The organism is Photobacterium alginatilyticum, from assembly GCF_009910675.1.
In the GTDB taxonomy this organism is placed as follows: domain Bacteria; phylum Pseudomonadota; class Gammaproteobacteria; order Enterobacterales; family Vibrionaceae; genus Photobacterium; species Photobacterium alginatilyticum.
In genome coordinates, this window is record NZ_RSEJ01000033.1 from 1 (window position 1) to 57,671 (window position 57,671).

The 57,671-nt window shown below is 48.0% G+C and carries 47 protein-coding genes (1 of these 47 running past the window's edge); 30 read left to right on the forward strand and 17 right to left on the reverse strand.

Annotation, left to right across the window (positions count from 1 at the left end):
- Positions 1–330: 330 nt before the first annotated feature.
- From EIZ48_RS23970 to pstB, 4 genes are all read left to right on the forward strand, one after another.
- Positions 331–1,149, forward strand: a complete 819-nt coding sequence (locus EIZ48_RS23970; RefSeq protein ID WP_160657372.1) for a phosphate ABC transporter substrate-binding protein — start codon at positions 331–333, stop codon at positions 1,147–1,149.
- 110 nt (positions 1,150–1,259) lie between these two features.
- On the forward strand, positions 1,260–2,171 hold the full coding sequence (gene pstC / locus EIZ48_RS23975) for a phosphate ABC transporter permease subunit PstC (protein WP_160657374.1): 912 nt from the start codon (positions 1,260–1,262) through the stop codon (positions 2,169–2,171).
- 5 nt (positions 2,172–2,176) lie between these two features.
- Entirely contained in the window at positions 2,177–3,043 is an 867-nt protein-coding gene (gene pstA, locus EIZ48_RS23980; protein WP_160657376.1) for a phosphate ABC transporter permease PstA, read from the forward strand.
- A gap of 17 nt (positions 3,044–3,060) precedes the next feature.
- Positions 3,061–3,810 (forward strand): phosphate ABC transporter ATP-binding protein PstB, encoded by a 750-nt coding sequence (gene pstB / locus EIZ48_RS23985; RefSeq protein ID WP_160657378.1) that lies wholly within the window; start codon positions 3,061–3,063, stop codon positions 3,808–3,810.
- A 768-nt stretch (positions 3,811–4,578) separates the two neighbouring features.
- Here pstB and EIZ48_RS23990 read toward each other — a convergent pair.
- A complete protein-coding gene (locus EIZ48_RS23990) occupies positions 4,579–5,508 on the reverse strand; it encodes a LysR family transcriptional regulator (RefSeq protein WP_160657380.1) in 930 nt (309 codons plus the stop codon).
- Between the two features lie 158 nt (positions 5,509–5,666).
- Here EIZ48_RS23990 and EIZ48_RS23995 point away from each other — a divergent pair, with 158 nt between their 5' ends.
- The 4 genes from EIZ48_RS23995 (at position 5,667) to EIZ48_RS24010 (ending at position 12,735) form a co-directional block, all read left to right on the forward strand.
- On the forward strand, positions 5,667–6,806 hold the full coding sequence (locus tag EIZ48_RS23995) for an efflux RND transporter periplasmic adaptor subunit (protein ID WP_160657382.1): 1,140 nt from the start codon (positions 5,667–5,669) through the stop codon (positions 6,804–6,806).
- 3 nt (positions 6,807–6,809) lie between these two features.
- Positions 6,810–9,914, forward strand: a complete 3,105-nt coding sequence (locus EIZ48_RS24000) for an efflux RND transporter permease subunit (protein ID WP_160657384.1) — start codon at positions 6,810–6,812, stop codon at positions 9,912–9,914.
- Positions 9,915–10,355: 441 nt separating this feature from the next.
- Entirely contained in the window at positions 10,356–11,975 is a 1,620-nt protein-coding gene (locus EIZ48_RS24005; protein ID WP_160657386.1) for a mechanosensitive ion channel family protein, read from the forward strand.
- Positions 11,976–12,297: 322 nt separating this feature from the next.
- The gene (locus tag EIZ48_RS24010) at positions 12,298–12,735 is read left to right on the forward strand and encodes an META domain-containing protein (protein ID WP_160657388.1); all 438 of its coding nucleotides are present in this window, start codon (positions 12,298–12,300) and stop codon (positions 12,733–12,735) included.
- A gap of 106 nt (positions 12,736–12,841) precedes the next feature.
- Here EIZ48_RS24010 and metE read toward each other — a convergent pair whose 3' ends face one another.
- On the reverse strand, positions 12,842–15,139 hold the full coding sequence (metE, locus tag EIZ48_RS24015) for a 5-methyltetrahydropteroyltriglutamate--homocysteine S-methyltransferase (protein ID WP_160657390.1): 2,298 nt from the start codon (positions 15,137–15,139) through the stop codon (positions 12,842–12,844).
- A 275-nt stretch (positions 15,140–15,414) separates the two neighbouring features.
- On the opposite strand from metE, the gene metR reads away from it, so the two are divergent.
- Positions 15,415–16,326, forward strand: a complete 912-nt coding sequence (gene metR / locus EIZ48_RS24020; protein ID WP_160657392.1) for an HTH-type transcriptional regulator MetR — start codon at positions 15,415–15,417, stop codon at positions 16,324–16,326.
- A gap of 23 nt (positions 16,327–16,349) precedes the next feature.
- On the opposite strand, the gene EIZ48_RS24025 is transcribed toward metR, so the two are convergent.
- Both EIZ48_RS24025 and EIZ48_RS24030 read right to left on the reverse strand, forming a co-directional pair.
- Positions 16,350–16,538, reverse strand: a complete 189-nt coding sequence (locus tag EIZ48_RS24025) for a DUF4250 domain-containing protein (RefSeq protein ID WP_075763343.1) — start codon at positions 16,536–16,538, stop codon at positions 16,350–16,352.
- A gap of 137 nt (positions 16,539–16,675) precedes the next feature.
- Entirely contained in the window at positions 16,676–17,347 is a 672-nt protein-coding gene (locus EIZ48_RS24030) for an HI_1241 family integral membrane domain (protein ID WP_160657394.1), read from the reverse strand.
- Between the two features lie 311 nt (positions 17,348–17,658).
- Here EIZ48_RS24030 and EIZ48_RS24035 point away from each other — a divergent pair, with 311 nt between their 5' ends.
- From EIZ48_RS24035 to EIZ48_RS24055, 5 genes are all read left to right on the forward strand, one after another.
- The gene (locus EIZ48_RS24035; RefSeq protein WP_160657396.1) at positions 17,659–18,852 is read left to right on the forward strand and encodes a GGDEF domain-containing protein; all 1,194 of its coding nucleotides are present in this window, start codon (positions 17,659–17,661) and stop codon (positions 18,850–18,852) included.
- A 218-nt stretch (positions 18,853–19,070) separates the two neighbouring features.
- Positions 19,071–20,762, forward strand: coding sequence for an anaerobic glycerol-3-phosphate dehydrogenase subunit A (gene glpA / locus EIZ48_RS24040; RefSeq protein ID WP_160657398.1), 1,692 nt, complete (start codon positions 19,071–19,073; stop codon positions 20,760–20,762).
- Complete coding sequence (gene glpB, locus EIZ48_RS24045; RefSeq protein WP_160657400.1) at positions 20,759–22,087, forward strand: glycerol-3-phosphate dehydrogenase subunit GlpB; 1,329 nt, start codon at positions 20,759–20,761, stop codon at positions 22,085–22,087. Before glpA ends, glpB begins: the two co-directional genes overlap by 4 nt.
- Positions 22,084–23,295 carry an anaerobic glycerol-3-phosphate dehydrogenase subunit GlpC gene (glpC, locus tag EIZ48_RS24050; protein ID WP_160657401.1) on the forward strand — a complete coding sequence of 404 codons (1,212 nt, stop codon included), beginning with the start codon at positions 22,084–22,086 and terminating at the stop codon, positions 23,293–23,295. Before glpB ends, glpC begins: the two co-directional genes overlap by 4 nt.
- A 302-nt stretch (positions 23,296–23,597) precedes the next feature.
- Positions 23,598–25,484, forward strand: a complete 1,887-nt coding sequence (locus tag EIZ48_RS24055; RefSeq protein ID WP_160657403.1) for a methyl-accepting chemotaxis protein — start codon at positions 23,598–23,600, stop codon at positions 25,482–25,484.
- Positions 25,485–25,508: 24 nt separating this feature from the next.
- Here the strand turns inward: EIZ48_RS24055 and EIZ48_RS24060 are convergent, their stop codons facing one another.
- Complete coding sequence (locus tag EIZ48_RS24060) at positions 25,509–26,732, reverse strand: MFS transporter (RefSeq protein ID WP_160657405.1); 1,224 nt, start codon at positions 26,730–26,732, stop codon at positions 25,509–25,511.
- 103 nt (positions 26,733–26,835) lie between these two features.
- On the opposite strand from EIZ48_RS24060, the gene EIZ48_RS24065 reads away from it, so the two are divergent.
- The 6 genes from EIZ48_RS24065 (at position 26,836) to EIZ48_RS24090 (ending at position 33,667) form a co-directional block, all read left to right on the forward strand.
- Complete coding sequence (locus EIZ48_RS24065; protein ID WP_160657407.1) at positions 26,836–27,708, forward strand: LysR family transcriptional regulator; 873 nt, start codon at positions 26,836–26,838, stop codon at positions 27,706–27,708.
- Between the two features lie 332 nt (positions 27,709–28,040).
- Entirely contained in the window at positions 28,041–29,396 is a 1,356-nt protein-coding gene (gene dcuC, locus EIZ48_RS24070) for an anaerobic C4-dicarboxylate transporter DcuC (protein WP_075763334.1), read from the forward strand.
- Positions 29,397–29,854: 458 nt separating this feature from the next.
- Positions 29,855–31,399, forward strand: coding sequence for a methyl-accepting chemotaxis protein (locus tag EIZ48_RS24075; protein ID WP_160657409.1), 1,545 nt, complete (start codon positions 29,855–29,857; stop codon positions 31,397–31,399).
- 147 nt (positions 31,400–31,546) lie between these two features.
- Complete coding sequence (locus tag EIZ48_RS24080) at positions 31,547–32,257, forward strand: winged helix-turn-helix domain-containing protein (RefSeq protein WP_160657411.1); 711 nt, start codon at positions 31,547–31,549, stop codon at positions 32,255–32,257.
- Positions 32,236–32,664, forward strand: a complete 429-nt coding sequence (locus EIZ48_RS24085; protein ID WP_160657413.1) for a hypothetical protein — start codon at positions 32,236–32,238, stop codon at positions 32,662–32,664. The genes EIZ48_RS24080 and EIZ48_RS24085 overlap by 22 nt, the downstream gene beginning before the upstream one ends.
- Positions 32,665–32,959: 295 nt before the next feature.
- Positions 32,960–33,667, forward strand: coding sequence for an SDR family NAD(P)-dependent oxidoreductase (locus tag EIZ48_RS24090; RefSeq protein ID WP_160657415.1), 708 nt, complete (start codon positions 32,960–32,962; stop codon positions 33,665–33,667).
- Positions 33,668–33,790: 123 nt separating this feature from the next.
- Here EIZ48_RS24090 and EIZ48_RS24095 read toward each other — a convergent pair whose 3' ends face one another.
- Positions 33,791–34,201 carry a GNAT family N-acetyltransferase gene (locus EIZ48_RS24095; RefSeq protein WP_160657416.1) on the reverse strand — a complete coding sequence of 137 codons (411 nt, stop codon included), beginning with the start codon at positions 34,199–34,201 and terminating at the stop codon, positions 33,791–33,793.
- A 485-nt stretch (positions 34,202–34,686) separates the two neighbouring features.
- On the opposite strand from EIZ48_RS24095, the gene EIZ48_RS24100 reads away from it, so the two are divergent.
- Positions 34,687–37,056, forward strand: a complete 2,370-nt coding sequence (locus tag EIZ48_RS24100) for a YgiQ family radical SAM protein (protein WP_160657418.1) — start codon at positions 34,687–34,689, stop codon at positions 37,054–37,056.
- A 190-nt stretch (positions 37,057–37,246) separates the two neighbouring features.
- Here the strand turns inward: EIZ48_RS24100 and EIZ48_RS29135 are convergent, their stop codons facing one another.
- Together EIZ48_RS29135 and EIZ48_RS24105 are read right to left on the reverse strand one after the other, a co-directional pair.
- Complete coding sequence (locus EIZ48_RS29135; protein WP_175577511.1) at positions 37,247–37,402, reverse strand: hypothetical protein; 156 nt, start codon at positions 37,400–37,402, stop codon at positions 37,247–37,249.
- 100 nt (positions 37,403–37,502) lie between these two features.
- Positions 37,503–38,249 carry a YggN family protein gene (locus tag EIZ48_RS24105; RefSeq protein WP_160657419.1) on the reverse strand — a complete coding sequence of 249 codons (747 nt, stop codon included), beginning with the start codon at positions 38,247–38,249 and terminating at the stop codon, positions 37,503–37,505.
- Between the two features lie 186 nt (positions 38,250–38,435).
- Here EIZ48_RS24105 and EIZ48_RS24110 point away from each other — a divergent pair, with 186 nt between their 5' ends.
- A complete protein-coding gene (locus tag EIZ48_RS24110; RefSeq protein WP_160657421.1) occupies positions 38,436–38,918 on the forward strand; it encodes an NYN domain-containing protein in 483 nt (160 codons plus the stop codon).
- Between the two features lie 80 nt (positions 38,919–38,998).
- On the opposite strand, the gene EIZ48_RS24115 is transcribed toward EIZ48_RS24110, so the two are convergent.
- Positions 38,999–39,694: a cation efflux transmembrane domain-containing protein gene (locus EIZ48_RS24115; RefSeq protein WP_160657423.1), complete on the reverse strand. Its 696-nt coding sequence runs from the start codon at positions 39,692–39,694 to the stop codon at positions 38,999–39,001.
- Between the two features lie 162 nt (positions 39,695–39,856).
- On the opposite strand from EIZ48_RS24115, the gene EIZ48_RS24120 reads away from it, so the two are divergent.
- Both EIZ48_RS24120 and aqpZ read left to right on the forward strand, forming a co-directional pair.
- Positions 39,857–40,741 carry a LysR substrate-binding domain-containing protein gene (locus EIZ48_RS24120; RefSeq protein WP_160657425.1) on the forward strand — a complete coding sequence of 295 codons (885 nt, stop codon included), beginning with the start codon at positions 39,857–39,859 and terminating at the stop codon, positions 40,739–40,741.
- Between the two features lie 185 nt (positions 40,742–40,926).
- Positions 40,927–41,616, forward strand: a complete 690-nt coding sequence (aqpZ, locus tag EIZ48_RS24125; RefSeq protein WP_160657427.1) for an aquaporin Z — start codon at positions 40,927–40,929, stop codon at positions 41,614–41,616.
- Positions 41,617–41,714: 98 nt separating this feature from the next.
- Here aqpZ and ydiJ read toward each other — a convergent pair whose 3' ends face one another.
- The gene (ydiJ, locus tag EIZ48_RS24130; RefSeq protein WP_160657429.1) at positions 41,715–44,783 is read right to left on the reverse strand and encodes a D-2-hydroxyglutarate dehydrogenase YdiJ; all 3,069 of its coding nucleotides are present in this window, start codon (positions 44,781–44,783) and stop codon (positions 41,715–41,717) included.
- Between the two features lie 144 nt (positions 44,784–44,927).
- On the reverse strand, positions 44,928–46,415 hold the full coding sequence (locus EIZ48_RS24135) for a phosphatase PAP2 family protein (protein ID WP_160657431.1): 1,488 nt from the start codon (positions 46,413–46,415) through the stop codon (positions 44,928–44,930).
- Between the two features lie 101 nt (positions 46,416–46,516).
- Between EIZ48_RS24135 and EIZ48_RS24140 the strand changes: the two genes are divergently transcribed.
- From EIZ48_RS24140 to EIZ48_RS24155, 4 genes are all read left to right on the forward strand, one after another.
- The gene (locus tag EIZ48_RS24140) at positions 46,517–48,133 is read left to right on the forward strand and encodes a VRR-NUC domain-containing protein (RefSeq protein ID WP_160657433.1); all 1,617 of its coding nucleotides are present in this window, start codon (positions 46,517–46,519) and stop codon (positions 48,131–48,133) included.
- Positions 48,134–48,359: 226 nt separating this feature from the next.
- Complete coding sequence (locus tag EIZ48_RS24145; RefSeq protein ID WP_192928719.1) at positions 48,360–49,199, forward strand: pirin family protein; 840 nt, start codon at positions 48,360–48,362, stop codon at positions 49,197–49,199.
- A 75-nt stretch (positions 49,200–49,274) separates the two neighbouring features.
- Positions 49,275–49,880, forward strand: a complete 606-nt coding sequence (locus tag EIZ48_RS24150; protein ID WP_160657434.1) for a YfiR family protein — start codon at positions 49,275–49,277, stop codon at positions 49,878–49,880.
- Positions 49,873–51,876, forward strand: a complete 2,004-nt coding sequence (locus EIZ48_RS24155; RefSeq protein WP_160657436.1) for a diguanylate cyclase domain-containing protein — start codon at positions 49,873–49,875, stop codon at positions 51,874–51,876. The genes EIZ48_RS24150 and EIZ48_RS24155 overlap by 8 nt, the downstream gene beginning before the upstream one ends.
- A gap of 85 nt (positions 51,877–51,961) precedes the next feature.
- Here the strand turns inward: EIZ48_RS24155 and EIZ48_RS24160 are convergent, their stop codons facing one another.
- Both EIZ48_RS24160 and EIZ48_RS24165 read right to left on the reverse strand, forming a co-directional pair.
- Positions 51,962–52,435, reverse strand: a complete 474-nt coding sequence (locus EIZ48_RS24160) for a DUF2947 domain-containing protein (protein WP_160657438.1) — start codon at positions 52,433–52,435, stop codon at positions 51,962–51,964.
- A gap of 165 nt (positions 52,436–52,600) precedes the next feature.
- Positions 52,601–52,819 (reverse strand): hypothetical protein, encoded by a 219-nt coding sequence (locus tag EIZ48_RS24165; protein WP_160657440.1) that lies wholly within the window; start codon positions 52,817–52,819, stop codon positions 52,601–52,603.
- A gap of 417 nt (positions 52,820–53,236) precedes the next feature.
- Between EIZ48_RS24165 and EIZ48_RS24170 the strand changes: the two genes are divergently transcribed.
- Both EIZ48_RS24170 and EIZ48_RS24175 read left to right on the forward strand, forming a co-directional pair.
- Positions 53,237–54,784, forward strand: a complete 1,548-nt coding sequence (locus tag EIZ48_RS24170) for a long-chain-fatty-acid--CoA ligase (RefSeq protein WP_160657442.1) — start codon at positions 53,237–53,239, stop codon at positions 54,782–54,784.
- Between the two features lie 152 nt (positions 54,785–54,936).
- Positions 54,937–55,713, forward strand: coding sequence for a DUF3108 domain-containing protein (locus EIZ48_RS24175; protein WP_338046945.1), 777 nt, complete (start codon positions 54,937–54,939; stop codon positions 55,711–55,713).
- Here the strand turns inward: EIZ48_RS24175 and EIZ48_RS24180 are convergent, their stop codons facing one another.
- The 4 genes in view from EIZ48_RS24180 to pxpB are tightly spaced (at most 19 nt apart) and all read right to left on the reverse strand, a layout consistent with a single transcriptional unit that may run on beyond the window.
- Positions 55,714–55,965, reverse strand: a complete 252-nt coding sequence (locus tag EIZ48_RS24180; protein ID WP_160657443.1) for a hypothetical protein — start codon at positions 55,963–55,965, stop codon at positions 55,714–55,716. It lies immediately after the preceding gene.
- A gap of 19 nt (positions 55,966–55,984) precedes the next feature.
- Positions 55,985–56,560: a gamma-glutamylcyclotransferase family protein gene (locus EIZ48_RS24185; RefSeq protein WP_160657445.1), complete on the reverse strand. Its 576-nt coding sequence runs from the start codon at positions 56,558–56,560 to the stop codon at positions 55,985–55,987.
- Positions 56,561–56,579: 19 nt separating this feature from the next.
- On the reverse strand, positions 56,580–57,485 hold the full coding sequence (locus tag EIZ48_RS24190) for a 5-oxoprolinase subunit C family protein (protein ID WP_240153082.1): 906 nt from the start codon (positions 57,483–57,485) through the stop codon (positions 56,580–56,582).
- A gap of 11 nt (positions 57,486–57,496) precedes the next feature.
- Positions 57,497–57,671, reverse strand: the end of a protein-coding gene (gene pxpB / locus EIZ48_RS24195; RefSeq protein WP_160657449.1) for a 5-oxoprolinase subunit PxpB. Its footprint extends 527 nt past the window's final position; only the last 175 of its 702 coding nucleotides appear in the window; its start codon lies off the right edge, out of view; the stop codon is at positions 57,497–57,499.

Sequence of the window (57,671 nt, forward strand, 5' to 3'; positions counted from 1 at the left end):
GACGGTAGGAATGGCTTTTCCCTTTCAACGTTATTTGACACAGAAATGGGTTTGCTGGCTCACTCCCAAAGGGCGAGTTTACTTGGCTTCTATGCGTTGTTACCGATCATTAATTTAGAGCCACTAGATTTTCAAATCGGTGCCTAGCTTACAAGCCAAGTAATTCTCGCTGAAACGAGCATCTTGAGGTAGCTTGGGTATAAGCATTTATTACTATCGTCATAGAGTGTTCAAACTTTTGAAACATGATTGTCATATTACTTTCCTAATCTTTGCTTCGTTCATTCAAACCTATTGGCAATAAGGCCAAGCTTTTTAAGGATTAGGAAAATGAAAACACAGGTTATTGGTGCACTAGCCCTAGCAGGTTCAATGGTATTCAACACTGCGGTAGCAAATGAGACTGTTTCTGTTGTAGGCTCAAGCTCCGTATCACCAATCATGGAAGTACTTGGTGAAACCTATGCAAAATCCAAAGATGTCACCATCGAAGTTCAGGGCCCGGGCTCTTCTGCCGGTGTTCGTGCAGCACACGATGGTTCTTCTGACCTAGGTATGAGTTCTCGCAACCTCAAGTCATCAGAAAAAGCCGACAACATCAAAGAAATCGTTATTGCTCGTGACGGTATCGCGGTAGTTGTTCACAACAACAACCCTGTCGCAGACCTATCTAAAGAAGAAGTGTCTAAAATCTACAAAGGCGAAATCACTAACTGGAACCAGGTTGGCGGCGAAAACAAGCCAATCGTTGTTGCAACACGTGACACAGCCTCTGGTACCCGTGGTGCCTTCGAAGACATCATGAAATTGAAGAAGAAAGTTAACGGTATCAAAGTATCTGCAATTTCTCAGCGTGCGCAGGTTGCCAGCGGTAACGGCCAGTTAAAAACCATCGTAGCCAACAACCCGTTTGCTATCGGTTACATCTCTCTAGGCTCAGTAGACGGTTCGGTTAAACCACTGTCAATTGATAACCACAAGCCTTCTGTTGAAGCTATCAAGTCTGGTGAATACGGCGTACAACGTCCATTCCTGGTTGTTTATAAAGAAGGGCGTCCTTCTAAAGCCGCACTGGACTTCCTGACTTGGGTCAAAAGCGCCGATGCTCAGAAAATCGTTGCTGATAAAGGTTTCATCTCTGTTAAGTAATAACTGAACATAACTTTCCCGGTCAGCGTCTTCGAGACGGTGGCCGGTCTTTATTGATTCCTCGGTATTTGAATAAGCCCTTTGCTTAATCAATATCTGGAGTAAGCATTATGACCATCGCAAATAACATAGAAAATCCGACTAAAGGGTCTTCGCTAAAAGCCAAAGATAAAATTGATTGGCGCGAAGTGTTCTTTAAGTACCTATTTTTGGGAAGTGCCGCATTAGGTATCTTGTCTCTTATTACCATTGGCTACTTTATCTTCCGCGAAGGTTACGCCGCATTTGAACACTCCGGCGTGACTGGCATTGTATTAGGTACCGACTGGCTGCCACCGGCTCTTTACGGTATCGCCCCGATGATCGTCGCCTCTATTGTATCCACTGCGGGTGCAGTTGTGCTGGGGGTGCCAATCGGTGTACTTACCGCTATCTTCATTGCCGAGGTTGCCCCTAAGCGCCTGGCAGATATTATCCGCCCGATGATTGAACTGCTGGCTGGTATCCCTTCGGTGGTATACGGTTTCTTTGGCCTGGTCATCATCGTGCCGCTTATTCAGGATATTTTCCAGGTACCCGCAGGTAACACGGTCCTGGCCGGTATCATTGTTCTGGCAGTCATGATTCTGCCAACCGTTATTACCGTATCCGAAACCTCGATTCGAGCTGTACCTCGTACGTACAAAGAAGGTTCTTTGGCACTGGGTGCATCTCATATGTTTACTATTTTCAAACTCCTCGTGCCTGCCGCTCGCTCAGGCATCATGACCGGTGTCATCCTGGGGGTTGCCCGTGCTCTCGGCGAAACCATGGCCATCATTATGGTAATGGGTAACTCGCCGGCTATGCCGGAAGGCCTGCTGGACTCAGCGCGTACTTTGACAGCCAACATCGCTATCGAAATGTCATACGCAACCGGTATTCACGCAAGTGCACTGTACGCTACAGGTATTGTCTTGCTGGTTTTCATCATGATGCTTAATGCCGCGCTTCTTTATCTAAACCGTGAGCGTGCGAGGTAATCACTATGTCATTACAATCAACCAATGCTGCCAAGCAGCAGTTCAAAGACAAAATCGCATTGGGTGTTATCTGGCTCTCTGCCTCTATCACTGTCGGTTTCCTGCTTTGGGTAGTCTGGTACATCCTGAGTAATGGTCTGTCACACGTAGACTGGACCTTCATTACCAGTAACTACACCACAATCGGCCAGGAGTCAGGTATCTGGCCAATGATTGTCTCTACCTTATACATGGTCGCCGCTTCGATTGCAGTTGCTGCCCCCCTGGGGATCATGACAGCCATCTACCTGACAGAATATGCCAAGGTCGGCAGCAAATTAGTTAAGGTGATCCGGTTCTGTACCGAGTCACTGGCCGGTATCCCGTCGATTATCTACGGCCTGTTTGGTATGACCTTCTTCGTGGTTGTACTTGGCTTTGGTTACTCGATTCTGTCTGGTGCCCTAACCCTAAGCATTTTGATCCTTCCGGTTATTATCCGTACTACGGAAGAAGCATTAATGGCTGTTCCTCAAACCTACCGCGAAGGCTCGTACGGCTTGGGAGCCTCCAAAATCTACACCATCTGGAGACTTATTCTGCCAAGCGCGATGCCTGGTATCGTAACCTCCATCATCCTCAGCGTTGGTCGTGTCATCGGTGAATCCGCACCGGTATTCATGACAGCAGGTATGGTAGCCCGTATTCCAGAGAGCATGCTTGACTCTGGCCGTACGCTAACCGTTCACCTGTACAAGCTAACACAGGAGCTCTACACCATTCATGAATGGAACCAGGCGTATGCAACCGCCACCGTCCTGATTGTGATTGTTCTTGTGATTAACATGATGACGAAATTGATTGCTAGCCGATTCAACACTGCGACTTACTAATTCTGAGGGAGAGAACCATGAATAAATTCAACATCGAAAACCTAGATCTATACTACGGCGAAAATCAGGCACTGAAAAAAATCTGCCTGCCAATCCCTAACCGTCAGGTAACGGCGCTCATTGGCCCGTCAGGCTGTGGCAAGTCTACCCTGCTTCGCTGCCTGAACCGTATGAATGACCTTATTGAAGGCGTCAAAATTGATGGTCAGCTGACCATGGACAACGAAGATGTCTACGGAAACATTGATGTCGCGCAGCTGCGTATCAAGGTGGGAATGGTATTCCAGAAGCCGAACCCTTTCCCGATGAGCATCTATGAGAACGTTGCCTACGGCCTACGCGCCCAGGGCATTACGGACAAGAAACGCCTTGATGAAGTTGTCGAAACATCACTCCGTGGTGCCGCACTGTGGGATGAAGTCAAAGACCGTCTGAAGTCACACGCCTTTGGCTTATCCGGCGGTCAGCAGCAGCGTCTGTGCATTGCCCGTACGATTGCGATGGAGCCGGAAGTGATCCTGATGGATGAACCGACTTCGGCACTTGATCCCATTGCTACCAAGAAAATCGAAGACCTGATGGAGTCTCTGAAGAAGGACTTCACCATTGTCATTGTTACCCACTCAATGCAGCAGGCAAGACGTATCTCTGATCGCACAGCCTTCTTCCTGATGGGCGAACTGGTAGAGCATGATGAAACACATGCACTGTTTAACAGCCCGCGTGATGATCGCACCCGTGGCTACGTAAACGGTGACTTCGGCTAAGCGAGCCAACACAACAATACTTCCTCAGCTCGCAGGCTATGTAAGCAAATAATAAAAAGCGATGGTACTTATTGCCCCCTTCTTGTAAGGGGGCTTTTTTAGAGAGCGGATTCACAAAAGCAGAACAGAGTCATTTCGGTTAATCGATAATATAAAACCAGAGAATAGAAAACGATTGCTTGCTTTATTTAAATATTTTATTTGCATGGCCGTGGGCTACCCATTTATCATCAAGCCAAAATAATACCTGAAATTATATCACCTGCGCATATGAATACTGTTTTGTATTTCATTTCCTTCACTCAGCCATATCAATGTTACTTAATAAAATCATCATATTAACTTGTCATTTCTGGCATATAAAACTCGTTGAGCATCAAAATATTTTTATGTATCATTCAGCACCTGATTTACAGAACAACAGTGTCCAAGATGACAGATTGCAGTTGTATTCACAAAGAAAGAGTCAAACGTACTTTTTGGCAACGATTATTTTATAGTTCGATATTTCGATGCAAAGACTGCGGTAAAATATTTAAGATATGAACAAAGACTCAGTGTTAATTAGAAAAAATATCAATTCAAAATCTAGGGATATATTAAAAAACACTAGAAGAAAGTTTTTAGAAAGATATAACACTCACAGTCTAATCAACCAACATGACGAACTTTCATGTAAGAATTTTAAGGACACTGACACTTCCCCCATGTAATAGCTCGCTATTAACAGTCAGTACCTGCCAGGGAAAGGCTCACCAGTTTCAGTACTCAAATCGACATCCCCCGAATATCCCCTTCTATATTTTGGCAAACTCCCATATGCTCGGCTTCCGTCAGCATATAATCTATAAACGTACGTACCGTTAATGAAAGGTACTTTCGTGAGGGATAAACCAGCCAACCATAGCTCATCGATGGCTCGATATCTTCAAATAGCCGTACCAGCATGCCCCTCTCTATATAAAAATTAGCCAACGGCTCCGGTAACAAAATAATGCCGCGATCTTGCAGGCATGCCTCTACGATCAGCGGAACACTGTTCATGATCAGCTTACCGGATACCTCAATCTCCTTATCTTTCCCTAACGGCACTTTGCTATACAGACGGCCACTTGGGTAACGGAAACAAATAAAGTCATGATTAGCCATATCCTCAGGGGTTTGAGGCATGCCATTAAGCTTAATATAGTTTTCGGTTGCATAATAACCAAATGAGGCAGACATAAACGGACGTGCGATTAAACTAGAATCTTCAAGCTTATCACCAATACGCAAGGCAACATCAATATGGTTTTCGATTAGATCTGTCTCAACGGAACCGGTGACAATCTCAACCGTCACTTTCGGATAAAGATCCATGAACTTAAAGATTGCCCTACCAATATCAATAATGCCAGGCAACGGCAAAACCTGAACCCGCAAGTGCCCTGACAGTTCGTACGTCGGTGCCGTAACCTCCTGAATACACAGCTCAAAATCGCTAATGAGTGCTTTGGTGCGTTCGTAAAATGTCTCACCGGCTTCGGTTAACTGCATAGAACGGTTGTGACGGTGGAAGAGTTGAACCTGCAGTTCTTCTTCCAGTGCCTTCACTCGCCGGCTAAGATTCGACTTCGGCAAATCAAAGATTTCAGCGGCACGAATCAGGCTTCCGGCATCCACAATTTGATGAAATAACTTAATATCTTCCGTCTTCATTTCTCACCCGTTTGTTCACAGTCCACTGTTATTGTAAAGCCAAATACTGCCATTATTTGTTGCAAAAAACAGAACTACTCTTTCCAAAATGTTTGGTTTTTAGCAACCCTTTCAAAGGTTATAGTTTTCCGCAAGTTATAACAATAGGAAATACCACCATGAAACCGGCATTACTTAGCCTGCTTGCCGTTATGATGTCAGTTGCATTAACTGGCTGCGATGAAGCTGAAAGTGCAATCCAGCAATCAGCCGTTGTCCGCCCAGTCAAGCTCATGACCGTCAACGACAGTACTTCTCATCAAATACGTGTCTTCCCCGCAAAAATCGCAGCAAGTCAGCAAGCTGATCTGGCTTTTCGCATTAATGGCGAATTAGTAAAGCTTGGGTTAATTGAAGGCCAGCATGTAGCCAAAGGTCAACTGCTCGCCCAATTAGATGATCGCGATGCGAAAAACGCCTTATTGAACGCCGAAGCCAACCACGACCTGGCTGCTGTTGATTTCAAACGAAAAGAAGAACTCTATAAGCGTAAGCTGATTTCAAAAGCCGAGTTCGACACCGCCAGGGCCACGTTGAAATCTGCCAAGGCCTCGCTATATTCTGCTCGTGACCAGTTGGCCTATACCCGTTTGGAAGCACCGTTTTCCGGTACCGTTGCCAAGGTAAATCTGGACAACCACCAAATGATCCAGGCGACCCAGGTCGTTTTGACGCTTCAGGGAAATAATCAGATAGATGTAAAGATCCAGGTTCCTGAATCCCTGTTGCTGACGCTTAAAGATGTTTCATTCGACGAAGCATTCAAGCCTGCAGTGCGCTTTCATGCTCCTAAGACTCTGGCACTGGAGAAAGGCTTTACGCCTACCCTCACCTCATCTGGTCAGCAAGGTACCTACCCGGTGCAATACAAAGAGCACGCCAGCACAGTTAGCCCGGGCAGCCAGACCTACGAGGTTGTGTTTAGCCTGACACCGCCTGAGAACCTGAACATTCTGCCGGGAATGAGCGCCGAGCTGCTACTTGATATGTCTGCGGTGAACACTTCCGGCCAGGTCATTACCGTACTTCCTTTAACCGCCATCGTTCGCAGCGATGATACCGGTGAAACCAATGTATGGCGCTATCAGTCCGGTAACAAAACACTTGAATCTGTAGTGGTCACTCTCGGACAAGTACGAGCAAACGGAATTGAGATCCTATCTGGCCTGAAGCTAGGTGACCAGGTGGTTGCCGTCGGTGCTGCAGCAGTGAAATCCAACATGGAAGTTAAACCTCTTCGCTGGGAACGAGGCGTTTAATTGATGAATGTTGCACACTATAGTATTAGAAACAAAGTCATAAGCTGGATGTTCGTTCTGCTAATGTTAATCGGCGGAGCAATTTCCTTCACCGGCCTCGGCCAGCTGGAATTTCCAGAGTTCACTATCAAAAATGCGCTGGTGATCACCCCTTACCCGGGCGCCTCACCAGAACAAGTCGAAGAGGAAGTCACGCTGCCGCTGGAGGATGCCATCCAGCAAATGCCGCAAATCAAGCATATCACCTCGATCAACAACGCCGGTCTTTCACAGATCGAAGTCGAAATGAAAGACGAGTACGACGCCAATGCCCTGCCGCAAGTGTGGGATGAACTGCGTCGCAAGGTGAATGACGCAGTTGTCGATTTGCCTCCGGGCACTCTGCAGCCACAGATCATTGATGATTTCTCTGACGTGTTTGGCATCTTGGTTAATATTCGCGGTGAAGGATACAGCTATCGCGAGCTGGAGAACTATGCCAATTACCTTCGTCGTGAGCTGGTACTTATCGACGGTGTCAAGAAAGTCTCTGTCGTCGGTGCGCCAGAGGAGCAAATCGTCGTAGAGATCAGCCAGCAGAAACTCTCTGCGCTTGGCCTTGACCAGAACTATATCTACAGCCAGATCCAAAACCAGAACGTGGTCTCCAATGCTGGAAAAATTCGGATTGGCGACGGGCGAATTCGTATCCACCCAACCGGTGAGTTCGATGACGTCAGCGAAATGAACCGTCTTTTGGTCAGCCCACCAAGCAGTGGCGATCTGGTTTATCTGGGTGACATTGCCAAGGTATATAAGACAACGACAGAAACCCCTACCCTGCTATACCACAACATGGGGCAGGACGCGTTGTCATTGGGTATTTCGTTCACCACAGGTGTCAATGTTGTCGATGTATCCAAAGCCGTATCGGCGAAAATTACCGAGTTAGAATCACAGCTACCGGTAGGTATGGACCTAAATACAGTTTACGACCAAGGTTCCATCGTTGAGGTCTCTGTTACCGGATTTTTGATTAACCTGGCCGAGTCTGTTGCCATTGTTATCGTCGTATTGCTGGTCTTTATGGGCGTACGCTCGGGCTTGCTGATGGGTGTTGTCCTGTTGCTGACGATACTGGGCACCTTCATCGTGATGAATGTCCTCGGAATCCAGCTACAAATCATCTCACTGGGAGCCTTGATTATCGCGCTCGGCATGCTGGTGGATAATGCGATTGTTGTAACCGAAGGGATCCTGATTGGCATCCAGCGAGGCCAGACACGCTTCGAGGCTGCCGGTCAAGTTGTCAAGCAAACCCAATGGCCGCTCCTTGGTGCAACAATCATCGCCATTATTGCTTTTGCCCCTATTGGCTTGTCTCAGGATGCGACAGGTGAATTCTGTGCATCTTTGTTTCAGGTATTGCTGATCTCTCTGTTTATCAGCTGGATCACGGCTATCACCATCACTCCCTTCTTCTGTCACCTTCTGTTTAAGGACGGAGAAGTCAGCGACGAGCCACAAGAGCTGTATCGCGGTTGGTTCTTTAACCTGTACCGTGGCCTGCTAACGACAGCAATGCGATTCCGTGTTGTTACGCTTGCTCTGGTCATCGCTATGCTGGTTGCCGCTGTTATCGGAATGGGACATGTGAAGAATGTATTCTTCCCGCCATCGAACACACCTATCTTCTTTGTTGATATCTGGCTGCCAGAAGGCACAGATATTCGTGGAACAGAAAAGTTTATTTCTAACGTTGAACAAGAGATTCTGGGCTACGAGAAAGAAAACAAAGCCGGACTGGTAAACCTTACATCGGTTATTGGCCAGGGTGCACAGCGTTTTGTATTGCCATATGTTCCGGAGAAAGGCTACGACGCCTATGCCCAGCTCATCATAGAAATGGATAGCCTGGAAACACAGAGTGCTAATATGCCGCAACTGACAGCTCACTTGCGTGAGAGCTACCCAGAAGCAGAGTTCAGGGTGAAAATGCTGGAAAACGGCCCTTCACCGGCGGCTAAAATTGAAGCGCGTTTCTATGGCGAAGATCCTCAGGTACTGCGACAGCTTGCCCATCAGGCTGAGCAAATCTTTCTGGCTGAGCCAATGGCCGAGAATATCCGTCACAGCTGGCGTAATCAGGTAACAGTAGTTCGTCCTCAGCTGAATCTGGCTCAGTCTCGCGAGGTTGGTATCAGCAAACAGGATCTTGATACAGCCCTGCTGATCAACTTCAGCGGCAAAGCTATCGGTACCTATCGAGAGCAGTCACACCTGATGCCAATCATGGCACGAGCACCGGAGCAGGAACGCCTTGATGCAAACAGCTTGCTTAAACTGCAGGTCTGGAGTGGTGAAAACAACACGTTTGTCCCTGTGACGCAGTTGGTTTCCTCTTTCGATACCGAATGGGAAAACCCGATTATCATGCGTCGTGATCGAAAACGTATGCTTACCGTGTTTGCCGATCCGGTACTTGGCAGCGGTGAAACAGCCGATTCAGTCCATCGCAAAATACGCGACAAAGTCGAGGCGATTGAGCTGCCGGACGGATATTCATTTGAATGGGGTGGCGAGTACGAGACCTCTCGCGATGCGCAGGCAAGTATCTTTAGCTCCTTGCCGATGGGCTACCTCGCGATGTTCCTGATCACCGTAGTACTGTTCAACTCCATCAGACAACCACTGGTGATCTGGTTCAATGTTCCCCTTGCGATTATTGGTATTGCGTCCGGCCTGCTATTACTTGATGCGCCACTAAGCTTCATGGCGATCCTCGGTATGCTCAGCCTTAGCGGGATGATCATCAAAAACGGCATTGTTCTGGTCGACCAAATTAACGCCGAGATTAAATCAGGCAAGGCGCCATATGACGCCGTATTTGACTCTTCGGTAAGCCGTGTCAGACCGGTTGGCATGGCAGCAATTACCACTATGCTCGGTATGATCCCGCTGCTGTTTGACCCATTCTTTGTGGCAATGGCAGTTACTATCATCTTTGGTCTTGGCTTTGCCACCGTGCTGACACTGATTGTCTTGCCGGTTAGCTATACGCTGATATTCCGCATTCCGACCAAAGCCAAACAAGCGCCCTTGGTTCAGGAGGCACCGGTTACTGCCTGATTGAAAGAGCATATCAAAGCGTACTAACTTGTGTGTTTTCTAACACGCGCTATTGATACTCGCGACGTTGCCCATAGCCCTTGCTGACTAATGCAAGTGTTATGGGCTTTTTTTATTAAATCATTTGGCCCTCTGCTGACAATATTTCCAAACCGCATCCCTAAGATAAAAACACTATTTCAAAGTCGTCAATATTGGCTATTTATAATGTGTTAAGACCATAATAACGCCCTAATCTTCATATTGAGCCTACGCCACCAGCCGATGACGGTTATTCTTATCGGGGAAATGACATGCCGGACTGGTGTTGGCACTTCTCCCCGGCACCGATTTTTTATCTCAACAAGACATAACCTGATACTGGGTATCATGCCGCAACAGCTTCAGCTATTGGCCTGATTAACCTGTTTTATAAATCAGTTAGCAAGAGTGAGCTGTAACATGCGCATACTGATGATTATCTTGTTATTCATCTCCTCTGTCGTGGTGGCAGAACAACCTGACGAACAAACACTACAACTGGCATCACTCGAACAAGAGATCGCTGCACTCCATCAGGAATCTCTTACCAAAAGTGGTTCAGCAAGAAGTGTCGTCGAAATGCAGCTGCTCAACAAAAATGACGAACTGCGCAGAATAATTAAAGGCTTAATCGACAACCGCACAGATGAAACCGTTCCGATACTGCTAAAATACGTCAATCAACAGGTCATTTTCATCTCTCAGGCCTCTGAGTTTCTTGAGGATAAAATTACTGCTGAAGAAGTGAAGCTCGACGAGGCAGCACAGGAAGATAAGTTATCCGTACAAAAAAGCCTCGATGATGCCCGCCGCTTCTATACACGGTTGCTGGCTGAGCAATGGATAAACTACGAATGGCTTGAATTACTTGGCTCTCCGAATCCCAACAGTGCTGACGCCCTCACCGAAGACATCAGCCACCGGCTTGAATTCATGTCAGCCTCACTCTCCTTCAATAGCCAGCAAGAAGCCCTGTTGCTCAAACAGCTAAAAACAGCCTCTGAAGGTGAGAAACCCTCTGTTCAGCTTGAACACCTTTTGGCTCAGAGAAGTGTCGCCAGCGATATCGACAACCTCAGATTTCTCGTCGAACTGGCCGACGAAATGGAGATAGACACCACTCAATATACCCAGCAGATTTTTGAGGTAACCGGAAACCTGACCGACGATTTGCTAAAGCCCAAAGTCCTCATTTCCTTATTTTCCAGCTGGGTAAAGAGTATTGGTCAGTGGCTGGTCGACAATACCCCTCAGGTGTTATTCAAGCTGGTTATTTTCGCCTTTATTATTTTTATCTTCAGGATCTTAAAAAATCTCACACGAAGAATGGTCACCCGGGCAGTATCCTCACCTAATCTGCGTATGTCCCAGTTAATGCAAGACTTCTTTATCTCGATGAGCGGCAAAGGTGTCTTCATTATCGGCCTGTTGATCGCCCTGTCGCAAATTGGCCTCAACCTGGCTCCCATCCTGACCGGTTTCGGTGTTGCCGGTGTTATCGTCGGCTTTGCACTCCAGGATACCCTGTCGAACTTTGCATCCGGCATGATGCTGCTAATCTATCGCCCGTTTGATGTCGGAGATTTTGTCGAGGCAGGCGGCGTATCCGGCAAGGTCAGTCACATGAGCCTGGTCAGTACCACCATCAAGACCTTTGACAACCAGATAATGATTGTGCCCAACAGCAAAATTTGGGGAGACACTATAAAGAATGTCACCCATGAGCGCGTCCGCCGTGTCGACATGGTATTCGGCATTGGTTATAGCGACAGTGTCGAGCACGCCGAACAAGTACTGAACGATATTGTTGACGCACACCCGGCAATACTGAGATCCCCAGAAAAGACGATAAAGCTTCATACCCTCAATACTTCATCGGTCGACTTCATTGTTCGCCCATGGGTAAAAACAGAAGATTACTGGGATGTATACTGGGACATTACCCGAGAGGTGAAGATTCGCTTTGACAAAGAAGGATTGTCCATCCCATTCCCGCAGCAAGATGTGCATCTCCACATGGTCAACAATAACAAGGATTAATATATTACCGGACCACACATTTGGCAGGTTAATAGTTACTGAAAAGTGCTATGTTATCCCTCTATTTTATGGGATAAAAATGACATCCACCTAACAGAAAACAAGATTACCTTTGGCAAACTATTAATAGATACTCACATTCCACTGTTATTTCTAACCAATACATGTTGCGATGTGTTCACGAGATTGAACTCTTGGTTTATAGTCGAGTCATATCAATAAGAAACGGCGTACAATTGATAATGTAAGCGATTAAACTAATATTCAGGAAGCTTATGTTCGAATGAACGCAGTATAAAAATTAAACTCCGGGAATCATATTATGAGAAAGCGTTTTCTAGCCATTCTAGCGTTACCAGTTATTCTAGCGGCCTGCGCGGCCCAAAACAGCAGTAGTACACATGTCATCGCCGAGTCCGATCTGGCAACCCACAACTGGGTATTAACCAAGGTCGATAACAAAGCCATTGATTTGCCGGAACCATTTAAAGCACCAAACCTTGAACTAAGTACAGATCTGGCAGCCAACGGTCACTCTGGCTGTAACCGCTACTTCGGTCAGGCAGAGCTGAAAGAAGGTAAGCTGCGTGTCGAGAAAATGGGAATGACCATGATGGCCTGCCCAGAACCAGCCATGGAAATGGAACGAATCATGAGCACTACCCTGATGGAGTGGAGTGAGGCCAGCATTACAGGCAGTGAACTAACGTTGACCAATGCCGACCACACGCTGACATTCAAGCGTACTGAAACACAATAATCCTTGAGCCGCCACTACAGCGGGACAGGTGCAGTTAGCAAAAAGAGCGCAAATGCGCTCTTTTTATTTATCATACGACCAAGCTATATTATGCGGCCCACTTTCGCTACACCGCTTTCGCCTGCCACTGCTCACGCAATGCTTTGGCTGCTGCCACCAAGTTACGTAGTGCAGCTTCTGTCTCCTCCCAGTTACGGGTTTTCAGACCGCAGTCCGGGTTAATCCACAGTCGTTCTGCCGGGATAAGCGTTTCAGCTTTTTCAACCAGCTGGGCAATGTACTCGACCTCCGGAATATTAGGTGAATGGATATCATAGACGCCCGGACCAATCTCATTCGGATAGTCAAACTCCTCAAAGGCCTTCAGTAGCTCCATATCAGAGCGAGACGTTTCGATGGTTATCACATCGGCATCCAATGCTGCCACAGACTTAATTATGTCATTGAATTCGCTGTAACACATATGAGTGTGGATCTGCGTTTGTGGCTCTGCGCTGGCAGCAGAGATTTTGAATGCGTTCACCGCCCAATCCAGATATGCCTGCCACTGCGAGGCTTTCAACGGTAGTCCCTCTCGAATTGCCGGCTCATCAATCTGAATCACCTTAATGCCTGCAGACTGCAGATCAGACACTTCGTCGCGCAATGCCAGGGCTATCTGGTTAGCCACCTCTTCACGCGTCAAGTCTTCACGCGGGAAAGTCCAGCCGAGGATGGTTACCGGTCCGGTGAGCATACCCTTCACCAGTTTGTTTGTCAGCGATTGGGCATAGCACGTCCAGTCTACGGTCATCGGCTTGGCACGATAGATATCTGAAACAATAACAGCTGGTTTAACACAGCGGGAACCATAGCTTTGCACCCAGCCAAAACGCGTCACAGCAAAGCCTTCCAGCAGCTCGGCAAAATACTCCACCATATCATTACGCTCGGCTTCACCGTGCACCAACACATCAAGATCAAGCTTTTGCTGGCGCTCAATTGCATCCGCAATGTGCCCTTTCAGCGCGGTATTGTATTCGGCTTCCGTTAGTCGCCCGGCTTTAAAGTCACGTCGCTGGGTACGGATCTCATTCGTCTGTGGAAACGAGCCAATCGTTGTGGTCGGTAATAACGGTAAGTTAAGCGCCGTTCGCTGCTGTCTGGCCCTCTCTGCATAAGGCGCCTTTCTTTCAGCCAGTGCCGGTGTGATTGCCGCAGTACGCTGACGCACCTCTGCATTGTTTACCAGCTCACTGGTTGCACGGGCCTTAATTGGCGCACTGTATTGGAGGCACTCCTGTTGAGCCAGCTTGCTACCGTCAAGTGCCTGTGCCAGCAATGTCACCTCGCGACACTTCTGCTTGGCAAATGACAGCCACTGACGTACTTCAGGTTTGAGCTCTGTTTCCAGATCCAAATCAATCGGGCTGTGTAGCAATGAGCAAGAGCTTGCCAACCACAGGCGAGAGCCTAGCTGCTCTTTAACTGGTTGCAAGACAGACAATAACTGCGCTAAATCCGCACGCCATACGTTACGACCGTTAATAACACCCGCAGACAGTACCCAATCTTGTGGCAGAGCGGCCACCACTTCGCTTAGCTGTTCCGGTGACGCAGACAAATCAATGTGCAAACCGTCAACATTCAACGCGACAATTTTATCCAGGTGGTGGGTAATGTTGTCAAAATACGTGGTCAGCAACAGCTTGGTACTGCCGTTTAACACTTGATAAGCCAATTTGAAGGAATCTGCCCACTCTTTTGGCAATTCCAGGGTCAACACCGGCTCGTCAATCTGAACCCACTCCACCCCAAGTCCCACCAGCTTACCAAGGATCTGCTGATAGGCTGTCAGCAGTCGAGGCAATAGCGACAAACGATCGAAACCTGGCTCTTTTTCTTTACCGAGCCACAAGTAGGACACCGGACCAAGCAACACCGGCTTGACGTCATGACCGGCCTTCTTGGCCTCTGCCACTTCTTCGAACAGCTGCTGCCAGCTGACATTGAACTGATCGTCGGCGCTGAACTCCGGCACGATGTAGTGATAGTTGGTGTTAAACCACTTCGTCATGTCCGATGCCGCGCAGGCACAACCCGTTGGTGCCTTACCGCGTGCAACACGGAACAGGGTATCTAGGTCAGGGAAGCCATTATTGTGACGCTTGGGAATGTGGCCAAGCAACATACTGGTGCTCAACACATGGTCATACCAGGCAAAATCCCCGACCGAGACATAATCGAGACCGGCACCAACCTGGTCTCCCCAGTGACGATGGCGCAGCAAGCTGCCTATCTCTTTGAGCTCCTTCTGGTCGATTTCGCCTCGCCAGTATTTTTCCTGGGCAAACTTGAGCTCGCGCTGGCTGCCGACTCGCGGGTAGCCGAGAATATGAGTGGTTGTTTTATTTTGGGTTGTCATGTTGCAGTCTCTCTGTGCTGGTAACTGTCGATGACTAAACAATGACTTAACCCCGGCACATGAACAATTTCTTATAATTCACAGTGATTATGAAAAAAATTAATAATCATCAGGTCTCATACAACAAATCCATTTAGACGTCTAGATGTTTACACATCTCTTTTTTACAGGTACATTGATCTTATCAACTCATCGGACGGCGACAGGAAACTCGCTGAATTTCAAAGGATAACGAGAGCGATGAGTCATCTGCGACAAGGACGGTAAAGGAAGCCATGATAGAAATTAAACACTTAAGAACATTATCAGTCCTACGGGATACCGGCTCGCTGACAGCAACAGCCAATACCCTCTGCCTGACCCAGTCCGCCCTGTCTCACCAGCTGAAAGATCTCGAGCAACGGCTCGGCGGCCAGCTATTTTTGAGAAAAACCCGGCCGGTAAAGTTCACTGCCGAAGGGGAGATCTTGCTCAAACTCGCTGACGACCTGATCCCTCGCATCGCCAAAGCCGAACATGAGCTTGCCAGCCTGAAGGAAGACGCCAACGGTCGCTTGCACATGGCCATTGAATGCCACTCCTGCTTCCAATGGTTGATGCCAGCGTTGAAGGAATACCAAATCCACTGGCCTAGCGTGACATTGGATTTCTCGTCAGGTTTCGGGTTCGAGCCTCTGCCGGCATTAAGTGCAGGCGAACTCGACTTGGTAATCACTTCGGATATTCAGGCCCGCAGTGAAATCCATTTCGAGCCTCTGTTTGATTTTGAAATGCGTCTGGTGGTTTCCCCGCAGTCACCACTGGCCAATAAGGACTATATCTCTCCACAGGATCTCGCCGATCAGACCATGCTCAGCTACCCAGTCCAAAAAGGTCGTCTGGATGTCGTCAAACACTTCTTGCAACCGGCAGATATCGAGCCAGAAAACTGGAAACAAGCCGACAATACCCTGATGCTGGTTCAGATGGTGTCGGCCGGACTGGGGGTTGCCGCCTTGCCTAACTGGGCCATCTATGATTTTGCCCGTCAGGGGCTGGTCGTGAGCAAACCGCTTGGGGAAGGACTATGGCGACGGCTATTTGCAGCCATTCGAGCTTCAGAGCGGGAAAGGCATTATCTGCAGGCGTTTTTTGCAACCGCCAAGCAGCAATGCCAAACCCATCTTGAGGGAATTAAAAGCGCCTGAAGCGTTAAGTTGTTATCCGGCTTTTATTTAAACTGGTTTGAGATGGGATCGTAGTGATAACCCAGCGCTTCCATCTTTTCATTCAATTCATCGTTATCCAGCTCATAACGACTTACCAGCTCTTCGATAGTCGAGCATTCAAGCCGTAGCCGTTCATTTACAATGCCAAGAACGATATTGCCATCCATATTCAGTAGATTGCTAATTTCCATACTCACCCCTTAGCTCACAGCAACGGTAACAGTGCCTGTACCTAAAGATAAGCATAGTCATTCTCCGTTAGCCTGCTAACAAAAGCCCTTCCAAATGGAAGGGCTTATCCAGAAAATGCGCAATAATGTGATGTGGCTTAAAACATCACCAGCTGCATGCTGCCGGACGCCACCAGCAATGACGAGGCGACCAAAAGCTGCCAGCGATTGACCGTCTTGGTCAGCAGAATATGGCCACTCCAGACCAACAGTGCCAACACTAATAAGGCCAATGCCCCGACAACATCTACAGTCATGGCCTGTAACGCTGACTCCTCAATACCGGTCAATAGCCAAAGCATCAACAAGACGCTCATAATCGCGCTGACAAACCCGGTAAATGGCAAAATACGGTGAAAAGCCTGCAGGCGAGTTCTTGCCAGTGTCAGCAACAAGTGGGCTAACGAGCTGCCAAACAATGCCACCGCCATCAGGCTCAGGCCAATTTGAGGCAGGCTCATTGTCGGCAGAAGCGATAACCAGCTCAGTGCAGCCAGTATATCGGCCGCGTAAAGAGCCTTGAGCGGCCCCGCGTCACGGGTTTTGCCCGTCTTGACCTTAAAGGTAAAAAAGCCCAACACTAGCAAAGGTAATAGAGCTACTGGATGGCTAATGACCGCAACAAGCCAACCAGCTAAAATTACAGGCAACGTTTTATGTACCCTGCCTCGTTGACCCGGACAGATTTCCCCCTTGGTTAACACCAACGTCAAAATCAATTGTGCCCCCAGCAGTGCGGGGATCAGAAACGTCAAATAACCTGTAATCATGCTTTAACTTGTATCAATAAAAAATTGGGAAGGATCATATCAAGTTCACTGTTTGATTGCACAATGAAGTACCACGGTAAAAGCACTCACCGGCAAATTTTTCAACCAAGAACGATTAACCTATTAATTAATTCATCCAGTCACATTAGAAAAACCAATCAATATACTGGATCAAGGTCACGGTTTGTTTATTCAATATGTAGAATAATTACCCACAAATCACGGACAGTTTGTGTTGACTTTGCGCTGCGTCATTTTTTATGCAATTAAACCCTAAATAGGTAGTCAGACACATAACATACAGGGCGAAAATGACTAACCCGAATAAAGGAATGCAGGATAATCAAGAGCAGCTTTTTAAGACGCTTAAACTGTATATTCCTGATTTATGGAGTGCAAAAGCGCACAGCGCCAGTTTTCAAAACACCCGAAGCGGCTATCTGCGTGATCGTATCTCGATGCTCGCCATCGTCTGGGGAATCTTAATTGTTCTCTGGGTTCCTTTCGATCTGCTCTTCCTTTCCGGCTCGCTAGGGATAGAAATTGCCATTTCTCGTGTTGCCCTCGCTGCATATTTATTTACCATTGCCAAATACAACAGCCGTCAAACGTCGTTGAAAAAAGCCCAATGGTGTATGACTTTGATGGTAATTGGATTGAACTTGTTCTACTTGTATTCAATGCAGGTGCTCGACTTTCCCAACGGCAACAGCGGCATTGAATGTGGTTATACCCTGCTTCCTATCCTGCATGTCGCCATATTGACCATTCTTCCAGTCACCATAAAAGAAAGCCTCGGGCTGCTTTTTATTACTGCTGTTACTCAGCTTTTTGTTGAGTTTCAGGCTGATAGACTACTTACCCCCGAAAACCTTGCTGACTATTGGCTGCAAAATGTCCTGGCGATGATGGTGATCTGGTCGCAGCTGTCCAAGCTATATATGCTAATGCGCCTGTATCGCCAGGCTACTTTGGACCCGTTAACCGGCATTTATAACCGTCGTATGCTCCTGCAACTGGCAAACAAGTCAATTTCCCACTGCGAAAATAAAGGCCAGCCATTTTCGGTGTTGATTTTTGATATCGACAAGTTCAAGCGAATTAACGACACCTGGGGACATGGCGCGGGTGATAAAGTATTACGGGGTTTCGCTGATTTCATGCAAAGCAAGATCCGAAAAACCGATCTGTTTGGCCGCTATGGCGGCGAAGAGTTCATCCTATGCTTGCCTCGTTGTAATTCCGACATGGCCGAAAAAATTGCGGAACGCATGCTTTGCTACATTCGCCAACTTGAGTTGCCAATCGGCTATGCCGATACCAAGCTACAGATCACCACCTGTATCGGCATCTCTACCTATTCCAGCGGCGATACGCTCTCTTCCATGATTGAACGCGCAGATCGTGCTCTTTATGAGTGCAAAGACTCCGGCCGTGACTGCAGCCGCTTTCATCCGGTTGGTTTTCAGTACCATGGAAATGAGCGCCGAAAGGCAATCGCCTAATTTTTACACATACCTTCCTTCGAAAAAGAGCCGTTCGGCTCTTTTTTTGTTTGCTTTTCATGCAATCAAGCCTCTTATAGCGCGAACGAATGTTCGTTCGCTCATTTATGTGTATTGGATCAAATAATACCCGCAGTAAAAGTGGCATATTTATTCCTATGAGATAGGGAATCAAACAGTTCCTGAGTAACTGACCAAAACAATAAGCGAAAACGAACATGACTAGTTGGTTTGAAACAGACGTTGTTATTATCGGCGGTGGCGCAACCGGCACAGGCATCATGCGTGATTGTGCGTTACGAGGAATGGCATGTATTCTGGTTGAAAGGGATGACCTTGCTTCAGGTACGACCGGACGTAACCACGGCCTGCTCCACTCGGGCGCCCGTTATGCCGTCACGGATCAGGAATCCGCTGAAGAGTGCATTCAAGAAAACCGGATCCTCAAAAAAATTGCCCGCCACTGTGTGGAAGATACACAGGGGCTGTTTATTTCACTGCCGGACGATGATCTCGATTTTCAGAAAACTTTTCTGTCGTCCTGCCAGAAAGCAGACATTGATGTCGAGCAGCTGACGCCGCAAGAGGCTTTACGACTAGAGCCTAACTGTAACCCGGATTTGATCGGAGCCGTCAAGGTACCTGACGGTACGCTTGATCCGTTTCGACTTGCCGCCTCCAACGTACTTGATGCTGTCGAGCATGGTGCCCGCCTGTTCAATCACACGATTGTGACAGGCCTGATCCGAGACGGTCACACAGTGAAAGGCGTTAACTGTCTGAACACCAAAACGGGCGAACATTTTGAGATTTACGCCAAGCAGGTTGTCAATGCCGCAGGGATCTGGGGTCAACAGATCTGTGAGTATGGGGATCTCAATATCAAGATGTTCCCTGCCAAAGGATCCCTGCTGATCCTCGACTACCGGATCAACAACCTTGTCATCAACCGCTGCCGTAAACCGTCAGATGCCGATATTCTGGTACCCGGTGACACGATTTCTCTGATCGGAACCACTTCTGAGCGTATCGATTACGACAAGATCGACGACTTGCATGTCACCAGCAAAGAGATCGATGTGTTACTAGAAGAAGGGGCCAAGCTTGCACCTATCATGGCCAACACCCGCGTTCTTCGTGCTTATGCCGGTGTCCGCCCTCTCGTTGCCGTCGACGGTGATACCAGCGGCCGTAATATCAGCCGCGGCATTGTATTGCTCGATCATGCAGAACGAGATGGCATGGACGGCTTCGTAACCATCACCGGCGGCAAGCTGATGACATACCGCATGATGGCTGAATGGACAACCGATCTAGTTGCGAAAAAACTGGGTAACTCGCAACCATGTATTACCCATGAAAAACCGCTGCCCGGCTCGGAACAAGCAACCGAGAAAACCAAGAAAACAGCTAGTCTTGCCAAACCGGTCTATCAGTCCGCTTACTACCGTCATGGCGAGCGGGCCGAGAAGTTCCTCAAGGGCGACAAGAAGAGCCAGGCAGTGATCTGCGAATGCGAGATGGTTACTTGTGGCGAAGTGGAATACGCCATCAAAGAGCTTGATGTCCATAACCTGGTTGATTTACGTCGCCGTACCCGCGTTGGCATGGGGCCATGCCAGGGAGAACTCTGCTCTTACCGTGCCGCTGGCTTATTCTCGGAGTATGGCAAAACATCAGGGACCGAAGCGAGCCACCTACTGGGCGAATTCCTTGAAGAACGCTGGAAAGGCATCAAACCGGTATTCTGGGGCGATGCTATGCGCGAAGGCGAATTTACCTACTGGATCTACGAAGGCTTGTTTGGTGTCAGTGATCTCCCTGAACAACAAGCGGACACATCACTTCAGGCATCCAGTACAGCAACAAACAAAACAACAAGCGAAACAGCAGACGAGGTCGAGCAATGAAATTTGATAGCGTAATTATTGGTGGCGGTGTTGCCGGCCTAAGTTGTGCGATCCGCTGTGCCGAGGCCGGGTTGAAGACAGCCGTTATTGCTGCAGGCCAAAGTGCCCTGCACTTTTCGTCGGGATCTATCGATGTACTGAGCCGCCTGCCTGACGGCCAACCAGTCGCCAACCCATTCAGCGCCTTTGATGAACTGAAAAACCAAAGCCCGGAGCACCCCTACAGCAAGCTGGGCGAAAGAGCGACACGTGACGCTCTGGACTGGTACCAGGCGATGATGGAAAAATGCGGCGTCTACCTGACAGCTCAGGAAGATGGAGCCAACCATTTGCGCGTCACACCTATGGGCACTTTCCGCTCTACCTGGTTATCTCAACAAACCGTCCATCAATTCCCCCTAAAGGATGTCGCGAAGGGGCTGAGCAGTGTTGCCCTCGTTACCATTGACGGTTTCCGTGATTTCCAGCCTAAACTGGCGGCCGACAACCTGGCGAAGCTACCGCAGTTTAAAGATGTCACCATCACGACAGCTGCCGTCGAGCTACCTGATTTCGAGACAATGCAGCGTAATCCGTGTGAATTTCGCTCCATCGATCTCTCCCGGGTGCTACGTGACGAAACCAAGCTTTGTGCCTTTGCCAAGTCATTGATCCAACACGTCGGCAAAGCCGATCTTGTGATTCTGCCGTCCATTTTTGGCAATGGCGACGGGGCGGCAACGATTAAGCTGCTTGAAGGGCTGACTGGCTTTAAGATCTGTGAGATCCCAACCATGCCACCTTCTCTGCTGGGTATTCGTCTGGAAGAAGCCATGAAGTCTCACTTCAAAGCGCTAGGTGGCTTGATCCTTGCTGGGGACGAAGTAAAGCGCGGTGAATTCGAAGACGGCGAGCTAAAACGTATTTATACCAAGCACCATCATGACATGCCGCTCGTTGCGGACAATTACCTCATTGCCAGCGGTAGTTTCTTCAGCCGAGGCATGAGTGCGCAAAGACATGCTATCGAAGAACCTATCTTCGGTCTGGACATGACTGATCTGCCACATCGCGATCACTGGTATCAACCTGAGTTCTTTGCCAAGCAGAGTCATCCGTTCCTCAAGATGGGTGTCACCTGCAATTCTCAGCTACAGCCATCTATCAACAACCAGAGCATCAGCAATCTGTACTGCGCAGGTGCCCTGCTTGCCCATTATGATCCGGTCTTCGAAGGCTGCGGCAGCGGTGTCGCCATCAGCACCGGCTATCATGTTGCCGAGAAAATGATTAAAGCGCAGCACCAAACAACAGAACACGCACAACAAGAAAGGACTATCGCATGAGCCTTCCAAAAAAAGACACCAGCTTTGATCAATGTATCAAGTGCACTGTATGTACCGTCTACTGCCCTGTCGCAAAGGCCAACCCGCAGTATCCGGGACCGAAGCAATGTGGCCCGGATGGCGAGCGTCTGCGAATCAAGAGTCCTGAGTTTTATGATGAGACCCTGAAGCTGTGTACCAACTGCAAGCGCTGTGAAACGGCCTGTCCTTCCGGCGTCAAGATTGGCGATATGATTGCCGTCGCCCGCGACGAGCATGCCAAAATGCCGCTGAACATCAAAACCATCCGTGACTTTGTACTCAGCCACACTGATCTGATGGGGACAGCTGCAACACCATTTGCGCCTGTTGTTAACGCCATCACCGGCATGAAGCCGGTGAAAAAAATCATGCACAAAACCATCGGCGTGCACGATCACAAAAGTCTGCCGAAGTACTCCCACGGCACATTCCGTCGCTGGTACAAGCAAAACTGCACCAGCCAGGCACTGTATCCCAAGCAGGTACATTACTTCCACGGCTGCTATGTGAACTATAACCACCCTCAGCTAGGTAAAGACTTCGTCAAAGTCATGAACGCCATGAGCATCGGTGTCCAGCTGCTCGACAAAGAGAAATGCTGCGGCGTGCCGCTCATCGCCAACGGCTTCTTTGATAAAGCGAAGAAAAATGCCAAACTGAACGTCAAGAACTTTACCGATGCCATCGAAAAGTATGATGCGCCAATCATCTCGACATCATCGACCTGTTCCTTCACCCTGCGCGAAGAATACCCAGAGGTACTCAAGGTTGATAACAGCCAGGTGGCCGACAGAATCGAGTTCGTTACCCGCTTTCTGCTAAGAAGCTTTATGAATGGCAATATGCCGAAAATGAAGCCGGTCAATAAGAAAGTGGTCTACCACACGCCGTGTCACCTTGAGCGTACCGGTGGCAGCCTGTATACCATTGAGCTGCTCAAGATGATCCCAGGCCTGGAACTGGTGGTGCTGGACAGCCAGTGCTGCGGTCTTGCAGGAACTTACGGCTTCAAAACCGAGAACTATGACACTTCGATGGCTATCGGTAACAAGCTGTTCAAGCAAATTCGCCAGGAAAATGCCGATTTCGCCATTACAGACTGCGAAACCTGTAAATGGCAAATCGAAGAAAATACCGACCTTGAAACCATCCACCCCGTCTCAGTCTTGGCGATGGCTCTAGCCTGATCCTAAGAGGGCCTAACCGGCCCTCTCCTCATTTTATTACAACATTCTTGATAGAGATCCTATAGTTATTCTTGTGCTAGAAGAAAAGCTGGCAATGATGCCCGACATTCTGGACGGAATCTTTTCTGGCAACCTGATCTTAAAGCAAAGAGAAATGACACGCAGGGAAGCATCAGGAACCTCATCCTATAGCTGAAGTATGCAGTAGCTAGCGCTGGTAGCCAAAGATGGCAACAGCCGATAGCGGCCCTATGAAGATCATCGTGTAGAGACGGTGCTAACTATCATTATGGGGGTAAACCATGCGCATACTGTCTGTTCAGACAATCAAGGCCAAGCTATACCTGATCAGTTTTATTCTTGTCGCTTCAATGCTCGCCTTCGGCTTTTTTGAAATGGTATCTTTCAAAAAGATTGATAACTTACAGTTTGCTGCTCAGGAAACCGCGCACAGTAAAGCTGATTTACTGAAACTACGCCGCCATGAAAAAGACTTTCTGGCCCGACTGGATGCCAAATATATAGAAGAGTTTAATACCGACCAGATTGCCCTCTCTGATCGGATAGGCCGAATAAAAACCATTCTAAGCCAATACAGCTCTCAGCATGGGAACAGCTTTGACTATGTGCTGGAAGTGCTCGACCAGTATTCAACCCAATTTAATGAAATCACCGATCAGAGTGTCCTGATAGGCCTGACAATGGAAGATGGCCTGCGAGGCAATATCAACAATGCAGCTAACGATACTGAGGAAAAGATACTGGCCACCGGCGACGAGCAGCTCCACCGCATGCTGCTGACGCTCAGGCGCAACGAGAAAGACTTTATCATCACCAAAAATGCCGACCACCTCGGTTACTTCAACAACAACATCGACACCCTGCAGCAAGCCGTCAGGGATAAGCCCCTCAGTCGTTCAGAGCAAAGAGGGCTAAGACGCAGTTTGATCATGTACCAGATGATGTTCGAAGAGCTGGTCGATGGCTATACCACAATTGGCCTTAGCCATACCGAAGGGTTTTATGGCGAGCTTCGTAAACAAGTGCATATTGTCGAGAACGAAATCGATCGGTTAGAGCTGGCAATTATCGACGATATCAATCATCAGCAATATCAGGAAAAACTCACGCTAGCTATCAGCGGTGTGGCTATCACCCTGTTCATGACCATTGTCCTGCTGACATTCAGCCGCAAGATCACCCAGCGTCTGGCAACCGTTAACCATATGATGAAAGACATTGCCGAAGGCAACGGTGACTTAACGGTCAGAATGAATGATAACGGCAAGGATGAACTGGCAGAGCTCAGCCACTCTTTCGACAGATTTACCTCCAAGCTGCAAACCATCGTCACCAGCATCGCCGACATATCACAGCAGCTCTCTCATGCCGCCTCAGAGTCGACATCAGCTTCAAATAACAGCCTGGAAAATGCTGAACAGCAGCAGGGGGAATCTTCCAACGTCGCCACGGCAATCAACCAGTTGCTGGCCACCAGCAATGAAATCGCCAGTAATATCAATGATGCCGCCGACTCCGCTGAAAAAGTGAAACTTGAAGCACAAAACAGCCTGCAAACAAGCGAGCAAGCCGGAGAGTCTATTCAGGCGCTGGCCTCAGATATTGCCGAATCTCAAACGCTGATTGAGCGCCTTGAGACTGAAAGCAGCAACATTAACAAAGTGATTGCCGTGATCCGGGATATTACTGAGCAAACCAACCTGCTGGCTCTCAATGCAGCCATCGAAGCCGCACGAGCTGGTGAACATGGCCGCGGCTTTGCCGTCGTCGCCGACGAAGTCCGACAACTGGCTCAGCGCACACATAGTTCTACCCAGGAGATAGAACATACCATCGAAAAATTGCACTCTGGCGTTGAAGAGAGTGTCGCGATTATGCAAAAGAGCCAGTCACAGACTGAATTGACCGTTAACCAAACCAACCAGGCAACAGATTCCGTCAACCGTATCGTAACTGCGATTACCGATATCTCGGACAAAAACTTGCAGATAGCCTCAGCCTCGGAGCAACAGGCCATGGTGTCTGCCGAAATCGACAAGAATATTACCCGAATATCAGAACTGGCGATGAGTACGGCATCAGCCGTCAGCCAATCTTCTCAAGCCAGTCAGGACGTTTCTAAGATGGCCGGGCAGCTCGGAGAAGTCGTCGGTCAGTTTAAGTATTAAATACTAATCATATCCTTTCGTTCTTCAGGCCGCTGGCTGGATGTCATTCGCTGCGGCCTCTTCTTTTACTGCGACTTTTTCTTTGCTCATCAGTCGAAGGCACAATAGATAAATCACCCCGTACAGCACCGTTCCACCTAGCAACACCCCCTGCCACGCTCCATATTGCCAACAAGCTATCAGGTAAAAGCCCCCGAGACTTCCTCCGGCATAATAGTGGACAAGGTACAATGCTGTGGCTGTTGCCTTGGCCGTTGTCGCTTTCTGACTCACCCAGGCATAAGCCAGCGAGTGGGTAAAAAAAGCGCCGGAGCTTATCAGCATCAGGCCTGCCATCATCGCAGGAATGGTTTCTATCGCGGCCACCCACATCCCCACTACACTCACCGTTGTTCCTATAATCATCCCGGTGGTCGGGTTATAGGACTGGCTCCACCTACCACTGAACTTGGCACTCAGGGTACCGGTGAGATAACACAGAAAAATCATAGAAGCCCAGCTCACCGGCACCGAGTACGGTTCGGCGACCAGACGAAAGCCCATCACCGTATATAGGTTCACAAAGAGAGCAAAGTTCACTCCGCCTATCAGCATCGCATACCACAGAACCGGTTTTCTCAAATGCTGAATCACACTCTGGGTATGCAGTCTCAGCTGGCCTTTTCTGGCGACAAAGTGTTGCTGTGGCGGCAGTAGTTTCCACACAAGCAAGGCAATAACAAGACTGAATAACGCCATACTGATCACCGCCGATTGCCAACCCCAGTGATCAGATATAAACCCGCCCGCCAGACGACCGACAATCCCTCCCAATGAGTTGGCACTGATATAACCGCCGACGGCAACCATCAATGCCCGAGGCGTAAACTCTTCGGCCATATAGGCAACAGCCACTGCCGCAAACCCTGCGAGAGCCGCTCCCATACCGGCCCGGGCAAGACTCAGCATCAGTAAATTCTCGGCCCCCAGCATCAACAAACCAACAACAGGCAACAGGAACAAGCTGATAAGCATCACACGACGACGGCCTATCACTTCAGAACCTACCGCCCAAGGCACAAGCATCACGGCCAGAGACAATGTTCCTGCTGCCAGCAACCAATTGACTTCTGTTGCCGTGGCCGAAAACTCGTTGGCCATCAACGGTAGCATTGGCTGAAACAGATAAAGATTACAAAAAACCAAAAAGGAGCCCAGGGCAAGAGCAAAGCTGGCACGTTTATAAGCAGGGGTTTTTAAATCAATCATTATCGAGGGCCATACCGTTGAAATCTAATAAAACGGTAGCAATTCATTCCCAATAATGAAAATATATTAAAAATATAGGGATGATAGTTTTTGTTTATAGCCAATGGATATTCGTCAGCTCACCTACTTCGTCAAACTGGCCGAAACGGGTAATTTCACCCGGGCAGCCGAGCAGCTGCATATCGCCCAACCGGCGCTCAGCATTGCCATCAAAAAGCTCGAAAGCCAACTTGAGCTGCCACTTTTCCACCGCAATGATCGCAAGGTCATGCTCACCCATGAAGGCAACATTCTGCTTGAACACGCCCGACTCATTCTCAGGCAAATGGAAGATGCCAACATCGCGATGGCGGAGTTAAGGGGACTGGAAAAAGGGGAAGTTCGGCTTGGGTTGCCAAGTATGCTCGGATCGTATTTTTTTCCCGATATTCTGATGGGCTTCAAAAGCCAGTACCCCAATTTGAAACTGACCATTGTCGAAGCCGGCACCCAGTCCATTCGGAAAATGCTATTAAATGGCGAACTGGATCTCGGTATCATCCACAACGCAGATGTCCCCGACAGCCTTGTCACCGAGCACCTTATCAACTCGCAAATGGTTGCGGTGGTTGGCGAGGGAAACCCGTTGGCCAAGCAAAAGACAGTCAGCTTTAGTGACTTCTTCAAAAACGAACTGGTGATGTTTAAGCAGGGTTACTTTCACCGAGAGTTCATTGATGATGTCTGCCGTCAATATCAATTGATACCCCAGATTGCCTTCGAAACAAACCTGCTGCCAATGATTTTGAAAATAGTCCGTAATGACTTCGCCATTACAGCACTGCTGGAGATGGTAACCCAGCATGAACAAGGATTGTCGGCCATCCCCTTTCAGCAGCCTGTATACCTTGATATAGCCATCGCCTGGCGAAAGAACGGGTACTTATCTGTTGCTGATCGTGCCTTTATGGAGTTTGTTAAGCAACACTGCCAATAGCAAGCATCACTAAGCAATTTTACTATCAACTTGTCCATACTCTATAAGCAACAGTTCTTATAATGGCGCCATATTGCTATTTTATTAGAATTTCCTTCAAAACTATCAGTTAACCTTTTTGTTACAGCTTTTTTCACATTAGTTTTCAAGCCAGTAGCACAATAAAAATACGCCGCCTAAAATACTGCTTTAGATCATAAATACCGCCATTATATGTCGAGTAAATGCCACCAATTAGGTAAATTAGCCATAAATAATGTGTAAGAAAGTATTTTTATATACACACATTTTCTTTTAATTGGTTTTATTTTGTAGTTTAAGAGGACACTTCCATGTTGGAGCTTATAATTGGTCTTCTGGTTGCTGCGGGTGTAGGTCGATACATCTTCAAAGGATATACAGCAACTGGAGTGCTATTAACTGGCGGTATTATTTTACTTGCCATCACAGCGGCGTTAGGTAAGAACGTGCTGCCTACTGGCGTCACGTCAACAGGCAACGCTGTCACTGATGTATTTGAGTATATTAAATACCTGCTAATGTACCGCGCCGGCGGACTTGGCATGATGATCATGATGCTATGTGGCTTTGCAGCCTACATGACCAAGATCGGTGCCAACGACATGGTCGTGAAAATGGCGTCCAAACCACTACAGTTTATCAAGTCTCCTTACATTCTGATGGTCGCCACCTACTTCGTTGCCTGCCTGATGTCTCTTGCTGTTTCATCTGCAACCGGTCTGGGTGTATTGCTAATGGCAACCTTGTTCCCGCTGATGGTTAATATGGGTATCAGTCGCGGCGCTGCAGCTGCAATCTGTGCGTCACCGGCAGCTATCATTCTGTCTCCAACTTCGGGTGATGTTGTCGTTGCTGCTGAAGCAGCAGGTATGGAGCTGATTGATTTTGCCTTCAAGACAACACTGCCAATTTCTATTGTCGCTATTATCGCCATGGCGGCTGCTCACTTCTTCTGGCAGCGCTACCTGGATGACAAAGAAGGTGTGGTTCACGAAAAACTGGACGTTAGCGAACTGACGGTTGATGCGCCAAAATTCTTCTGCATTTTGCCTTTCACGCCGATCATCGGTGTATTGCTGTTCAGCGGTAAGCTGTTCCCGGAACTACACATCGTCACTATTCTGGTGATCTGTATGTTCCTTGCTGCGGTGATCGAACTGATCCGCCACCGTAACTCAAAAATGGTATTTGAAGGCCTGGATGCTGCGTATAAAGGGATGGCAGATGCCTTCTCTGGCGTGGTTATGCTGTTGATTGCAGCGGGTGTTTTCGCGCAAGGTTTAAAATCTGTCGGTTTCATCGACAACCTGCTTCACCTTGCTGAAATCGCGGGTGCCGGCGGTATCTTCCTGATGATCCTATTGGTTGGTATCACAGCAATTGCAGCTGTCACTACCGGTTCAGGTAACGCGCCGTTCTACGCATTCGTTGAGCTTATTCCTAGCCTTGCGGCCAAAATGGGCATCAACCCGGCATACCTGGTTATCCCTATGCTTCAGGCATCTAACCTTGGCCGTACCATTTCTCCGGTATCTGGTGTTGTTGTTGCCTGTTCGGGCATGGCGAAGTTGTCTCCGTTCGAAGTGGTTAAACGTACTTCTGTTCCGGTCTTTGTTGGTATTATCGTGGTAATCATTGCGACCCAAGTTATGGTGCCAGCAGCCTAAGCCGAACCATCAAGTAGTCAATAGCCCGCAGGATATGCGGGCTTTTTATTATAATCAGACACCCAAATAGATATTAACCTTATTCACATAGTTAAATCCGCAGATCATCCCCGCCAGCTCCGCTATTTGGCTTATTCATTTCATAAAATCATACCCACTAAAACATTATCCTGTATTTATTAAAAACTCAGTGATCGAGTCTGACACTCATTGCATAGATAACTAATAATAAGAAGAATCGAACAATATTAAGCCCAATCCCCTAAAAAGTAAGAAAGCGCCAGAAATTCAATTATGTATAAAAGTGATATCCCATCTACATTTGATTTTAAGCGGAGTAATACCGCATTTTTTGTAATGACATTTTTGTCATAACAAAAGCCGTTTAATGACTTGTGGAGTCAGTAATACAGCTTCAGCTATCGAGCTATGACTTTTGATGTAGAGAGAGAATATCTATGCGAAAGAATACCCATGTCACAGACAATGAAATAGTTTTGGCTCCCAATGCCCAGCTGGTTACGACCACCGATTTGAAAGGTGTCATCACCTATGCAAACAATGAATTCATAGACATTTGTGGCTACTCAGCTGACGAGCTTGTTGGACAACACCACAATATTATCCGACACCCCGACATGCCGCCCCAAGCCTTCGCTGATTTATGGCAGCATCTCAAGGCTGAGCAATCATGGCGTGGAATTGTCAAAAATTGCTGCAAAGACGGTAGCTACTACTGGGTAGACGCTTATGTCACTCCACTGTATCAGAACAACCAAGTCTGCGGTTACCAGTCGGTCAGGCGCAAACCCAACAGTGAAATGATTTCCAAGGCTGAGCAAATTTACCAGCAACTCAACCAACAGAAAAACCCATATTCATTTCAGCTGTCCACCGTACAAAAAATGCTCCTGTGCTTTCAGGTTCTTGTGCTGACTATTGCTGGCGCACACTTCTTTTTGCCGAACTATGCCGAATACAGTGCACTGGTTCCCCTCGTCGTCACTTTCTTACTGTTTCGCAACGAACTACTTAAGACTCCCTCATATTTACAGCAGTTGACTGACCAATACGACAGCCTAACCCGAATTATCTATAGCGGAGATACAAAAGAATCTATTGCCAAGTTTCACCTCCAGTTAGGTGATGCCCGGCTGAAAACCGTACTGGGACGTGTCGATGATGCCTCAGGCACGCTGGCAAACGTTGCTGATACCCTGCAACAGGCCTCCACATCAGCCAAGGCATCTATCACCGAGCAAGACAAGGAAACACAGATGATTGCCACGGCCATCACCGAGCTATCAACGGTATCTAACGAAATTGCTCAAAATACCCAGCTTACGGCAGACAAAGTTGCCACCGCCCAACAGCAATGTATCAAAACCACCGAAGCGCTCAATTCAACCCAGCAGGCTATCAATGAATTAGAGCAGGAGACAGAAAACACCGCCGAGACGGCCAAGTCTCTGGTCAAAGTCTCCGATCAGATAGAAACCATGATGGTCGAAATACAGGGCATCGCTGAGCAGACGAACCTGCTGGCACTGAATGCCGCGATCGAAGCCGCCCGAGCGGGAGAGCAAGGGCGCGGGTTTGCTGTCGTCGCCGACGAAGTACGTGCCCTATCGCAACGAACACACGGTGCCACCGAAAAAATACAGCATGGCATCAGCGATATTAACTCAACTTTGAACCAGTGGCAGTCACGCACAACCATCAGTATTGAGAAGACCAAAGAATGTGTCGACAACACAGATACAACAGCCCAAAGTATTAGAGAGGTTGTAGCTATGGTTGATGAAATGGCAGAAATATCGACTCAGATTGCCACTGCAGCCGAAGAGCAAGGAGTGGTCTCAGCTGAAATCAGTAGCAATGTTAACCAAATCTCATATTCTTCGACAAAAAACCTGGAACAAGTAGAAAAAATGGAAAAATCGTCCATCTTGATGCGTGAAAAGGTTACCATACTCAAAGGACTTGGAAAGTCCTTCGGCTAATCAAACACTTAGATTATTATGCCGGGCGGATTTTGAGCTTTGTTCGATTATATTTGCATTTTGTTGCTTAACAATTTGAACTGTATCATAATTTGCTCGTCTATAACTTCAATCATGATGCATTACTTACAGTACTGAAAAACCAATATGGCAAACCCGCTCGACGATAATATCACTTATATTAGTCTTCAAAACCTGAAGGTTTCGCTCACTGATATGTCGGTCACGAATAGTAATGATGGTGCCCAAACTCAACTGCGCATCAAAGAGGCCGAATTACTCAAATATCTCTGTCAACGATACCCGAACGTAGCGCTTCGTACTGACATCGCAGAAAACGTCTGGGCAAATACCTATGCATCAGAGTTTACAATTAACCAAACGGTCAACAGCTTACGCTCGAAGCTATTCAACCAAGGCAAGGCCCTGATCATTACCGTCCCCAAACGTGGCTACAAACTAGGGGTACAGCCTGAATTTCATACTAGCCTTCCTCCCTTTCCAGAAACTAACGATGCGGGACCAAAGATAACAACAACAGCCAAACCTGAAACCGTTGTCCCAACCCCATCGCCGAAGAAGAAAAAACAATCGGACATCAGGCTTAGTAAACCTATGTTTGGCTTAATCACCATTCTCGCCAGTTTACTGGTTGTGTTCGGTGTCAGCTTTACTCAACAAGAAGACATTGAGGCAGTGCGAATAAATAATACATTTATACTGTTTACTCCAAATGAGAATGAACTCAAACTGATAAATGAAACATTGCAATCAACCCACTATGACTATATCGATAAGGTCAGTGCCACAATTTACGGGTGTGGAGAGGACAAACAATGCATAAATATCACCCCTTAATAAAACTACTGACTAGTATCATCGTTCTTAGTCTGGCGCTCTTGTTTCTCAAAGGAAAATTCACACCAGTTTTCTATAAGATCAACGGTTTTTGGCAAGCCGAGTCAGTAAAAGGTGAAGCTTTTTACATGGAGTTTAATGGCAACACTTTGAATGTCTACGGCCAGGACGAGCGCGCCAAGAAATTCAATGTTCGCTATGATGCCCAGTATCAAAAAGACAGCAATGGCCGGATAGTCTTAATTCAAGTATTTGCTGACTCGGATAGCAAATCACTGAAAGACAAGATTGATAAAAGCACCAAGGTTTTCAGTTCGATGCGATTTAAAAAAATTGGCGAAAATGTTGTCACCAGTTTCTACAATGGTGAAAACCTTGTCGTCTACAAATTGAAGCCTATCGAGTAACCATATTGCATCGGTAATGATTCTGATCTCTCGGCTTCTTTCACCGATGCATCAACCCAATTAGCAGGATTATCAGTTTGTATAAAGAAAATTGGATGAACATGTAATTTTATGGAGCAATCTGTGAAAGAAAGCCAACGCTTATATTAAAAACAAACCAGTTGATTCGAAACGACGAATGGCACCGAACTCCATACAAAAACCGCCGAGTGTTAAGCGCTAACTTGATTGCTTTGTTTGCTGTATCTGCCCCATGCCCTATGCTTAGTGAATTAAAACCTATAGGTATAACTCGTTGAAGATACTAATTATCGGTGGTTCAGGCGGCATAGGTACTGCACTTGTTAGCCTGTTTGTAACGTCTAAGCCTGAAGCCATTATTTATGCCACATACCGAACCCATAGACCACTAATTGAAAATAACCGAGTTCGCTGGTATCAACTAGACGCAACTTCTGAGCAAGATGTTCGCGCACTAGCAAACAGTATTACTAGTCTAGACATATTGATTAATGCTGCGGGATCCCTGCACTTACCAAGCCGTAAACCTGAAAAGTCTGTTAATGAGTTTAATCCTGACTTTTTTAATCACAATATTCAATCGAATGTTGTACCAACCATGTACCTTGCAAAATACTTTGCCAAACACCTGAAATCAAAACAAGGTACTTATTTCATAGCGATTTCCGCACGAATTGGAAGTATTGAAGACAACAAAATTGGTGGATGGATTAGTTATCGCTGTTCTAAAGCTGCACTGAACATGGCCATCAAAACCATTAGTATTGAGTGGAAACATAAACTACCCAACTGCTGTGTATTCGCATTTCATCCTGGAACAACCGATACCAATTTATCTAAGCCGTTTCAGAGAAACGTCCCTTCGAACAAGCTATTTACATCCGATTATGTAGCGTATTGCTTGCTTGAGCTATTAGATGCAGCAGAACCAACAGATTCAGGTAAATTCTTCAGTTATGATGGAACAGAAATACCTTGGTAGTGTGGAACACGCTCTAACACCGGAGATAAAGTGCGCAAACACAACTCCAACAAAGCACACCGAACTTCAAACCAAAACCACGAAACGTTACGCATCCGCTTGAGCAATTTGTTAGCCGCGTACTCACAGCAACTTAGTAAAAAAGTGTCGTGCATGATCGACTGGGTAATTTTCTAAGGTCATGTGACATACATAACCATGTTTCTCGTAGAACGGTTTAGCCTGAAAGCTAAATGTATCCACCATGGATGAGTGGCAACCTTTTGACTTAGCGTGATTCTCAAGCTGAAGTAATAGATTACTTCCAACATCCTTACCTCGAATCGACTCCTCAACCCAAAGGAAATTTATCAAAAGCCAATTGCCAAATACCTCAGCGGTAATTCCGCCTACTTTTTTTTCATTGACCTTGGCGTAAAACGCAACTTTTTCACGATCTAGTCCATTAAGAAAAGGCTGATTGTGCTCTACTAATCCATTACGTATTTCGTTAATGCTCTCATCTGAGGGAGCTACATCTAACTCAAATTCCATTTTATCCTCTAAGCGGCTAACAGTATATTCTACAAAATCAGTTCACATATACCTTTCGAACTTCAGAGGTACACGAAGAAGATTATCGAATCGAATTCGCCTATCTCACCACCCGCGACCGATTGCCATATTCATTCCCCTACCGAATAGCTCAGTATGAAACCATATGAAATGTAAGGTGTAAATAGGGTCCCCGTCATCCGTGCCTAGTAAACCTGTCAACTTTTTTGATTAGCCTTCAGCCGCTAACCAATCATGTCCTGGGCATATTACTTCATCAGAGGTTGCCATGACCCGTGCTAAGATGGTTCAGATTTGACAACAATTTATCTGGTAAACAAACCACGATATTCATCAGATTCAGGCTAAGATTAACCCACATCTTTTTTATGTCCTCTTGGTGAGCTAAACCCAGAGAATATCAGGGCTAGCCAGTTATTTACCAAGCGGCTATAATTCCCGCCTTCTAAGATTGAGGCCAATGTATGCACACTGATGTAACACCAATAAATAGCTATCCCAAATACTGGGCGGAATGCTACGGCACTGCGCCGTTCCTGCCGACGACCCGTGCGGAAATGGACACACTTGGCTGGGATAGCTGCGACATTATTATCGTTACCGGTGATGCCTACGTTGACCACCCAAGCTTCGGTATGGCGGTAATTGGCCGCTTGCTAGAATCGCAAGGCTTCCGGGTAGGCATCATTGCTCAGCCTGAGTGGAACAACAAAGACGCCTTCATGTCGCTGGGCAAACCGAATCTGTTTTTCGGCATTACGGCCGGTAACATGGATTCGATGATCAACCGCTATACGGCTGATCGCAAGCTGCGTCATGATGATGCGTATACACCGAACAACGAAGGCGGCAAACGTCCTGATCGCGCCGTGTTGGTCTATTCTCAGCGCTGCCGTGAAGCATACAAAGATGCACCTATTGTACTTGGTGGTATCGAAGCCAGTCTGCGTCGACTATCTCACTATGATTACTGGTCAGACAAAGTACGTCGCTCTGTTCTGTTTGATGCCAAAGGCGACATTCTTCTTTTCGGTAATGCCGAACGTGCCTTGGTTGAAGTGGCACACCGTCTGGCGGATGGCGAAGACATTGCGACACTGACCAATATCGCCGGTACGGCAGTGATCATGAAAGAGCTGCCGGAAGGCTATAAGGAAATTGATTCCAGCCGCATTGAAAAACCGGGTAAGGCCATGGCTATGCCCAACCCTTATGCGACTGAAGAAAACTGCGAAACCAACAAAGCCGAGAAAAAGGCAGAAGTGGAAGCCAAGCCAGTTCACATTCAACCGTCTCGCCATGACTCCAACAGCACGGCTATTCGTCTGCCGTCTTTTGAAAAGCTGCGCAACGATCGTATTCTCTATGCGCACGCCAGCCGAGTTATGCACCTGGAAACTAACCCGTATTCATCACGTGCTCTGATCCAAAAACACGCTGATCGCGAACTATGGGTGAACAAGCCGCCTATTCCGCTAACCACGGAAGAGATGGACTTTGTATTTGGCCTGCCTTATGCCCGCGTGCCTCACCCTTCCTATGGCAAGGCTAAAATTCCAGCCTATGACATGATCAAGGCCAGTGTGAATATCATGCGCGGTTGCTTTGGCGGCTGTTCTTTCTGTTCTATCACCGAACACGAAGGACGCATCATCCAAAACCGCTCACAAGAATCGATCATCAGCGAGTTGGAAGACATCCGCGATAAAGTACCAGGCTTTACCGGCACTATTTCGGATCTGGGCGGACCAACTGCCAATATGTACCGCCTGGGTTGTTCGGATCCTCGCGCCGAGGCCAACTGTCGCCGTCCTTCTTGTATCTTCCCGGAGATCTGCAAGAAGCTGGATACCGACCACAAGCACACTATCGATCTTTACCGCAAGGCACGTAATGTTGACGGTATCAAGAAGATCATGATTGCTTCAGGCGTTCGCTATGACCTGGCTATCGAATCACCGGAGTATATCCGCGAGTTGGTGACCCACCACGTTGGTGGCTACCTGAAGATAGCGCCTGAGCATACCGAGAAAGGCACACTGGATCTGATGATGAAGCCGGGCATGGGCACCTATGACCGCTTCAAGGAACTGTTTGAGAAATACAGCAAAGAAGCAGGCAAAAAGCAGTACCTTATCCCGTACTTCATTTCGGCTCACCCGGGTTCGACCGACGAAGACATGCTGAATCTGGCTCTGTGGCTTAAGAAGAATGATTTCCAGTGTGATCAGGTTCAGAACTTCTACCCGTCTCCGATGTGTAACGCAACGGCGATGTACCACTCGGAAACTAACCCGCTCAAGCGTGTTAAATATAAAAAACGCGAAGATTTATTTGTCGCCAAGGGCGATCGCCAGCGTCGTCTGCACAAAGCACTGTTGCGCTACCATGATCCGTTGAACTGGCCACTGATCCGCGAGGCGCTTGTCTCGATGGGCAAAAAGTACCTGATTGGCGATCGGCCAAACTGCCTGGTACCAGAAGAAGGCAGCGAGGCAGAGATGACACCGGCACAACGTCGAGGCTCTGGCCGTCACGGTGCAAAACGCTTTGCAACCAAGCACCCAAATCAGCCTGATATCCGCAAGGATGGCAAACGTAAACCGGGTAGTCGCTCTAGCGGCAATAACAAAGGTAACCAGAGCCAGCAAGGTAATCGAGGTAAATCAAACGGCAAACCTGCCGGGCAGTCAGCTGGAAGCCGTAATGGTAACAGTAATGGGAACAACTCGGGCCGCCCTAACCGCAACGGCAAGCCGATTTCAGGTCAGCGTCAGGGCCAAGGTCAGAGCCAAAACGGCAAGCCGAACCGTAGCCGAGCCAAGGCGCGCTAACAGTCACGACGGCTCTCACGACCTCTCATACAGTAAAGCCCGCTAACATAGCGGGCTTTATTTTTGCTATTTGTTAATAAGCTAATAGCCTAACTGTTTGTTGATATAAAAGTCATGATGCTTGGTTTCAAATGGCTTCTATCACAGCGTAATAAGAACCAGGTGTCTTGCTTACCGTCAATAACTCTGCTTATCGAAATAACTCAATCGCCATAAAAAAAGCAACGGCGCAGCCTATAACGACACCGAGCCCTATCAACATTTTCTTTTGGGCATTTTCATCTAAATATTTGGTTGCCAGAAATGCCAGTAACAGCAGGACAAAGATAACGGCGATTTTCAACATACACTCACCTTCGAAACCAGACTAACCACATATACCCACACTCTACCACAGTTAAAGTGCGGGTTTTGCTAGTTAAATCAATAGACTTATATCAATCTCACTAGATTTCGAACATCTGATAATCTTTCAACGCCGGCACCACGCGATGCAGCTCTTTCTCTTCCTCGGCCAGCCCTTTGATTGAATCGCAAAGATCATTGGCTTTGCTTGCAACCTCACCCGAGCGAGAACGCACTTTCTCTTCAATACTTGCCTTTAGTTCGGCAAATTGTTGTTGCAGCTCAGAGAAATTCAGCTCGCCGTTTTTCATTTCCTGCGACAATGCAGAAAACAGTCCGGACAACGACTCCATGCTGACATGCTTCATGGCCTGTTCAAATTCCTGCTTCCAGTCAGCATCGACGGTAGTAAAAATATCGGCAGGCATAACGAATTCGCCATCCTGATAGAATTTCTGGTGTGCCTTTTGGCTGTAGTCATCAATCAAGGACTCAACCTTGGCAAAAGATTCTTTCGAGTCGAAGCGCGCAGAGACTTCATTCAAAATATCGGAAGCAATACCCACACCATCATCGGCAATATCGGCCATCTTGGGCAAATACTCTTTCACCCCGTGACTGTAAGCATCAACCGCTTTTTGCTGGAGAGCATCCAGCTCCAGACGCTCGCCGTTAATGAATACCTGATTATTCTCGTCAATCATCATCTTAGGCTGACCGCCTTGATACACCGACACCTGCTCGCCGGCAATGTGAATATCGTTCTGTACATCCACAGGGCAGCTCTTGGCAAAAGATACGGCAGGAGCAAGCAAAAGGCACATCGCCAGGGTTTTCTTCATCATCATATTCAACAGTTTTCTTCAGCTGACACATAACTGGCTTTACTGTCACATTTTTCTCCCTCGTCTACAAGTGCCAGAGACTGTAAGAGAAATAAGCCCTAACAATATAACCGTATCAGCTCATCATGCTTGAGTTTTTACTCATATAGAGGCACTCTGTGAACTATCATTCATCTGGTCAGAATTATTGTGGAAAAAGTTGCTATTTTCGTCGATGTGCAAAACATCTACTACACAGTCAAAGATACTTATGGTTGTAACTTTGACTACAACGCATTTTGGGCAGAAGCCACACAGGGCCGGGAGGTCGTTGCCGCTTACGCCTATGCCATTCACCGGGGTGACGAAAAACAGCGTCAGTTTCAAAATATTCTGAGAGGCATTGGCTTTGAAGTAAAACTCAAGCCATTTATCCAGCGTAGCGACGGGTCGGCTAAAGGTGACTGGGATGTGGGGATCACCCTCGATGTCATTGAGCACGCAGCGGATGTTGATCGTATCATTTTGCTATCCGGTGACGGCGACTTTGACCTGCTCGTCGACAAGGTACAATCCAAATATAATGTGGATGTCGAGATCTACGGCGTACCGGCACTAACGGCAAGCTCACTGATCAATACGGCGAATTTTTTCCGAGAAATTGAAGATACCCTACTTCTCGGACGAAAATAAACTTGAGCGCATGTAACAGAAAACGGGAAGCCATTGGGGCTTCCCGTTTAAGCATTAGTTGCTTATTTTTCTGTGGCTGCTCATTTCATCAGTGCACCTACAGCCTTCTGTTCGCAAGCAATCCTTTTTTGGGCGCTTAGCCTCCGAAGATCACTCACCGCACCGTAAACCATTTTCAACGGTACAATCACAAAATAGATTGAGGCTAGGACAACCATCACCGGATCAGCATACACGGCATATTGGGAATAATCGGTGTATTCCATAAAGGTGGCAATAACAAATCCAATCATTACAGCGCCGCTAATCACTGTATCCATTGCCCACTGTTTGACTTCTGCTTCCACCAGCGCAGAATTGGCCTGCTTGCCTTTTCTTGCCATTACCCAGATCGTTGCCAGACAGCCAACAATGTTTATCACTCCGAAGAGCAGAGCCAACCCTGTATCGACTTCACGCCCGCCATTAAAAATAGCAATAACAGCTGTGCCAAAAGAAATACAGCACATCACGGTAATTACAACGCCCTTAAAGGCAATCACCAGCGATTCAACTTTTGCTTTATCCCTGGATGCGCCATCAGGCTGGCGAATAGACATAGCTGCAACCAGCGACACCAGTGTCAAAGCCAGACTAATAAACGAATAGGCGCCGTCAAAAACGATGACCAATGAGCCCATCCACAAACCAAGACCGATCCCCATCATGGCAAACAAAAACGAGGAGAAAGTCGAAAACTGAAGCAGCCGACGTTCAAGCTGCACATTACAAGTCATAAGTACCTCTATCAACCGACGCTTTTTTCGTCGGGCATTCTTAATATAACTATCTTATCGTGATAGTTTCGCTTGTTATAATCACCAAGCGACGAAATAATTGACGCTGGAGATGCTATCAATAGACCAGCAGCTCATTCCGTACCCAAGCGAGGCTCAATCGTGAAAATCAGCCAAATCGAAATATTCCTGCAAATATGCCAGTGCGGCTCCATTGCCGAGGCTGCGCGAAAACTCAACAAAAGCCGGACAACAGTCAGTGCCGCGCTAAGCGCATTCGAAGATGACCTGGGCGTTCAGCTCCTGGAACGATCGGGAAACAAGGTTCAACCAACTGACATTGGCGAAGCCATTAATAACGATTGTGAACGGCTTCTGATGATTGCCGGTGATATTCAGAATAAATGCAGCCAACACCTTGGCGGTGTTGAATCGACTTTGCGCATAGCCAGAGACGATACTTTGCCTGAATTGCTTTGGCGTCAACTGGTGCAGCAAATGAGCGAACGCTTTCCGAACACGAGTATATCGATTTATGTTGCGCCACCACCTGAGCTAGAACAAATGGTGCAGCAAAATATTGTTGATGTTGCTTACAGCCTGCTACCCGGCGACCACAGAGTCTCCCGTGTGAATCACCATGAACTTGGACAGGTTCGCATGATGTCAGTGGCCTGCAAAGCGCACCCCTTGAGTCGACTACGTAAAGTCAGCAGCTCTGATCTGGAAAGATATACCGAGATCGCGCTTGCCTATGTTGATGACGAAAGCCTGAAAGCGGCGACACCACGCTCCAGCAATTTCATCGCCCTTCCCTTTTATGAACATCTCCGTGACGCCGTTCTGGACGGCGCAGGCTGGTCTTACGTACCAGCCCTGTTAATCAATGATCATTTACGAGAAGGAACGATTACCGTACTCAAACATAGTAAGGCAATGAACTGGCAACCTTATGGCGAAATTGTTGATAGCAAAACACAGCGTGGTGCCGTCATATCCTGGCTATCCGATCAGCTTGAAACCTATTTGCTGGAGGCCAATCGCTAGGGCGCAGAAAGCTTGAGTATACCTACCGTTATTTTCCTTGAACTGAACACGCGGACCTTACTCTGGGTCCTGCATCTTGAAGGGGTTTGGGTATATTGGCTCACTTTTCCATTTTTGAGCCGATAATCAGCCAGTTCCGTTTCTATACTCTGTCCAATACATCCCATCCTAAGAGGATTATAACGATGATCAAAAAGCTGGTGGCTGAGTTTATTGGAACATTCTGGTTGGTATTGGGCGGCTGTGGCAGCGCAGTATTAGCCGCCGCTTTCCCGGATGTGGGTATCGGCCTACTGGGTGTGTCGTTTGCCTTTGGTTTAACTGTTGTCACCATGGCCTATGCCATTGGCCATATTTCAGGTTGCCATCTTAACCCGGCAGTCACCGTCGGCCTGTGGTCAGGAGGACGTTTTCCCGCCAGTGAAGTTGGCCCGTATATTGTCTTCCAGGTGCTCGGCGCTATCTTTGCCGCATTTGTACTTTATATCATTGCCAGTGGTCAAGCCGGTTTCGATCTTGCTGGCGGGCTTGCCTCAAACGGATATGGTGACCACTCACCCGGCGGTTATACCATGCTGTCAGGTTTTATCACCGAGTTCGTCATGACCTTTATGTTTCTCATTGTGATCCTCGGTGTTACCCACAAACTGGCCACACCTTCAATGGCCGGACTGGCTATCGGGTTGGCGCTGGTACTGATCCATTTAATCAGCATTCCGGTCACCAACACATCCGTTAACCCTGCCCGAAGTACTGGGCCTGCCATTATGGTCGGTGATTGGGCCATCGCACAACTATGGCTCTTCTGGGTTGCCCCGATTCTGGGCGCCATCGCCGCCGGGGTAGTCTATCGCTGGCTGTGCCCTGACGATTAACAGCGATGGCATAAGGTCAGTGACAGAAATAAAAAGCACCAAAAAGAAAGCGAGAACCCTGGTTCTCGCTTTCTGATTTTCACACCGGTAATCGAAGCTTATCGGAGGTTATTTACAACCTGAAGCAGCACCTGAACCGGATGCTTCATCTTGATATGTTCGAATCGCTTAACCTGACTTCGGCAAGAATATCCCGTCGCCATACACCTGTCGGTATTCAACTGTTCAAGATTTGGCTGCCAGCTCAGATTGTACACACCACGGGACATTTCAAGTTTGTCTTTTTCATGGCCGAACGTACCAGCCATGCCACAACAGCCGACAGACACAGGCATTAGGTTGGCACCGAAGCGGGCAAAGATCTCAGCCCATTCCTTCTCGGCATTCGGCATTTTGGTCTTCTCGGTACAATGGGCAAACAAATACCATCTGTCGTCTTCACGAAGAGGATGAGAGGGCAGCTCTGGCAATAGCGGCAATAACCACTCATGAGCCGTCTGAACATGGAACTCACCCCGTTTGTCACCGAGAATTTCTTCATACTCGTCCCGGTAGCAAAGCACCAGCGCCGGATCGACGCCCACCAGCGGAATGCCCAGGCTCGACAGCTGATTGAGAAAATCAGCGGTATTACGTGCCGTCTTGGCAAACTGACGCAAGAAGCCTTTAATATGCTGCGCCTTGCCATTGGGTTTAAACGGCACCAGCATCGGCTTCTTGCCGAGTTTTTCAATCAGGTAGACAAAATCTCGTACCACATCGGCATCGTAGAAGCTGGTAAACGGATCCTGAACAATCAGCACATAATTCTGACGCTCTTGTTCCGACAATGCCTGTAGCCACTGCAGGTCAAAACGCGTGGCATGATGACCATCCAGCCCTTCCTTCAAGGTCGGCACCGATAACGCCGGCATATCCACATAGCCGATCGTTTTCTCGGTAAGCTTTTTCGACCACGACGGACGCATCACGGCATTAAAGGTCACTGGTGCTTTTGCCATCAAGGGCAGATAGCTTTCTACATAGGCCACCAGGTAATCCTTCACCGGGCGCTGATAGCGACTGTAATAGATATTCATAAAGCGAGCGCGGAAACTCGGCACATCAACCTTGATTGGACACTGGCTCGCACACGCCTTACAAGCCAGACAGCCATTCATGGCTTCCATTACCTCGTGGGAGAAGTCATAGTCGCTCTTGCCCGAGCCGAAGGTATTTCTAAACCGGTCGATAATCTGCTTCACTGTCGGTGACTGACTCATCAGCTCCGCTTCCAGCTTCATCGGATCAATGCCCTTCTCAGACAACTGACGTAACCATTCGCGTACCAAGCCTGCGCGGCCTTTAGGCGAATGACGGCGATCGGCGGTGATCTTCATCGATGGGCACATCGGCGAGCTTGTATCATAGTTAAAGCACAAGCCATTGCCGTTACATTCCATTGCCTGCTTGAAGCTATCACGCACCTTCATCGGGATCTGTCGGTCATAGAAGCCACGCTTCACTCCGTCGACTTTCACCAACTCAGCATTGCTATCAAGCGGGGTACAAATCTTGCCGGGGTTCATTCGGTTATCCGGGTCAAACGCCGCCTTGATTCGTCTCAGCTCGGTAAACAGCTCATCGCCGAAAAATGCCGGTCCGTATTCCGAGCGGAACCCCTTACCATGCTCGCCCCACATCAGGCCGCCATATTTTGCCACCAGCGCAACAACCTGATCGGACACTTCCTTCATCAGGCGCTCTTGTTCCGGATCGCACATATCCAGTGCCGGGCGCACATGAAGCACCCCGGCATCCACGTGACCGAACATGCCGTAATCCAGCTGCTTCTCGTCAAGCAACTGACGGAACTCGGCAATAAAATCAGCAAGGTTTTCCGGCGGCACGCAAGTATCTTCAGCAAAGGCAACTGGCTTCTTACTGCCCTTTGCCGCGCCTAAGAGGCCAACCGCTTTCTTGCGCATGCCATAAATCTTCTGGATGCTGGCAAGATCATCACACACCTGATAGCCAATCACCCCACTTTGTTCTTCCGCGATCAAAGAATCGAGCTGTACGCACAAAGCTGCGACCTGGCGTTGATTTTCTTCCGGATCATTGCTGGCAAACTCAACCATGTTGATGCCCAGCAGCTCTTTGCCGGGAACGTCTGTCAGCAAATCGCTAACGGTGTGCCACACGATATCCTGCTTGGCCAGATTCAGTACCCGCGAATCAACCGTCTCAACCGACAAAGCCTGTGCTTCGACCATCATCGGGGCATTTCGCAAGGCCGAATCAAAGCTGTCGTATTTAATGTTCACTAAGGTCCGGGATTTCGGGATTGGCGTGATATTGAGCTTCGCCTCGGCAATAAAGGCCAGCGAGCCTTCAGCGCCACACAACAGGCGGGTAATATCAAATTCCGTCAGCGCGTCATCAAAGACATTCTGTAAGTCGTAACCGGTCAGAAAGCGGTTTAACGGCGGAAATTTATCAACAATTTGCTGTCGCTTGTCACGGCACACCTGAGAAGATACCAGCATTGCTTTACTGGCAAGCTCATCCCCTTCAGACGCCGCGAGCACCTGCTCCTGAGTCAGCGGTTCGGTTTCCAGAACAGAGCCATCCACCAGAACGGCTTTCAGCGACAAAACGTGATCAGAGGTCTTACCGTATTTCAGCGATCCCTGACCAGATGCGTCGGTATTAATCATTCCACCGATAGTAGCGCGGTTACTGGTTGATAAATCCGGCGAAAAGAAATAGCCGTAAGGACGCAGGGCGTCGTTAAGCTGGTCTTTTACCACCCCGGTTTGTACTCGTACCCAGCCCTGATCCGGATTGACCTCAATGATCTGGTTCATATGGCGAGAGAGATCAACAACGATCCCCGGCGTTAGTGACTGACCGTTGGTTCCAGTACCGCCCCCACGGGCAGAAAAGGTGACTTGCTTAAAATTCGGGTTCTGGCCTACCCGGCCAATCAAGATAAGATCGTCTGTGGTACGGGGTAAAACGACGGCTTGTGGCAGCTGCTGATACACACTGTTATCAGTGGCCACAGCCAGTCGGCTGGCATAATTTTGTTCGATATCACCGGCAAAACCGGCTTTTTCCAACTCGCTCAGATATGACAGCACGACATCGTCGATACTATTCTGATGTGTTAATACAGGTAACATTGCTCTCCTTGTCCAGTATGGCTGCCGTATCCTACGGCTACTGGCCTCTCTTATAAATCGTTTGCATTCACTTTACCTCACTCCGAATATGAAACAAAGTGTGACGGAGCGCAACAACATAAAACGCTGCTCAAGGGCAGAATTTTATTTCAATCTTTTTACCAAAGCCGACGAACCAGCAATAAGCCAAATAGCGGCAAGCGTCCAGCCAGCTCCCCGAATAGCCAGAACAATCAAGCTCACCGAGGAAAGCGACGCCAGAAACTCAATACCGACTCCTATCACTCCCACCCCGGTAAGCATGATTAGCATTAGCTTGAAGCGCCCCAGAAGTGAGAGCGGAAACGGCTTATCCGGCAACGCTTCGACACTAAGCACGATACCCAGCAATAGCGCAAAAATATAAGTATGAAGAGGTGCCAGACTAAGTCCGGCCACAATCCCAACAGCAAGGGCTGTCGATAGCCAAAACCATCGATTCACAATTGCCTGCTGAAGTGAGTAGCTAGAAGCGGAATGCCAGACAATCAGAGCAGAGACGAAAATCACCCCGAGCAGGATACTGGCAAGGGTATCGCTGACAAAATGCACCCCGTACCAGACTCTGGCAACAGCCTGCCCAACGATAAATATCAGGAAAAGTGGTAACGACAACCATTTTACCACCGTACCGACACGCTTGCTCAGCGCATACCAACACATGCCCCACAACATGGTAGCCATCAAGGTATGGCCGCTAGGAAAACCAAATCCGTAGGCATTTATTTGCTGCAGTTCGGGCATGATGTCCGATGGACGGGGCGACGCCAATCCCAGCTTAATCACACCGCTGGTAAACGTTGCCAGTAGCAGCACAACGGCTAATTGAAGCAAGCCAGTCGGACCATACAAGCCAATGGCAACGATGACCAACAATGCAAGAAACCAAGGTTCACCCGGCAAGTTCACAACAGCAATGATGTGTGAAAAGACTCTTTGACCGGCATCAGGCCAAGACCTGACCCACAACTGAAGCTGCTCAACCCAGTCAAGTTCTAGCCGATGCAGTGAATTGACCTTGCGACTAAGGTCGGAATACATTTCAATTTCGCTCGGCGGGGTTTTCTCCATCCACTCAGTCAACAAGCTCGCACTTATTTTAAAGCGATGTTTCTCCGGTTCAACCAAATAAGGATCGACGAGATAGACGCGTTTGACTTCAGTGGCATAATGCTTGGCAAACCAAGAGGCAACCATGGAGTAGCCAGTATTGTCTTGAAATGATGATACCAAAATGGGTGACTCTGCAACGCAGCCAAAAATAGCGGCTCGACGACGGTATTCCAGTAAGTCTCCCACCTTCACCCGAATACCGGTTTCTTCCAGTGCTTCTCGCGCTGCTGCCTGCCTCGGGGTATCTCCCTTATCGATGTATCCGCCGGGCAGCGACATCTTTTTGGTGATCACTTCAGTTAACATGACCATTTTATTTTCATGCCGGATAACACAAACGGCGCCGACAATATCAGCGGGCATAGCACCGAGAACATCTGACTCACTTGCTACAGAAGTCGTTGCCGCTGTCGGCAACGCGACACAAACTAGAAAAAGACCAAAACAGAGGCGATTTACGATTCTTAGCAGAGCAAACACAGCAGACCTTACAACACGGAAATATTGATCACATCATACCAGCAGTGCAATATGTAAACCATTGACAGAATTATGAATGCCCTCAGCGCATAAACCAGACCATGACGCCTATCGTACTCGCACCGGACTACTACCTTCACAACTTCCGTCTGCTCATCGACTCGGTCAATCGGCAGTACAGCGATCTGCTTTGCGACGAAGAAGCAGCATGGATAGTGACATTTCAACATCTGCCTGAAAAGGCCCAGATGCTATGTATCCGCCTGCTATCAAGAAAAGGTCTGTTTTTCCGCTGTGATAAGCTTAGCTATGAAGAGATTGGTGATATTTCCCTGGCAGCCGAGGCGCTTCACAATGTCGGCTTTGTCGAAAGCAATAAGCCTGACTGGCCGCTAGAAGAAGTCATTAGCCTGTTTACCAAACCAGAGTTGCTGAAGCTGTTTCCAGCTCTGGCTCCTTGCAAGTCATACCGCAAGCCAGAGCTTATCGAAGAGCTGCTTATACATGCTCCAGCACTAGATGAATTCAAGCAAGACATCATACAGATCTGCCACCAGCAGCACCTCGATACGTTTCTACTGTTATTCTTTGGCAACCGCTATCAGGATCTGAGTCAGTTTGTACTCTCGGACCTCGGGTTGAACCAGTTCGAAAGCTACACCATCGACAAGGAAAGCCGTCTCTTTAGCGATCGTCGCCAGATCCAGCAATGGCTTGAGTTATCCTCTCTCAGCGATCACTACTGGCAGGCAAAAGAAAACAAAGATCAAGCAGAGATCGTCGCGCTTACAGAGGTGATCCCATCAGCCTGTCAATGGCCTCCCCTAGAGCGAAGACGCCAGCAGCTCATCAATCATATCGCACGAGATTTAGAACGCTTTGATATGCCCGAGCAGGCACTAAAGCTATTCAGAGAAAACCTGCTCCCACCTTCAAGAGAACGTCAGGTACGTATTCTGGATAAGCTTCAGCAGTTCGAAGCGGCCCTTGAACTGACCTTGGCGATTAAACAGTCACCGCACAATGAAGACGAGGCTGAGGTTGCCGAACGGCTGGAAAAGAAATTAAGCCGTACCCTAAAGCGAACTTATCAACCTGTAGCCAAAGCCGTGTTTAATGAAAACCACCTTACACTAGCCAATAACGGCCAACGGGTCGAACTAGCCGTGGCGGCCCACTACGCAAGCCTGGGCTGGTCGGTATATTATTTGGAAAATAGCTTGCTGTGCGGCTTATTCGGGCTGGCATTCTGGGATATTATCTTCGCGCCAGTGCCGGGGGCATTTCTGAACCCCTACCAACGCTCGCCCCGCGACATGTTCCACCCGGAGTTCTATCAACAGCGTGAGGTATTAATCAACCAGCGCCTGACAGACATCAGTAATAATAACTGGCAGGCGTGGACAGAGATCTACCGCAATAAACAAGGGATAAGCAACGACTGGGTAAACTGGTCGGTATTAACAGAAGACATCGTACTCCAGGCCACCAGCGCCATACCGAGCACGATATTATGCGAGCTCTTCAAGCGACTGCTGTTCGACCCGCGAAACAACCGCTCGGGCCTGCCTGACCTTATCATGTTCAAGGCCGAGCAGTATCAGTGGGTCGAGGTAAAAGGCCCCGGCGACAAGCTGCAAAACAACCAAATCCGCTGGCTAAAAAAGTTCGCCGAGCTAGGCTGCCCGGCTTCTGTCGATTATGTGACTTGGAAATAAGGCAGCAGTATCCAGTCAATTGGCTGGAGCGATTAAATTAGGCCAAAAGAATCCACTGTTTTCCTGTTCTGACCTTGAGCAATCCAGAGTCCTAGGTCTAAGATTTAATAATCAAAAATCATTATTTAGGCCATTCTTATTTATACAAAGGCCAATAAATTCGTTGTCAGGCTCTGCAGATCGAGTTAGTGGCAAATCAGATAACCATTGCTGTTGGTATTTGATCATGAAAAACACTAAAAAGATAAATAAAATCCGCTACGGCCACAAAACCGGATCCATTACGGCATTTATCGATGCGGATAATCTCAATGAACTTGATCCCTTTGTTTTATGGGATCATTTTGAAGCCAAAGAAATAATCCGTACAACCGGGCTCGATTATCACGGTCACTCCGGGGTTGATGCAATAAGTTACCCTGTAACAGGAAGACTCCGTCACCTCGATTCATCGGGCAGCCATGTCACACTCAATAGCGGTGATATTCATGTGATGACCTCGGGAAACGGGATTATTCACAAAGATACCATGACGCCTCAAGACGGCCGGGTGGAGTCTTTCAGCCTGTGGACCGCATTGCCTGCGGGTCACAAAGAAATGGACGACGCCTCAAGTTCTAACGTTTCATCCCACCAAATTCCACTGGTCGAGGAAATCGATTCTGCGACCAAGGTGCTTATCGGCAACTACAAGGGCTCGGTTAGTCCTATAAAGTACAGCATTCCCGTTACCTACCTCGATATCATTATCGCCCCCTATGGGGTTTGGCACTTCCAGCCGGACAAAAGCCAAACAACAGGGTTCGTTTATATTCGTTCCGGACGAGCCTATATCGGCGGTAATCAGCTACACCCTCACCAAATGGGCACCTTGACGCCATCTTCCCTGCCGCTGGAGATCAGAACCGGCAGTATCGGAACCCGGCTCTTTGTGTCACTGGGTGAGCCCTTACACCAGCCGTTAATTTCATCGGGCTGCTCGGTACATTCCTCTGCCGTCAATATGTCGCTGGGTACACAAAACATTAAGCGGCTGATGGCCGCAAAGAAAATGAGTGGTCTGTAATAGCGTTAATTTGTAATTGTTACTCTTGCCAATATAACCTTTGGAACGGTGACTGTGAGTAGCGGATTTATTCCAATGTTGTATCACAACCAGTTGGCAGCCACTTTTAACAGGCCGTCGTTAATCGCAAGGCAACTTTGCTTAGGCAGCCTTGTCATCGCCCTGTTCTTTTCTTCCTATATCCAGGCTGACACCAATACGCAGAGTAACAGCAGATATTCGCCGCAAGAAGTTAAGGCCCTCTACCTGTACCATTTTGCCAATTTTGTTCGATGGCCCGAGCCGGCCCCAGAGCGTATTCGCTACTGCAGCCTGGGTAGCGATACTGCAACACTCACACTCAAACAGGTTCTCTTTCGGAAAACCCCACCCAATCGCTCAGCGACCGTCACCTCAATCACCAATTTCAGCCAAGCCAGCAACAACTGTGAAGTGCTGTATATTCCGCAAGACACGCTGCAGAAGCTGAAGACAATTCCACAATTGACTGGCGTACTGACGGTAAGTGACGGTGAGCGTTTCCTCCAGCGAGGTGGGATGATAGAACTTCGCGCAGCAAAAAAGCGAATAAAACCAGCGATTGCGATAGATAACGTGACGAAAGGAGAGCTGACTATCAGCTCTCGTTTGCTACGGATTGCCCTACCTCCTGCCCGGCAGAAAGGAGGCAACCTTGAGTAGACTTATCGATCGCCTCTCCCTGAGCCAACGCTTATCGATACCGGTTATGGGCTTTATCGTCCTGGCTTTCATCAGTTTGCAATTTATCACTTATCAAACCTTTTTAAAGATCGAGAAAGAGAACCTGCTTAGCCAAACGCAAGTACTTGCTAACGGTGTAGGAATGAACCTGACAGCCGCAGTGCTGTTTAATGATCACCTTGACGGCACTGAAATTATGTCGGCTTTCAAAGCCGCCCCGCTCGTCGCCAGAGTCCGGCTTGAACATCCGGATCACAGCCTGTTTGTTCAATACATCAACCCGGACATAGAGTTCGTCTCTCCAACACAAGAAGAGCAACATGATGTAGCCAAACAGAGTTATCATTTTGGCCCCGAAATGCTCTACCTGACTGTACCCGTCATGCTGGATAACGAACCCATCGCCCACATGCATATCGGTGTATCATTGAAAACACTTCAAGAGATGCGCATTACCCATTTCCAAGTCAGCTTTATGTTGCTGCTTGCCATCATTGCCCTGACTGCCTACATCATTAATCGCGTACAGGCGTGGGTCATTCATCCCATCTCCCAGCTAAATCATGCTGTAAACCGTATTATCAAAGATGAAAACCCAAGCCCTATCACCCCACAAACACAAACCTATGATGAGGTCGGCGAGTTAGTCAGTTGCTTCAACAGCATGCAAAAAAAACTTGACGAGCGAGAGGCGAAAATTCACGCCACTTTAAATCAGCTGAGCGAAGAAATAGCCTTTGCTGATGATGTCATCGAAACAGTGCAGCATGCATTGCTAGTGGTTAATCAATCAGGCACCATCACTTTGGCAAATGATGCCAGCTTATCTGTTCTCGGGCTTTCTGCCGATAAAGTAAAAGGACTTAGCCTGACTGATGTATTGCATACCGAACAACCCGATATCTTCAATCAGCAACTCGAAGCTGTCCTTAACGACCAGCAGCAATTCGACCACGAGATCAGAAAAGGGGTAACATCATCAGGACAATCACGCACCTATCAGATACTCAGCCGCCCCTTAGAACATCGCAGGCAGACACTGTTTGCCATTGAAGATGTCACAAAAAAACAGCAAGCCGAGCAACAACAAAAAATGGCGGCTCAGGTCTTCGACAGCAGCCAGGACGCTATCATGCTACTCAGTGACTCGGGGATCATAAACATGGTCAACCCGGCATTCAGTCGGTTCCTTGGTTATCATCCAGACGAGGCTATTGGCAGGCACTTCCATATCCTGTTCGATCTGGGGAAAGACAGTAAAGTCGAACTCGCTATCCGTCAGGCGCTTAAGAAGACCCACCACTGGCATGGAGAATTGAGTCCGGTATGCAAAGACGGCTCTTTTATCCCTTTATTCCTTCGCATTAACAGGATTCAAATAAGCCATAGCAATGAGTTTCAAACCGTGGTGATAGCATCAGATCTTCGCTCGATGAAAAAAATGCGGCGGCTTGAACACCTCGCCACCCATGATCCGCTAACCAACCTTGCCAACCGGAGCAAACTACATCAGGAACTGGTGCAGGTGCTCAGTAAGCAAAAATCAAAAAGCTCTGTATTTGCAGTGTTATTTATTGACTTGGATGACTTTAAAACGGTCAATGACACTTATGGTCACAGTGCCGGTGATAAAGTCCTCAAAATCATCGCTGAACGGTTACTCAGAACAGTTCGAAAGAGTGATATGGTCGCCCGCCTTGCTGGTGATGAGTTTGTTACCATTATCAACCCGGTAGCCAGTCGGGATGATATATCCTTCACGTGCGAACGTATTTTGGCCAGAATTATGGAACCGATTAGTCTGGGGAAGAAAACACAGCTCAACATCGGTGCCAGTATAGGTTGTTACTATGTTTACTCTGATGAGTCTCAGGATGTAGACGATATTTTACGGCGGGCCGACAAAGCCATGTATGGTGCCAAACTGTCAGGCAAGGGGCGGATCATCGAATTTAATCAGTTCAGGACGAACTAATGACTAGTGGATGGCAACGGCATCACCAGTGAGCAATATACAACAGTGCCACTTCTATTTAAGCGGCACTGATTATGTTCATCAGCTAGCTACGCTTGGCACACTTGAATGTCCCGTTAGACTGGAACCAGAGCGCCTGAGGTTTCTTTCGGCCGATCAAAATCGGGCCATCGTCAAAGAACAAGAAATTCTTCCAGTTACGCTTGAAGACTCCCCACTTGGTCTCAATGACGTTGTACTTTTCGTAGCAGAAAAAGACAGTGGTATTGTCTTCCCAATTAATGAACTCCATCACTTCTGGCGGAAGGTCAATGTCGTCACTATCCCAGGCATGCTGCCAGTCAATCGCTTCTGACCAGATTTTCTGATCATGTGCCCAGTCATCTTTCTCAAAATGATCGGCATCCGGGCTCTGGCTGCTAATATGTTCGCGCCAAATTTGAGCTGATCGAGCCTGAGTAAAAGGTTTAATTTGCTCTAAATCAGTTGCCTCGACAGGCATAGAGGCGTGGGTAAAGATCCACTTGCGGGAATAGCTATCTAACTCTACGTAGTTCATTCGTCGACCTAACAAAACATTGACGGGGCAATGTACCTTAGTCGATCATTTTGTTCCAGTCTTGAAATGGTTTTCAGACTAAATTTGATTGCTGCAGAGTGGCTATCAGAGGAACCGGAAACAATGTACTACACCGCCCATCAACCGGCTCCTTTAGCGTGTTAACTATTTGTTGGCATCCCACAAATTGCTGACCCAGCCTCCTATCTGCGCATCATAGTGGCAACCATTAAAGTTTTTTTCCACTATTGGTGATTCTTGATTACTCTGTTCCAGTAACTGAGAGATATGACAAGCCATCGGGTCTCCCCGCTCCACCAATCGCTTTCTTGTTGCCACTTCTTTGATGATCTGTAGTCGATATGCCGAATTCATTTTTTTCATCACACCTAACCTCTCTCTCAGTTAAACCCAACTAAAAATAGGAGTGAGTCTGTAAATCGTCAAATTTCCGACATTAAACGGTCACAATTTGCAGCTATAAAGATTTATTAAAAATAACAATAAATTCAATAGTTTACTATTTACCCCCTTTACGGGGTTGTGGCTAATATTGTACTACCCACTATAAGTCTTTAATAATTATTGAGTTATATTGAAAGAAAAGTTTCATCTTTTTTATTGCTCTCAATTCGACCAGTACAATACTCACTAAAAACTGGCAGCATAATAGTTAATTTATACACGCGATTCACTTTAACCAGGTAAGGCCAAAGAGAATGACTTCGTGTAATATTCAATAACGCCGTTTCGTTACCATTTATGCCAGCCATTGCTGCACCAATATAAGAACACATCACTATGTATAACCTTGCTACCAACCTTGAACGCAATGCTACCTTCCGGGGCAGTAACACTGCGCTCATTTTCCATGATGAGGCAATCAGCTATCGTCAACTCAACACCATGGTCAACCAGGTCGCCAACCAGTTGGTAAAACTTGGTATCAAGCCTGATGACAAAGTGGCTATTTCTTGTCCGAACACACCGGCGTTTGTCATCGGCTACTACGCGATTCAAAAAGTAGGGGCTATCACCGTTCCGTTAAACGTGATGCTAAAAGGCCCTGAAGTGGCGTACCACCTCGATGACTCAGACGCCGTGGCAATCATTAGCTTTCAGGGTAACAATGCAATGCCTTGCGGTGAGTATTGCTATGAAGGCTACAGCCAAACAGATAGCTGCCTGCACTATATTCTGATTGAATCAGAGGGTGAGGATATCGCCCTTCCCGAGGATGCCCACCGCTTTAATCAGTGGCTGCAGTCAACAGAAACATCATTCGATGCGGTGTACCGTACTGCCGAGGATACCTGCGTCATCCTATACACCTCAGGCACAACCGGACGAGCTAAAGGTGCCGAGCTGAGTCAGAGTAACATGCTTTGCAATGCTCAGGCCTGTCAGGCCCTGACCAACCAAAAAGGAACCGATGTCAGCATTGCTATTTTGCCGCTGTTCCATACCTTTGGTCAGTCACTGATCATGAATACCTCGATGCTGACAGCCAGTGCCCTGGTCCTGATCCCCCGCTTTGTTCCGAAAACGGTGCTGCAGCAGATGCACAAGCACAAAGTCACCCACTTAGCTGGTGTCCCGACTATGTTTATCGGCTTGCTGGCTTTTGCCGAAAAGCATGGCGGTGACTACCTAAAAGAGATTGCCGACAACCTGAAAGTGGCAATTTCCGGCGGGGCATCAATGCCGGTTGAGATTCTGAAGCAATTTGAGGCCAAGCTAAATGTGCCGGTTATCGAGGGCTATGGCTTATCCGAATCATCGCCAGTTGCTGCTTTCAACCACCTGGAATATAAACGCAAGCCAGGCAGCATCGGCCAACCGCTGCCGGGAGTGACCATGAAGGTCGTTGACCGTGACGGAAATGACGCTCCCCAAGGTAAAGAAGGTGAACTGCTGATCCGTGGCCATAACGTCATGAAGGGCTACTACAGAAAACCAGAGGAAACCGCGAAAACCATCGTCAACGGCTGGTTGCACACCGGCGATATCGTCCGTTTCGACGAAGACGGTTATGTCTTTGTCGTCGATCGTCTGAAAGAGGTGATTATTCGGGGCGGTTACAATATCTACCCTCGCGATATCGAAGAAACTTTTATGACCCACCCAGATGTTCATCTGGTGGCCGTAATTGGTGTTCCCCATAAAACCTATGGCGAAGAAGTCAAAGCGTTTATCGTACCCAAAGAAGATTCCACAACCAACAGCAAGGCGTTTGTTGCCTGGGGACGTGAACGCTTGGCAGACTTCAAATACCCTCGACAAGTCGAAGTTGTCAGCGAGCTGCCAATGACAGCGACAGGCAAAATCCTCAAGCGATTACTGAAATAAATCCTCTTTATATTGATGTACAGCAGGCCATTACTGGCCTGCTTTTGTTACCGGCTCTACTATCCCTACCTGCTGCTCCTTTGCGTAATCCTACAGCCCCTGCTAACGTTTTTAGATATAGAGCAAAATAGTCTCAGTCTATTGGAGGTCGAGTGAAAAGGCAGTCTTTATTGATTATGTTATGGCTAGGCATCCTACTGTACTCATCGTCTCTTTTTGCGATTCCGTCGCAAACATTCCACCAATGCACCAAGGCTCTGACCTACGACTTGTTTTTCAGTGGCCATAAGATTGGCCAGCTTTCTCGAACACTGAGCTGGCAAGGCGACAAGGTCACCATTCGCTCATACAGCAAAGTGAATGTTCTGGTCACCAAAAGCAAACTCAGGCAAAGCAGCGTTGTCTATTGGTCAGATAAGCAAGGGGCGTTTCTAACCCAGTCTTTTACTCGCAACATTACCGGGCTAATGTCGGGCAACACGTCCGCAACCTTTAGTCACGACGGGCTTAACTCTTCAGTACGTAAGAATGGCAAGACCCGGCGTTTCAGCAGCGCGGACATTCCGATACTGGATGGTGATGCGGTCGGTACCCAGATCAGACTCAACCTGATTAATGGAAAAAAGAAATTTGATTTCAAGCTACAAGATACCGAGGACGTTGATCACTACTATTTTGAAGTGAAGCGCCAGGAGAAAATTGACACCCGATATGGCCGTCTGAATACCTTCAGGGTCGAACAGGTACGCAAGAGCGATCGCAAACTAGTGATGTGGTTTGCACCTGATATCGACTATCAACTGGTAAAGGCGACCTACAAGCGTAAGCTCCTCGACCTGAAAGCAACGATCGTGCACAGTAATATTCAGTGCCCCAAGACTACATCATTAAAAACAGCAGGAAATGATATAACCTCAACCCGCCAATAATTACTTCATGGTGACCTTACCACCAATGATTTTATACGCCGGCGCTCCCCGCACCAATGTATCTCTGGCAAAGATTCCCTGACAATTCGGGCAAATGCAGGGCTGTTGGGTGTAATCCTTACTGATCCGCTCTTTAAAGCACTTAACCAGCGCTCCCTTGCCACCTTTACGGTATTTGAACAACTGGGTTTTACAACCGGCACAAAACACATCAACGGTTTTGGTCGGCCCTTTCTTATTGGGTTTTGCCATAACTTCACTAAAGTTGCGATTAAGTGGGGTGGCGAACATCCGCAATCAACTGATCAATCAGCATCAAGTGCTCATCAAGCACGCCAGCCAGATTGCCATACTTAGGTTGCTGACGATCATTTTCAAACGGATGATGCCACCCCTTAGTTGTTTCGACAAATGTTTTGGCAAACTGTTCTGAAATGGACAGGCAACCTGCCAGAACAGTATCAACATAGGTCTGCATAATCGGTTGGACTTCACAAGGCGGCTGGGGATTCGCCCTGACATAAGCCCAGACGGGTTCATTAATAACTATCTTCTGGCTCTCAACAACATGGCTTGCGGCAACATCGGCAGGATCCAGCTCGATACGGCGATAACCTTTTTCTCTGCGATCAAACTCTGCCAGAGAATTCTCACCAATTTTCACCAGCACACCGTTGCAATGGCCTTCACCAAGCATAGCAACCAATGGCGATATCCTGTAGCTGCCGTCAACTTTACCCCAATGGCGCTGCAAACCGTTCACCGTTGCTGGCACCGCCTTCCCGGTCTGGCTGGTTAACGAGCGTGAGTGATGGTTAATTAAACTGCCATAACCGAATATATACATGCAGACTCCTTTAAAACGCCTAGATTGGCAGACCGAAAAACAGTGAAAAGTCCTGCCATTCTTGCTGCAGCAGCTCCAGATCACCAATGCTAAAACGAACAGCAGCTCCCGGCATTGCCTGCGCCAGTCGGGGCATATCCACGCGGGCTATACATCCCAGTTTAGGGTAGCCACCCAATGTCTGGCGATCATTGAGCAATACAATGGGCTGGCCATTCGGCGGGATCTGAATCGCCCCATAGGCAATTGCTTCAGAGATAATGCCGTCAATATCTCCGACCAATGCAGGCCCTTCGAGCCTGCATCCCATCCTATCCGTCTGCTGAGTCACTGTATATACGCCCTGATAAAACTGCTGCTTCGATTCGGCAGAAAAACGGCTGCACTGGTACGACTCTATGACCCGTAAGTAAATTGGAGCAGAATAGTCAGGGATGTAACGGCTCGGTGCCAATCGAGGCTCAAAATTGTCAGTCTCTACCGTGCTTTCGACAAATAGCGAATCCTCTTTTTGCAGCGCTCTGCCAGCTTGGAGACCTCCCAGTTGATTGCGCACCACTGTCGAGACACTACCAAATACGGCCGGAACGTTAAAACCGCCTTTTACGGCAAGGTAGGCACGCAAGCCAGAACGTGGGTAGGCAAACTTTATCTCCTGGCCATCTTTGACCAAAAAGCTCTGCCACAATGCGATCGGCTTACCACCCAGTGTCGCCCCCATATCGGCTCCGGTCAGGGCACATATCATATCGCCTTGGGCTTTGAGGCATGCCTGCCCGAGTGTAATCTCGAGCTGAGCGCAGTCCATCGCATTACCGACAAGGTAGTTAGCCCAACAATAGGCATGCAAGTCTACGGCTCCGCCCTGACTTAATCCTTGTTCGCCAACACCCAGCCGCCCAACATCCTGAAGTAGCGTTAGCATACCGGGATGGATTATTTCCAATGAGGCCAAACGCTTCCTCCTTGCTGAATAAACTGATCTCTTCCAATCGGCATGAATTTAACCCTGTCTCCGACGTTAAAAGGCGACATAGGATCTTGCTCGGGTGAATACAGCGGTTTGGGGCAATTACCGATGATCTGCCAGCCCCCGGGGGAGTCAGCCGGG

Bases quoted from the DNA above. Each gene is read 5' to 3' on its own strand.
- EIZ48_RS23990 (WP_160657380.1), bottom strand. From the start codon at position 5,508: ATGAAGACGGAAGATATTAAGTTATTTCATCAAATTGTGGATGCCGGA.
- EIZ48_RS23970 (WP_160657372.1), top strand. From the start codon at position 331: ATGAAAACACAGGTTATTGGTGCACTAGCCCTAGCAGGTTCAATGGTA.
- EIZ48_RS24105 (WP_160657419.1), bottom strand. From the start codon at position 38,249: ATGATGATGAAGAAAACCCTGGCGATGTGCCTTTTGCTTGCTCCTGCC.
- EIZ48_RS24150 (WP_160657434.1), top strand. From the start codon at position 49,275: ATGTTGTATCACAACCAGTTGGCAGCCACTTTTAACAGGCCGTCGTTA.
- metR (WP_160657392.1), top strand. From the start codon at position 15,415: ATGATAGAAATTAAACACTTAAGAACATTATCAGTCCTACGGGATACC.
- EIZ48_RS24085 (WP_160657413.1), top strand. From the start codon at position 32,236: ATGCATAAATATCACCCCTTAATAAAACTACTGACTAGTATCATCGTT.
- EIZ48_RS24100 (WP_160657418.1), top strand. From the start codon at position 34,687: ATGCACACTGATGTAACACCAATAAATAGCTATCCCAAATACTGGGCG.
- EIZ48_RS24060 (WP_160657405.1), bottom strand. From the start codon at position 26,732: ATGATTGATTTAAAAACCCCTGCTTATAAACGTGCCAGCTTTGCTCTT.
- aqpZ (WP_160657427.1), top strand. From the start codon at position 40,927: ATGATCAAAAAGCTGGTGGCTGAGTTTATTGGAACATTCTGGTTGGTA.
- glpA (WP_160657398.1), top strand. From the start codon at position 19,071: ATGACTAGTTGGTTTGAAACAGACGTTGTTATTATCGGCGGTGGCGCA.
- EIZ48_RS24095 (WP_160657416.1), bottom strand. From the start codon at position 34,201: ATGGAATTTGAGTTAGATGTAGCTCCCTCAGATGAGAGCATTAACGAA.
- EIZ48_RS24065 (WP_160657407.1), top strand. From the start codon at position 26,836: ATGGATATTCGTCAGCTCACCTACTTCGTCAAACTGGCCGAAACGGGT.
- pstA (WP_160657376.1), top strand. From the start codon at position 2,177: ATGTCATTACAATCAACCAATGCTGCCAAGCAGCAGTTCAAAGACAAA.
- EIZ48_RS24190 (WP_240153082.1), bottom strand. From the start codon at position 57,485: ATGCTAACGCTACTTCAGGATGTTGGGCGGCTGGGTGTTGGCGAACAA.
- EIZ48_RS24145 (WP_192928719.1), top strand. From the start codon at position 48,360: ATGAAAAACACTAAAAAGATAAATAAAATCCGCTACGGCCACAAAACC.
- EIZ48_RS24035 (WP_160657396.1), top strand. From the start codon at position 17,659: ATGACTAACCCGAATAAAGGAATGCAGGATAATCAAGAGCAGCTTTTT.
- EIZ48_RS24010 (WP_160657388.1), top strand. From the start codon at position 12,298: ATGAGAAAGCGTTTTCTAGCCATTCTAGCGTTACCAGTTATTCTAGCG.
- EIZ48_RS24160 (WP_160657438.1), bottom strand. From the start codon at position 52,435: ATGAACTACGTAGAGTTAGATAGCTATTCCCGCAAGTGGATCTTTACC.
- glpC (WP_160657401.1), top strand. From the start codon at position 22,084: ATGAGCCTTCCAAAAAAAGACACCAGCTTTGATCAATGTATCAAGTGC.
- pstC (WP_160657374.1), top strand. From the start codon at position 1,260: ATGACCATCGCAAATAACATAGAAAATCCGACTAAAGGGTCTTCGCTA.
- glpB (WP_160657400.1), top strand. From the start codon at position 20,759: ATGAAATTTGATAGCGTAATTATTGGTGGCGGTGTTGCCGGCCTAAGT.
- EIZ48_RS24180 (WP_160657443.1), bottom strand. From the start codon at position 55,965: ATGGCAAAACCCAATAAGAAAGGGCCGACCAAAACCGTTGATGTGTTT.
- EIZ48_RS24000 (WP_160657384.1), top strand. From the start codon at position 6,810: ATGAATGTTGCACACTATAGTATTAGAAACAAAGTCATAAGCTGGATG.
- EIZ48_RS24025 (WP_075763343.1), bottom strand. From the start codon at position 16,538: ATGGAAATTAGCAATCTACTGAATATGGATGGCAATATCGTTCTTGGC.
- EIZ48_RS24030 (WP_160657394.1), bottom strand. From the start codon at position 17,347: ATGATTACAGGTTATTTGACGTTTCTGATCCCCGCACTGCTGGGGGCA.
- dcuC (WP_075763334.1), top strand. From the start codon at position 28,041: ATGTTGGAGCTTATAATTGGTCTTCTGGTTGCTGCGGGTGTAGGTCGA.
- EIZ48_RS24170 (WP_160657442.1), top strand. From the start codon at position 53,237: ATGTATAACCTTGCTACCAACCTTGAACGCAATGCTACCTTCCGGGGC.
- EIZ48_RS24005 (WP_160657386.1), top strand. From the start codon at position 10,356: ATGCGCATACTGATGATTATCTTGTTATTCATCTCCTCTGTCGTGGTG.
- EIZ48_RS24140 (WP_160657433.1), top strand. From the start codon at position 46,517: ATGACGCCTATCGTACTCGCACCGGACTACTACCTTCACAACTTCCGT.
- EIZ48_RS24115 (WP_160657423.1), bottom strand. From the start codon at position 39,694: ATGACTTGTAATGTGCAGCTTGAACGTCGGCTGCTTCAGTTTTCGACT.
- EIZ48_RS24075 (WP_160657409.1), top strand. From the start codon at position 29,855: ATGCGAAAGAATACCCATGTCACAGACAATGAAATAGTTTTGGCTCCC.
- EIZ48_RS24055 (WP_160657403.1), top strand. From the start codon at position 23,598: ATGCGCATACTGTCTGTTCAGACAATCAAGGCCAAGCTATACCTGATC.
- EIZ48_RS29135 (WP_175577511.1), bottom strand. From the start codon at position 37,402: ATGTTGAAAATCGCCGTTATCTTTGTCCTGCTGTTACTGGCATTTCTG.
- EIZ48_RS24080 (WP_160657411.1), top strand. From the start codon at position 31,547: ATGGCAAACCCGCTCGACGATAATATCACTTATATTAGTCTTCAAAAC.
- EIZ48_RS24165 (WP_160657440.1), bottom strand. From the start codon at position 52,819: ATGAAAAAAATGAATTCGGCATATCGACTACAGATCATCAAAGAAGTG.
- EIZ48_RS23995 (WP_160657382.1), top strand. From the start codon at position 5,667: ATGAAACCGGCATTACTTAGCCTGCTTGCCGTTATGATGTCAGTTGCA.
- pstB (WP_160657378.1), top strand. From the start codon at position 3,061: ATGAATAAATTCAACATCGAAAACCTAGATCTATACTACGGCGAAAAT.
- EIZ48_RS24185 (WP_160657445.1), bottom strand. From the start codon at position 56,560: ATGTATATATTCGGTTATGGCAGTTTAATTAACCATCACTCACGCTCG.
- metE (WP_160657390.1), bottom strand. From the start codon at position 15,139: ATGACAACCCAAAATAAAACAACCACTCATATTCTCGGCTACCCGCGA.
- ydiJ (WP_160657429.1), bottom strand. From the start codon at position 44,783: ATGTTACCTGTATTAACACATCAGAATAGTATCGACGATGTCGTGCTG.